Origin of the sequence: Octadecabacter sp. R77987 (assembly GCF_042466115.1) — a bacterium.
Lineage (GTDB): Bacteria > Pseudomonadota > Alphaproteobacteria > Rhodobacterales > Rhodobacteraceae > SW4.
On record NZ_JAXHBQ010000001.1, the window covers coordinates 1 to 57,331 of the forward strand.

The 57,331-nt window shown below is 59.7% G+C and carries 52 protein-coding genes, 1 tRNA gene and 2 pseudogenes (1 of these 55 cut by a window edge); 35 read left to right on the top strand and 20 right to left on the bottom strand.

What is annotated here, in order from left to right; translation table 11 throughout:
- Together SJY21_RS00005 and SJY21_RS00010 are read left to right on the top strand one after the other, a co-directional pair.
- Positions 1-1,445 (top strand): Re/Si-specific NAD(P)(+) transhydrogenase subunit alpha (locus SJY21_RS00005; RefSeq protein WP_377504388.1); only part of this gene is annotated, 1,445 nt, incomplete at its 5' end.
- A 12-nt stretch (positions 1,446-1,457) separates the two neighbouring features.
- Positions 1,458-2,891 (top strand): NAD(P)(+) transhydrogenase (Re/Si-specific) subunit beta, encoded by a 1,434-nt coding sequence (locus SJY21_RS00010; protein WP_377504391.1) that lies wholly within the window; start codon positions 1,458-1,460, stop codon positions 2,889-2,891.
- Between the two features lie 288 nt (positions 2,892-3,179).
- On the opposite strand, the gene SJY21_RS00015 is transcribed toward SJY21_RS00010, so the two are convergent.
- Entirely contained in the window at positions 3,180-3,725 is a 546-nt protein-coding gene (locus SJY21_RS00015) for a pseudouridine synthase (protein WP_377504394.1), read from the bottom strand.
- Between the two features lie 316 nt (positions 3,726-4,041).
- Here SJY21_RS00015 and SJY21_RS00020 point away from each other — a divergent pair, with 316 nt between their 5' ends.
- From SJY21_RS00020 to SJY21_RS00040, 5 genes are all read left to right on the top strand, one after another.
- Positions 4,042-5,208 carry a type III PLP-dependent enzyme gene (locus SJY21_RS00020; protein WP_377504397.1) on the top strand — a complete coding sequence of 389 codons (1,167 nt, stop codon included), beginning with the start codon at positions 4,042-4,044 and terminating at the stop codon, positions 5,206-5,208.
- A gap of 113 nt (positions 5,209-5,321) precedes the next feature.
- Entirely contained in the window at positions 5,322-6,602 is a 1,281-nt protein-coding gene (locus SJY21_RS00025; RefSeq protein ID WP_377513076.1) for a DUF3422 family protein, read from the top strand.
- A 36-nt stretch (positions 6,603-6,638) separates the two neighbouring features.
- A complete protein-coding gene (locus SJY21_RS00030) occupies positions 6,639-7,985 on the top strand; it encodes an NAD(P)/FAD-dependent oxidoreductase (RefSeq protein ID WP_377504400.1) in 1,347 nt (448 codons plus the stop codon).
- 55 nt (positions 7,986-8,040) lie between these two features.
- Entirely contained in the window at positions 8,041-9,201 is a 1,161-nt protein-coding gene (locus SJY21_RS00035) for a M20 aminoacylase family protein (RefSeq protein WP_377504403.1), read from the top strand.
- The gene (locus tag SJY21_RS00040; RefSeq protein WP_377504405.1) at positions 9,201-9,803 is read left to right on the top strand and encodes an SAM-dependent methyltransferase; all 603 of its coding nucleotides are present in this window, start codon (positions 9,201-9,203) and stop codon (positions 9,801-9,803) included. Before SJY21_RS00035 ends, SJY21_RS00040 begins: the two co-directional genes overlap by 1 nt.
- On the opposite strand, the gene moaA is transcribed toward SJY21_RS00040, so the two are convergent.
- Complete coding sequence (gene moaA, locus SJY21_RS00045) at positions 9,800-10,804, bottom strand: GTP 3',8-cyclase MoaA (protein WP_377504408.1); 1,005 nt, start codon at positions 10,802-10,804, stop codon at positions 9,800-9,802. The two genes, SJY21_RS00040 and moaA, sit on opposite strands and share 4 nt — an antisense overlap.
- 85 nt (positions 10,805-10,889) lie before the next feature.
- On the opposite strand from moaA, the gene SJY21_RS00050 reads away from it, so the two are divergent.
- The 6 genes from SJY21_RS00050 (at position 10,890) to SJY21_RS00075 (ending at position 20,731) form a co-directional block, all read left to right on the top strand.
- Positions 10,890-11,408 (top strand): D-galactarate dehydratase, encoded by a 519-nt coding sequence (locus SJY21_RS00050; RefSeq protein ID WP_377504411.1) that lies wholly within the window; start codon positions 10,890-10,892, stop codon positions 11,406-11,408.
- On the top strand, positions 11,398-12,264 hold the full coding sequence (locus tag SJY21_RS00055) for a YihY/virulence factor BrkB family protein (protein ID WP_377504414.1): 867 nt from the start codon (positions 11,398-11,400) through the stop codon (positions 12,262-12,264). The genes SJY21_RS00050 and SJY21_RS00055 overlap by 11 nt, the downstream gene beginning before the upstream one ends.
- 144 nt (positions 12,265-12,408) lie before the next feature.
- Complete coding sequence (locus SJY21_RS00060; protein WP_377504417.1) at positions 12,409-15,897, top strand: RTX toxin; 3,489 nt, start codon at positions 12,409-12,411, stop codon at positions 15,895-15,897.
- A gap of 108 nt (positions 15,898-16,005) precedes the next feature.
- Positions 16,006-17,322 (top strand): TolC family protein, encoded by a 1,317-nt coding sequence (locus SJY21_RS00065; protein WP_377504420.1) that lies wholly within the window; start codon positions 16,006-16,008, stop codon positions 17,320-17,322.
- The gene (locus SJY21_RS00070; protein WP_377504423.1) at positions 17,319-19,562 is read left to right on the top strand and encodes an ATP-binding cassette domain-containing protein; all 2,244 of its coding nucleotides are present in this window, start codon (positions 17,319-17,321) and stop codon (positions 19,560-19,562) included. Before SJY21_RS00065 ends, SJY21_RS00070 begins: the two co-directional genes overlap by 4 nt.
- Entirely contained in the window at positions 19,562-20,731 is a 1,170-nt protein-coding gene (locus SJY21_RS00075; protein WP_377504426.1) for an HlyD family efflux transporter periplasmic adaptor subunit, read from the top strand. The genes SJY21_RS00070 and SJY21_RS00075 overlap by 1 nt, the downstream gene beginning before the upstream one ends.
- A 2-nt stretch (positions 20,732-20,733) precedes the next feature.
- Here SJY21_RS00075 and SJY21_RS00080 read toward each other — a convergent pair whose 3' ends face one another.
- Positions 20,734-21,123, bottom strand: a complete 390-nt coding sequence (locus SJY21_RS00080) for a hypothetical protein (protein WP_377504429.1) — start codon at positions 21,121-21,123, stop codon at positions 20,734-20,736.
- 51 nt (positions 21,124-21,174) lie between these two features.
- Between SJY21_RS00080 and SJY21_RS00085 the strand changes: the two genes are divergently transcribed.
- The 7 genes from SJY21_RS00085 (at position 21,175) to SJY21_RS00115 (ending at position 25,375) form a co-directional block, all read left to right on the top strand.
- Positions 21,175-21,684 carry a winged helix-turn-helix transcriptional regulator gene (locus tag SJY21_RS00085; RefSeq protein WP_377504432.1) on the top strand — a complete coding sequence of 170 codons (510 nt, stop codon included), beginning with the start codon at positions 21,175-21,177 and terminating at the stop codon, positions 21,682-21,684.
- Positions 21,685-21,740: 56 nt separating this feature from the next.
- Complete coding sequence (locus tag SJY21_RS00090; RefSeq protein WP_377504435.1) at positions 21,741-22,370, top strand: ATP-dependent Clp protease proteolytic subunit; 630 nt, start codon at positions 21,741-21,743, stop codon at positions 22,368-22,370.
- Positions 22,371-22,488: 118 nt separating this feature from the next.
- Positions 22,489-23,754 (top strand): ATP-dependent Clp protease ATP-binding subunit ClpX, encoded by a 1,266-nt coding sequence (clpX, locus tag SJY21_RS00095; RefSeq protein ID WP_377504437.1) that lies wholly within the window; start codon positions 22,489-22,491, stop codon positions 23,752-23,754.
- On the top strand, positions 23,754-24,143 hold the full coding sequence (locus SJY21_RS00100; protein WP_377504439.1) for a RidA family protein: 390 nt from the start codon (positions 23,754-23,756) through the stop codon (positions 24,141-24,143). The genes clpX and SJY21_RS00100 overlap by 1 nt, the downstream gene beginning before the upstream one ends.
- Positions 24,144-24,182: 39 nt before the next feature.
- Entirely contained in the window at positions 24,183-24,566 is a 384-nt protein-coding gene (locus SJY21_RS00105) for an NADH:ubiquinone oxidoreductase subunit NDUFA12 (protein WP_377504441.1), read from the top strand.
- A gap of 9 nt (positions 24,567-24,575) precedes the next feature.
- The gene (gene mlaD, locus SJY21_RS00110) at positions 24,576-25,022 is read left to right on the top strand and encodes an outer membrane lipid asymmetry maintenance protein MlaD (RefSeq protein WP_377504443.1); all 447 of its coding nucleotides are present in this window, start codon (positions 24,576-24,578) and stop codon (positions 25,020-25,022) included.
- Positions 25,019-25,375 (top strand): DUF2155 domain-containing protein, encoded by a 357-nt coding sequence (locus tag SJY21_RS00115; protein WP_377504446.1) that lies wholly within the window; start codon positions 25,019-25,021, stop codon positions 25,373-25,375. The genes mlaD and SJY21_RS00115 overlap by 4 nt, the downstream gene beginning before the upstream one ends.
- Here SJY21_RS00115 and aat read toward each other — a convergent pair.
- The 10 genes from aat to SJY21_RS00165 all read right to left on the bottom strand — a co-directional run bounded on the left by aat (position 25,339) and on the right by SJY21_RS00165 (position 35,737).
- Positions 25,339-25,971 carry a leucyl/phenylalanyl-tRNA--protein transferase gene (gene aat, locus SJY21_RS00120; RefSeq protein WP_377504449.1) on the bottom strand — a complete coding sequence of 211 codons (633 nt, stop codon included), beginning with the start codon at positions 25,969-25,971 and terminating at the stop codon, positions 25,339-25,341. The two genes, SJY21_RS00115 and aat, sit on opposite strands and share 37 nt — an antisense overlap.
- Before the next feature lie 18 nt (positions 25,972-25,989).
- Entirely contained in the window at positions 25,990-27,339 is a 1,350-nt protein-coding gene (gene accC / locus SJY21_RS00125) for an acetyl-CoA carboxylase biotin carboxylase subunit (protein WP_377504452.1), read from the bottom strand.
- A 9-nt stretch (positions 27,340-27,348) separates the two neighbouring features.
- Positions 27,349-27,837 carry an acetyl-CoA carboxylase biotin carboxyl carrier protein gene (gene accB / locus SJY21_RS00130; RefSeq protein ID WP_377504454.1) on the bottom strand — a complete coding sequence of 163 codons (489 nt, stop codon included), beginning with the start codon at positions 27,835-27,837 and terminating at the stop codon, positions 27,349-27,351.
- Between the two features lie 130 nt (positions 27,838-27,967).
- Complete coding sequence (locus tag SJY21_RS00135; RefSeq protein WP_377504457.1) at positions 27,968-28,294, bottom strand: hypothetical protein; 327 nt, start codon at positions 28,292-28,294, stop codon at positions 27,968-27,970.
- A gap of 144 nt (positions 28,295-28,438) precedes the next feature.
- Positions 28,439-30,388 (bottom strand): acetate--CoA ligase, encoded by a 1,950-nt coding sequence (gene acs, locus SJY21_RS00140; RefSeq protein WP_377504459.1) that lies wholly within the window; start codon positions 30,386-30,388, stop codon positions 28,439-28,441.
- Between the two features lie 82 nt (positions 30,389-30,470).
- Positions 30,471-31,244 carry an ABC transporter ATP-binding protein gene (locus SJY21_RS00145; RefSeq protein WP_377504462.1) on the bottom strand — a complete coding sequence of 258 codons (774 nt, stop codon included), beginning with the start codon at positions 31,242-31,244 and terminating at the stop codon, positions 30,471-30,473.
- 11 nt (positions 31,245-31,255) lie between these two features.
- The gene (locus tag SJY21_RS00150; protein ID WP_377504465.1) at positions 31,256-32,014 is read right to left on the bottom strand and encodes an ABC transporter ATP-binding protein; all 759 of its coding nucleotides are present in this window, start codon (positions 32,012-32,014) and stop codon (positions 31,256-31,258) included.
- Between the two features lie 15 nt (positions 32,015-32,029).
- On the bottom strand, positions 32,030-33,244 hold the full coding sequence (locus SJY21_RS00155) for a branched-chain amino acid ABC transporter permease (protein WP_377504468.1): 1,215 nt from the start codon (positions 33,242-33,244) through the stop codon (positions 32,030-32,032).
- A 3-nt stretch (positions 33,245-33,247) separates the two neighbouring features.
- Positions 33,248-34,279, bottom strand: coding sequence for a branched-chain amino acid ABC transporter permease (locus tag SJY21_RS00160; RefSeq protein WP_377504471.1), 1,032 nt, complete (start codon positions 34,277-34,279; stop codon positions 33,248-33,250).
- Positions 34,280-34,366: 87 nt separating this feature from the next.
- Positions 34,367-35,737 (bottom strand): substrate-binding protein, encoded by a 1,371-nt coding sequence (locus SJY21_RS00165; RefSeq protein ID WP_377504474.1) that lies wholly within the window; start codon positions 35,735-35,737, stop codon positions 34,367-34,369.
- 219 nt (positions 35,738-35,956) lie between these two features.
- On the opposite strand from SJY21_RS00165, the gene SJY21_RS00170 reads away from it, so the two are divergent.
- From SJY21_RS00170 to SJY21_RS00190, 5 genes are all read left to right on the top strand, one after another.
- Positions 35,957-37,252: a short-chain fatty acyl-CoA regulator family protein gene (locus SJY21_RS00170; protein WP_377504476.1), complete on the top strand. Its 1,296-nt coding sequence runs from the start codon at positions 35,957-35,959 to the stop codon at positions 37,250-37,252.
- A 66-nt stretch (positions 37,253-37,318) separates the two neighbouring features.
- Entirely contained in the window at positions 37,319-37,687 is a 369-nt protein-coding gene (locus SJY21_RS00175) for a response regulator transcription factor (RefSeq protein WP_377504479.1), read from the top strand.
- Positions 37,687-37,965: a hypothetical protein gene (locus SJY21_RS00180; RefSeq protein ID WP_377504482.1), complete on the top strand. Its 279-nt coding sequence runs from the start codon at positions 37,687-37,689 to the stop codon at positions 37,963-37,965. Before SJY21_RS00175 ends, SJY21_RS00180 begins: the two co-directional genes overlap by 1 nt.
- Positions 37,962-40,637: an ATP-binding protein gene (locus SJY21_RS00185; RefSeq protein WP_377504485.1), complete on the top strand. Its 2,676-nt coding sequence runs from the start codon at positions 37,962-37,964 to the stop codon at positions 40,635-40,637. Before SJY21_RS00180 ends, SJY21_RS00185 begins: the two co-directional genes overlap by 4 nt.
- A gap of 67 nt (positions 40,638-40,704) precedes the next feature.
- Positions 40,705-41,700 (top strand): FliM/FliN family flagellar motor switch protein, encoded by a 996-nt coding sequence (locus SJY21_RS00190; protein ID WP_377504488.1) that lies wholly within the window; start codon positions 40,705-40,707, stop codon positions 41,698-41,700.
- On the opposite strand, the gene SJY21_RS00195 is transcribed toward SJY21_RS00190, so the two are convergent.
- Entirely contained in the window at positions 41,673-42,098 is a 426-nt protein-coding gene (locus tag SJY21_RS00195; RefSeq protein ID WP_377513078.1) for a TIGR01244 family sulfur transferase, read from the bottom strand. The two genes, SJY21_RS00190 and SJY21_RS00195, sit on opposite strands and share 28 nt — an antisense overlap.
- 112 nt (positions 42,099-42,210) lie before the next feature.
- Here SJY21_RS00195 and SJY21_RS00200 point away from each other — a divergent pair, with 112 nt between their 5' ends.
- Both SJY21_RS00200 and SJY21_RS00205 read left to right on the top strand, forming a co-directional pair.
- Complete coding sequence (locus SJY21_RS00200; protein WP_377504491.1) at positions 42,211-42,543, top strand: ArsR/SmtB family transcription factor; 333 nt, start codon at positions 42,211-42,213, stop codon at positions 42,541-42,543.
- Between the two features lie 86 nt (positions 42,544-42,629).
- Positions 42,630-43,991: an enoyl-CoA hydratase-related protein gene (locus tag SJY21_RS00205; RefSeq protein ID WP_377504494.1), complete on the top strand. Its 1,362-nt coding sequence runs from the start codon at positions 42,630-42,632 to the stop codon at positions 43,989-43,991.
- Here the strand turns inward: SJY21_RS00205 and SJY21_RS00210 are convergent.
- Positions 43,978-44,193, bottom strand: a complete 216-nt coding sequence (locus tag SJY21_RS00210) for a hypothetical protein (RefSeq protein WP_377504497.1) — start codon at positions 44,191-44,193, stop codon at positions 43,978-43,980. The genes SJY21_RS00205 and SJY21_RS00210 overlap by 14 nt on opposite strands.
- Positions 44,194-44,325: 132 nt before the next feature.
- Here SJY21_RS00210 and SJY21_RS00215 point away from each other — a divergent pair, with 132 nt between their 5' ends.
- Positions 44,326-44,580 (top strand): DUF2312 domain-containing protein, encoded by a 255-nt coding sequence (locus SJY21_RS00215; RefSeq protein WP_377504500.1) that lies wholly within the window; start codon positions 44,326-44,328, stop codon positions 44,578-44,580.
- A gap of 2 nt (positions 44,581-44,582) precedes the next feature.
- Here SJY21_RS00215 and SJY21_RS00220 read toward each other — a convergent pair whose 3' ends face one another.
- Both SJY21_RS00220 and SJY21_RS00225 read right to left on the bottom strand, forming a co-directional pair.
- Positions 44,583-45,419 carry a PhzF family phenazine biosynthesis protein gene (locus SJY21_RS00220; protein WP_377504503.1) on the bottom strand — a complete coding sequence of 279 codons (837 nt, stop codon included), beginning with the start codon at positions 45,417-45,419 and terminating at the stop codon, positions 44,583-44,585.
- On the bottom strand, positions 45,416-46,330 hold the full coding sequence (locus SJY21_RS00225; protein WP_377504506.1) for a hypothetical protein: 915 nt from the start codon (positions 46,328-46,330) through the stop codon (positions 45,416-45,418). The genes SJY21_RS00220 and SJY21_RS00225 overlap by 4 nt, the downstream gene beginning before the upstream one ends.
- Positions 46,331-46,380: 50 nt before the next feature.
- Between SJY21_RS00225 and SJY21_RS00230 the strand changes: the two genes are divergently transcribed.
- The 6 genes and pseudogenes from SJY21_RS00230 to SJY21_RS00255 all read left to right on the top strand — a co-directional run bounded on the left by SJY21_RS00230 (position 46,381) and on the right by SJY21_RS00255 (position 53,384).
- Positions 46,381-48,036: an ABC transporter permease gene (locus tag SJY21_RS00230; RefSeq protein WP_377504509.1), complete on the top strand. Its 1,656-nt coding sequence runs from the start codon at positions 46,381-46,383 to the stop codon at positions 48,034-48,036.
- A gap of 110 nt (positions 48,037-48,146) precedes the next feature.
- Positions 48,147-50,273, top strand: coding sequence for a pre-peptidase C-terminal domain-containing protein (locus SJY21_RS00235; RefSeq protein ID WP_377504512.1), 2,127 nt, complete (start codon positions 48,147-48,149; stop codon positions 50,271-50,273).
- A 77-nt stretch (positions 50,274-50,350) separates the two neighbouring features.
- Positions 50,351-50,426, top strand: a tRNA-Thr gene (locus SJY21_RS00240).
- Positions 50,427-50,948: 522 nt separating this feature from the next.
- A complete protein-coding gene (locus SJY21_RS00245) occupies positions 50,949-51,332 on the top strand; it encodes a hypothetical protein (protein WP_377504515.1) in 384 nt (127 codons plus the stop codon).
- A gap of 123 nt (positions 51,333-51,455) precedes the next feature.
- The gene (locus tag SJY21_RS00250) at positions 51,456-52,223 is read left to right on the top strand and encodes a hypothetical protein (RefSeq protein WP_377504518.1); all 768 of its coding nucleotides are present in this window, start codon (positions 51,456-51,458) and stop codon (positions 52,221-52,223) included.
- Positions 52,201-53,384 (top strand): annotated as a pseudogene (locus tag SJY21_RS00255) (IS3 family transposase). The gene SJY21_RS00250 and the pseudogene SJY21_RS00255 overlap by 23 nt, the downstream one beginning before the upstream one ends.
- Before the next feature lie 5 nt (positions 53,385-53,389).
- Here the strand turns inward: SJY21_RS00255 and SJY21_RS00260 are convergent.
- From SJY21_RS00260 to SJY21_RS00270, 3 genes and pseudogenes are all read right to left on the bottom strand, one after another.
- Positions 53,390-53,784, bottom strand: a pseudogene (locus tag SJY21_RS00260) (transposase); the annotation flags it as partial.
- Positions 53,785-54,354: 570 nt separating this feature from the next.
- Complete coding sequence (locus SJY21_RS00265) at positions 54,355-55,608, bottom strand: calcium-binding protein (RefSeq protein WP_377504521.1); 1,254 nt, start codon at positions 55,606-55,608, stop codon at positions 54,355-54,357.
- A 666-nt stretch (positions 55,609-56,274) separates the two neighbouring features.
- Positions 56,275-57,138, bottom strand: coding sequence for a hypothetical protein (locus SJY21_RS00270; RefSeq protein WP_377504524.1), 864 nt, complete (start codon positions 57,136-57,138; stop codon positions 56,275-56,277).
- Positions 57,139-57,184: 46 nt separating this feature from the next.
- Between SJY21_RS00270 and SJY21_RS00275 the strand changes: the two genes are divergently transcribed.
- A protein-coding gene (locus SJY21_RS00275) for a hypothetical protein (RefSeq protein ID WP_377504527.1) crosses the window boundary here: on the top strand, positions 57,185-57,331 show its start. Its footprint extends 282 nt past the window's final position; only the first 147 of its 429 coding nucleotides appear in the window; its start codon is at positions 57,185-57,187; the stop codon falls past the right edge of the window.

The following is a 57,331-nucleotide window of genomic DNA, read 5'->3' on the forward strand; positions in this document are numbered from 1 at the left end:
CCGGTTTCTCGGACAAGGCCTATAAGGACGCGGGCGTTTCCGTGGTGAAAACCGCCGCCGCCCTGTGGAAAGCCGCCGATATCGTCGCCAAGGTGCGCCAGCCCGATGCGACCGAAATGAAACGGCTGCGCGACGGCCAGACGCTGATTTCCTTCTTCAACCCTGCGGCCAATGATGCAGGCATGAAATCGGCCAAATCCAAGGGCGCCAACGTGATCGCCATGGAAATGGTGCCGCGCATCAGTCGCGCGCAAAAGATGGACGCGCTGTCCTCCATGGCCAATATCGCCGGTTATCGCGCCGTGATCGAGGCGGGCAACAATTTCGGCCGTTTCTTTACCGGCCAGATCACGGCGGCGGGCAAGGTGCCCCCGGCCAAGGTTCTGGTGGTCGGTGCAGGTGTCGCCGGATTGGCCGCGATCGGCACGGCCACTAGCCTCGGCGCGATCACCTATGCCTTCGATGTGCGCCCCGAAGTGGCCGAACAGGTCGAAAGCATGGGCGCCGAGTTCGTGTTCCTTGATTTCGAGGAAGAACAGCAGGATGGCGCGGCCACGGGTGGCTACGCCGCCGTGTCATCCCCCGAATTCCGCGAGGCACAGCTTGCCAAGTTCCGCGAGCTGGCCCCCGAAGTGGACATCGTCATCACCACGGCGCTGATCCCCAACCGCGAAGCGCCCGAACTGTGGACGCCCGATATGGTCGCGGCGATGAAGCCCGGATCGGTGATTGTCGATCTGGCCGCGGAAAAGGGCGGCAACTGCAAGCTGACCGTTGCGGACGAAAAGATCGTCACCGACAACGGCGTGACCATCATTGGTTACACCGATTTCCCGTCGCGCATGGCCGCGCAGGCATCCACGCTTTATGCCACCAACATCCGCCACATGATGACCGACCTGACCCCCGAAAAGGACGGACAGATCAATCACGACATGGAAGATGATGTGATCCGCGGCGCAACGGTGGCGTTCAAACACGAGATCACATTCCCGCCACCCCCGCCCAAGGTGCAGGCCATCGCGGCCAAGCCCAAGGCGGCCGTTGTCGAACTGACAGCCGAAGAAAAGCGCGCAAACGAAATCGCCGCCTTCAAGGCACAGACCCGCAATCAGGTCACTTTGCTGGCCGTGGGTGCGGCGCTGTTGCTGGGGGTCGGCCTTGTGGCCCCTGCCAGCTTCATGCAGCATTTTATCGTCTTCGTTCTGGCGGTGTTCGTCGGCTTTCAGGTCATCTGGGGCGTGGCACACAGCCTGCACACCCCGCTGATGGCCGTGACCAACGCGATCTCGTCAATCATCATCCTCGGCGCGCTGATGCAGATCGGATCGGGGTCATTTCTGGTGATCCTGCTGGCCGCACTGGCAGTGTTCATGACGGGCATCAACATTTTCGGCGGTTTCCTGGTCACACGGCGGATGCTCGCCATGTTCCAGAAATCCTAAGGGGGCGGATCAATGGAATTCGGTTTCACAACAGCGGCTTATGTGGTCGCAGCGGTTCTTTTCATCCTCTCGCTGGGCGGTCTTTCGGGACAGGAAAGCGCGAAACGCGCGGTCTGGTATGGTATTGTCGGTATGGCTTTGGCCGTGGCGGCCACGCTGGTCGGGCCGGGGGCGGGCTATTGGCTGCTGTCGATCCTGCTGATCGCGGGTGGCGGGGCCATCGGCTATCAGCTGGCCACACGGGTGCAGATGACGCAGATGCCCGAACTGGTCGCGGCGATGCACAGCCTTGTGGGCCTTGCGGCGGTGTTTGTCGGCTTGATCGCCCATATCGAACTGACCCGTGTGCTGGGCATGACAGGCGACGAACGTGTAGCCCTTGACGGCTTCGCGGCCCTGCTGGCCCACAAGGACGGCGTGGAAATCAGCATCCTGCGGGTTGAACTGTTCCTTGGTATCTTCATTGGTGCAATCACCTTTACCGGGTCCGTCATTGCCTATGGCAAACTGGCGGGGCGCGTTGATTCAGCTGCGAAAAAACTGCCCGGCGGGCATGTGCTGAACGCGGCCGCGGCGGCGATTTCGCTGCTTTGCCTGATCTGGTATTTCAACAGTGGCGCTTTTTTCCCGCTGTTCCTGATGACGCTGGCGGCTTTGTTCATCGGCTACCACCTGATCATGGGCATCGGCGGCGCGGACATGCCCGTCGTGGTGTCGATGCTGAACAGCTACTCCGGCTGGGCGGCAGCTGCCATCGGCTTTAGCCTTGGCAACGATCTGCTGATAGTGGTCGGCGCGTTGGTGGGCTCCTCCGGTGCGATCCTGTCCTACATCATGTGCAAGGCGATGAACCGCAGTTTCGTTTCGGTGATTTTGGGCGGCTTTGGCGGCGCGGCTGGCCCGCAGATGGAAGTCGAGGGCGAACAGGTCGCGATTGAGGCTGATGGCGTGGCCGCGGCCTTGAACGAGGCCGACAGCGTCATCATCATCCCCGGCTACGGAATGGCCGTCGCGCAAGCGCAGCAGGGCGTGGCTGAACTGGTCCGCAAACTGCGTGCCAAGGGCAAGAACGTGCGCTTCGCGATCCACCCCGTCGCGGGGCGCTTGCCCGGCCATATGAACGTGCTGCTGGCCGAGGCCAAGGTGCCCTATGACATCGTCATGGAGATGGACGAAATCAACGAAGATTTCCCCAATACCGACGTGGCCATCGTGATCGGGTCCAACGACATCGTGAACCCCGCCGCACAGGACGATCCCAACAGCCCCATCGCCGGCATGCCGGTGCTGGAATGCTGGAAGGCCAAGCAGGTGTTTGTGTCCAAACGCGGGCAAGGCACTGGCTATTCCGGCATCGAAAACCCGCTGTTTTTCAAGGAGAACACACGGATGTTCTATGGTGACGCCAAGGCAAGCTTGGATAAGCTATTGCCGATGATTGATTGAGTAACGAAAAGCCTCGCCAAAACTGGCGGGGCCTTTTCTTGCAGGAAGTCCGCTTTGAGCCCGAAGCGGACCAAGCGGCACGGCACGGAATCAAGGGCGCAGTCCGCCGTGCCATCGCCTGTCCGCCCCACCGGGCAGGCGATTAGGCTGGTCTTGGCGCTATGTAGTGAGGTCTTTCCAAGGCGTAGAAATAAAGTGCCTGAAAACTTAAGCTGCGTCGCCTCCCCGCGGACAGGCGATGACACGGCTCAACACCAACGCCCACTTCGTCCGCAAAGCCGACGTGGCCTAGTGATCCAAACGAACCCAGGTTCCGCTCTCAATGCCCTCAACCGTCCAATCCCCCACACGCCAGCGCACGAGCCGCAGGCAGGGAAAGCCGATGGCGGCGCACATGCGCCGCACCTGCCGGTTGCGCCCTTCGCGGATGGTGATTTCCAGCCATGTATCGGGCACGGATTTGCGAAACCGCACGGGTGGGTCGCGCTGCCATAGCGTGGGCGGGGCGATCAGGCGGGCCTGCGCGGGGCGGGTTGGCCCGTCCTTGAGGGTCATACCGCTGCGCAGCGGGGTCAGCGCGTCCTCATCGGGAGCACCTTCGACCTGCACCAGATAGGTTTTCGCCATCTTGTGTTTCGGGTCGGCAATCCGCGCCTGTTCGCGCCCGTCGTCCGTGAGGATCAGCAGCCCTTCGCTGTCGCGATCCAGCCGCCCCGCCGGATAGACGCCCGCGGGCAGCCCGAAGCCTGACAGTGTGGGGCGTTCGGTGGGGCTGCGCGTGTCGGTGAATTGGCACAGCACGCCGTAGGGTTTGTTGAACAGGATCGTCGTCATGGGGTGCAAATAGCGGGCCAAGTGCGCGATTAGCAAGCCTTGCGCCTGCGGCGGGCGGGCCGGGGGCCTTGCCCCCTCTTGGCGTGCCGCCAATTCACCCCCGCGGATATTTGTGGCAAGATGAGAGGGCTGCGGAATTATTTTTCACTGTGCGAATTATTTACTTGCGCGACTCAAAGTTTGGCCCGATATGCGCGCTTACAGACGCCAACGCACGCGCCTCTGGCCTCGGTCGAAGATGTGTTTATGCAGCGACGGTAACGTCTCCTTTTGGAAGTGAGCGGTCATAGATGGCCGGGTCTTATTGGAGATGACCATGACACTGCATTTCGCTGACGCTGCGGCGTCCGTTCCTGTTCCCTCGCGCCTTGAAGCCTTTGCCGCGACCGTCGTGGTGGATCGCCCGACGCTGTTGATTGATCCGGCCCGTGTGGCGCTGCAATATCGCGCGCTCAAGGCCGGTCTGGGCCACGCCGACATTCACTATGCCGTCAAGGCAAACCCCACCCGCGAGATCATTTCGACACTTGTGGGGTTGGGCAGCCACTTTGATGCAGCCTCGCGCGGCGAGATTGAATTGTGCCTGTCGTTGGGTGCACATCCTGAACACATCAGCTTTGGCAACACTGTGAAGCGCTCCAGCGACATTGCATTCGCCCATGCGGCTGGCATTGATCTGTTCGCCGCCGACGCCGAAGCCGAGCTGGACAAGATCGCCGCCCATGCGCCGGGCGCGCAGGTTTACATCCGTTTGATCGTTGAAACATCCGAGGCCGACTGGCCCCTGTCGCGCAAGTTTGGTTGTGATCGTGACATGGCGCTTGCCTTGCTGGACCACGCGGCGATGATCGGGCTGCGCCCTGTCGGGTTCTCGTTCCACGTCGGCTCGCAAACCCGCAAATCGTCCATGTGGGGCGTGACGCTGGATGTGATGGCGGGCATCTGGCATGCGGCGATTGCTGCGGGTCACGACCTAAGCGTGCTGAACATCGGCGGCGGTTTCCCCGCGTTCTACGGCGAAGCAATCGAGGCCCCCACCACCTATGCCGCTGGTGTCATGGCGCAGGTCGATGCGCGTTTTGGCAAGGTGGCCCGCGTGATGGCCGAACCCGGTCGCGGGCTGGTCGCCGAGGCCGGGTTGATCGTTGCGGAATGCCTGCTGGTCAGCCGCAAATCGGCCCGCGACATGCACCGCTGGGTTTACCTGGATATCGGCCGCTTTTCCGGTCTGGCCGAAACCGAGGGCGAGGCGATCCGCTATGAATTTGTCACGCCCCGCGATGGCGATGTAACCGGCCCCTGCATCATGGCAGGTCCGTCCTGTGACAGCGCTGATGTGCTTTACGAAAAGCGCCCCGTCATGCTGCCGATGTCGCTGCAAGCCGGTGATCGGGTGCTGATCCGCAATACCGGCGCCTATACCAGCGCCTATTCTTCGGTTGGATTCAACGGCTTCCCGCCGCTTGACGTGATGGTCATCTGACAAAGGGCGGTGCACGGTATACAATCGTGTGCCGCTAACCCTTTGGGGTGGAACGATTATTCAGGTTTACAGGGGGCGGTTTTTGGCTAGGGTGGCGTGAAATGACAGGACGCCTGATGCCGATCACAGATCACCCCTTGCGCTACCAGCTGGCCAACGAATTGCACGCCCGCCCGTTTCCGACGGTCGGCGCACCCAGCCGTGCGGCCTATTTGGCGATCAAGCCTGCGCAGAACGGCGCGGGGCGCGACCGCGCCCTTGATCGTGCGCATCTTCTGGACCTGCTGGATCGCTATGGCGCCGCGCACCCGCAGCCCGATGCCACGCATTATTCCGGTCAGCTGGGCAAGCATTTCCTGAAATGGGAAAGCCACACAGAATTCGTCACCTATACCCTGTTTGGTGAAGGCATTGCCGACCGCCCGTTCGATGCCGCAACCTTTGGCGTCTTTCCGCAGGACTGGCTGGAAACAGCGCCCGGGGTGCGCATCACATCCGCGTTGATCCGCATTGAGCGTGAAAACGACGACACCGCGATCACCGACAAGGCGCGCGACTGGTTCGTGCCCGAAAGCCTTGCCATATCGCGGGTGCTTGAGGATCAACTGGTGATCGCCGGTGATTTTCGCATTGATCCGGCAGGCCACATGCGATTTGCGATCTTTGCCCGTGACGGGGCAGGCGACCGCCGTGTCGGCCGTGTCGTACAGCGCATCTGCGAGATCGAGACCTATAAGGCCATGTCTATGCTGGGCTTGGCGCGCGCGCGCGACCTGGGGCCGCGGCTGGGCGAATTGGATGACCGGCTGACCGCCCTTGTCGGGGATATGTCCGGTGCCCTGTCGCGCCCCGAGGACACCCTTGGCGCGCTTTTGCACATCGCCGCCGAACTGGAAAGCATCGTTCATACGACCAGCTTTCGGTTCACGGCCACCGCGGCCTATGAAACCATCGTCAACCAGCGTATCGCCGTGCTGCGCGAAGATCGCTTTCGGGGTCGCCAGACATTTGCCGAATTCATGATGCGCCGGTTTGATCCGGCCATGCGCACAGTCACGTCAACGCAGGCGCGCCTGCAAGCCATGTCGGATCGTGCCCTGCGCGCGGGCGATTTGTTGCGCACGCGGGTCGATGTGGAACGCTCGGCGCAAAGTCAGACCCTGCTTGCGTCAATGGACAGACGCGCCGATATGCAACTGCGTTTGCAAACCACTGTCGAGGGGCTGAGCGTGGTTGCGATCAGCTATTACGGCGTGAACCTTGTGGCCTATATGGCCTATCCGCTGGCCAGCGCGCTGGACCTGTCCAAGGGGATGCTGACGGCGCTGGTGACGCCGCTGGTGATTGGCGCTGTGTGGTGGGGTGTGCGCCGTATCCGAAAGGCGATGCATTAGGCTTGCCTGCCCCGCGCGCCTTGCTAACATGGTGCAATGACCCCTTTCCCGATCTCTGAAAACAACCCCGTGGAACACGCAGGACCGCTGCCTCCAACTGCGGATCTTGTGGTGATTGGTGGCGGGGTGATCGGTGTGATGACCGCGTGGTTTGCTGCGAAAAAGGGGCTGCGCGCGGTCGTGCTGGAAAAGGGCCGTGTGGCGGGCGAACAGTCCAGCCGCAACTGGGGCTGGATCCGCCAGCAGGGCCGCGATCCGGCAGAATTGCCGGTGATGATCGAGGCGAACCGGCACTGGCGCGATCTGGACCCGCAGGTGCAGGCCGAGATTGGCTTGCGCCAGACCGGCACGTTGTATCTGGCGAAAGACGCCGCCGAAATGGCGCGGTTTGCGGCTTGGATGCCCTATGCCCGCGAACACGGTCTGGATACCGAGCTACTCAGCTCGGCACAGGTTGCCGCGAAGATCCCCGATGCGCGCCACACGTGGGCCGGCGCGATGTGGACGGCAAGCGATTTGCGCGCCGAACCTTGGGTGGCCGTGCCGGCACTGGCCCGCGCGGCCGTGCGTGACGGTGTGCAGATCGTTGAAAACTGCGCGGCGCGGGGGTTGGATCGCGCGGCGGGCAGGGTTAGCGGCGTTGTCACCGAACGCGGCACGATTGCCTGCGAAAAGGTGGTGCTGGCGGGCGGGGCGTGGTCCTCGCTGTTCTTGCGCCGCCATGGCATTTCCATCCCGCAACTGTCCGTGCGCGCAACTGTGACGGCGACCGATCCCTTGCCCGATGTGTATGACGGCGGCGCAGTCGATCACCGCTTTGCGTTTCGCCGCCGCGAAGATGGCGGGTTTTCACTTGCCCCCGAAGGCTTTCACGAGATGTTCGTGGGGCCGGACGCCTTTCGCGCCCTGCGCCGCTACCTGCCGCAAATCTGGGCCGATCCGATGGGCACGGCCTATCGCCCCGCAGCACCCCGCGGATACCCCGATGCCTGGGGCACGGCGCGTAAATGGGCCGACACGGATGTGACCCCCTTTGAAAACATGCGCGTGCTAAACCCCGCGCCGAACGCGCGCAAGGTGGCCGAACTGACGCGCCTTTTCGCGCAGACCTTTCCAGACGCGGGCGATGTCAGCGTAAATACCGCGTGGGCGGGGATGATCGATTCCCTGCCCGATATGGTGCCGGTTGTGGATCATGCCGCCGCCATTCCCGGGTTGATCATCGCCACGGGAATGTGCGGTCATGGCTTTGGCATTGGCCCCGGATTTGGTCGCGTGTTGGCCGATATGGTCGCGGGCGATGATCTGGGCGATGACATGTCACGCTTTCGCCTGTCGCGGTTCTCGGATGGGTCAAAACTGCAAACCGGCCCCAACCTCTGACCTTGTGGCGGCGGCGGGGATGGGACAGGATCACGCCAACCAACCGGAGGCCAAAATGCCCGTCAAGAACCGCTTTGCCGACCTGCTGCCTGAAATCACCGCTTGGCGGCGCGACCTGCACGAACACCCTGAAATCCTGTTTGACACCCACCGCACCAGCGCGGTTGTCGAACAGAAACTGCGCGCTTTTGGCTGCGACGAGGTCGTCACCGGTATGGGGCGCACGGGTGTTTGCGGCGTGATCAAGGGAAAGATCAATAAATCGAACAAAGTCATAGGCTTGCGCGCCGATATGGATGCACTTCCCATCCACGAAGCCACGGGGCTGGATTATGCCAGCAAAACCAATGGTGCGATGCATGCATGTGGCCATGACGGGCACACATCCATGCTGCTGGGCGCTGCGAAATATCTGTGTGAAACCAGACAGTTCGACGGCACAGTTATCGTGATTTTCCAGCCCGCCGAAGAAGGCGGCGGGGGCGGCAAGGAAATGTGCGATGACGGCCTGATGGACCGTTTCGCCATTCAGGAGGTTTACGGCATGCACAACTGGCCCGGCGTGCCCACCGGCAAATTTGCGATCCGGCCGGGGCCGTTCTTTGCCGCCGCCGATCAGTTCGACATCATCGTCGAGGGCAAGGGCGGCCATGCGGCCAAACCCCATGATGCGATTGATACGACCGTGGTCGCCGCGCAAATCGTGATTGCGCTGCAAACCATCGCCAGCCGCAACGCCGATCCAGTCAAACAACTGGTGGTGTCGGTCACGTCCTTTGAAACCGACACCAAGGCCCATAACGTGATCCCCCAGCGCGTGCACCTGCGCGGCACCGTGCGCACGTTGGATCATGATATGCAGGACATGGCCGAACGCCGTGTGCAGGACATCGCGGACCTGACGGCGCAGGTCTTTGGTGCCACGGCAACGGTCGATTACCGGCGCGGCTATCCGGTGATGGTCAACGCCGACGCGCAGACGGGTTTTGCCGCTGACGTGGCGCGCTCGGTGTCCGGCCAATGCGATGATGCGCCCCTGATCATGGGCGGCGAGGATTTCGCCTTTATGGCGCAGGAACGCCCGGGCGCTTATATTCTGGTTGGCAATGGCGACACTGCGCCGGTGCATCACCCTGCCTATGATTTCAACGACGATGCGATCCCCGCCGGATGCAGCTGGTGGGTCGGGATCGCTGAACAGCGGATGCCTTTGTGATGTGGGAAGACCGCTATTCACAGGAAAACGGCTATTTGTTCGGCACGGCTCCGGCTGGATTTCTGACGGAAAATCAGTGGGTTGTGGGGGAATGTGAAACTGCGCTCTGTGTTGCTGACGGCGAGGGGCGCAATGCCGTTCACCTTGCGCGCAACGGGCTGCGCGTCACGGCATTTGATGGCTCACCCACGGCCGTGGCGCGCGCCAATGATCTGGCCGCGCAGCATGGCGTGGCGCTGGATGCGCGTGTTTCGGACTGGGCCGCATTCGATTGGCGCGGCCAATACGATCTGGTCGTCGGTATCTTCATCCAGTTTGCCAACCCTGAATTTCGCGCACAGCAATTCGCCGACATGCAGGCGGCCATACGGTCAGGCGGGCGCATCGCCCTGCACGGCTATCGCCCCGAACAAGTCGCGCTTGGCACCGGTGGCCCACCGGATGCGGCCAATATGTATACCGAAACCCTGCTGCGCGATGCCTTTGCCGGTTGGCAGATTGAACGGCTCGCCAGTTATGAACGTGACGTGCAAGAGGGGCGCGGTCACAGCGGCAAATCCGCCTTGATTGATCTGGTGGCGACGAAACCGGGCGCGCGTTAACCGCCTGTATGGCTCATGTGGCGGGCAACCTTGCCGTCGACGCTTTGGCGTGAATAGTCGAAATCGTGGCCCTTGGGTTTCAGGGCAATCGCGGCGCGGATCGCGTTTTCCAGCACAGTGTTGTCATCCGAGGCGCGCAGCGGGGCGCGCAGGTCGCTGTGCCCGTCCTGCCCAAGGCAGGTGTAGATTTCACCGGTGCAGGTGATGCGCACGCGGTTGCAGCTTTCGCAGAAATTATGGGTCATGGGCGTGATCAGCCCGACCTTCTGGCCGGTTTCAGCCACTTCGACATAGCGGGCAGGCCCGCCGGTATTCAGCGGCAGATCGGTCAGGGTAAACCGCTGCGCCATGGTCGCGCGCAGGTCATCAAGCGACCAGTATTGCGTGATGCGATCCTCGTTGCCGATATCGCCCATGGGCATCACCTCGATAAAGGTCAGGTCCATGTCGCGGGTCGCGCACCAGTCCAGCAAGGTGAACAACTCGTCCTCGTTAAAGCCCTTTAACGCAACAGTGTTGATCTTGACCCGCAGGCCGGCTTTTTGGGCCGCATCAATGCCGTTCAGCACCTGGGGCAGGCGGCCCCAGCGGGTGATTTCGGCAAATTTACCCTCGTCCAGCGTATCAAGCGACACATTCACGCGGCGCACGCCGGCGGCATAAAGATCGTCGGCAAACTTCGCCAACTGGCTGCCATTGGTTGTGAGCGTCAATTCACGCAGGGCACCGCTGTCCAGATGGCGCGACATGGCATCGAAAAAGGTCATGATCCCGCGCCGCACAAGGGGTTCGCCGCCCGTGATGCGCAGCTTTTCCACGCCAAGGCCGATAAAGGTGCTGCATAGCCGGTCAAGCTCTTCCAGCGTCAGCAAGTCCTTCTTGGGCAGGAACGTCATATTCTCGGACATGCAATAGACGCAGCGAAAATCGCAGCGGTCCGTCACCGAAACCCGAAGGTAGCGGATTGCGCGGGCGAATGGGTCGATCAGGGGCGTTTCCATGGGCAGAACCTAAGTCTGGGCAAGGGCGTGCGCAAGGGCACAACAGGCCATTGTCAGCACGATTGCGACACCTTAACTTGAGGGCATGAAAAAACTTGTGCCTGTTCTTGCGCTGTTTCTTGGCGCCTGTTCGTCGCCTTCGTTGCAGGGGATATTTGCGCCACCCGGCGACGGGGCGGTTGATGCTGCTGCTGCAGATGCGGCGGCCGCGATCACTGATCCCGAACCTGTGACGCTTGATCCGACACCGCCACCCCCGCCGCCACCAACGGCGCGCACGGTCGATCAGTTTGATACCACAACCGCCGAGAACCGCGCCGAGGCATTGGCCGCACCGGTTGAACCTGCGGGCGAACGCGCGCTGGGCAGCACGATTGCATCGCTGGGATCACCCACCGATCCGGGGATCTGGTTGAAAACGCCGCTGGTCAGTGAAGTCACGGCAGGGCGGGTCGCATATCCGGTGAACGGAAAATCCGTGAATGTGGAATTGCGCCCTTCGGGTGGAGCTGTCGGGTCGGGTAGCCAGATCAGCCTTGCGGCCATGCGCCTGCTTGAAGCGCCCCTGACCGGCCTGCCGGAACTGTTGGTCTTTGCAAACTAGTTTCCTCCCCCGCGTCTGGCGGTTTGGCCGCGCGCTCATTGATACAGCGGGCGAACAGAACGTCGGGCTGATTTCCGCAGGGATCGCGTTTTACGGGTTGTTTGCGGTGTTTCCGGCGATGGCTGCGCTGATCGCCATATTCGGGCTGATGGCTGATCCGACCGTGGTTTATTCCCAGCTTGAACTGCTGTCGGAATTCATGCCCACGGGGGCATATGCGCTGTTCGAGGCGCAGTTGAACAGCCTCTTGAACACCCAAAGCGGCACGCTGGGGTGGGCCACCTTGCTGTCGCTCGGGATCGCGCTTTGGTCGGCGCGGGCAGGGGTCGCCGCGCTGATCCTGGGGTTGAACGCGATTTTTGGCACGCCCAATCGTGGCGGGGTGCGTCACGCCCTTGTGGCCCTGTTGCTGACGCTGACACTGATCGGCATGGCCATTGTCGCCCTGTTCATGGTTGTGATCGCACCTATTGCGATTGCATTGCTGCCTTTGCAGGCCGAAACCGAACAATTGCTGGAAGTGATCCGCTGGATTGTTGCGCTGCTGTCACTTTTGGCGGCGCTGGGATTGCTTTACCGTTACGGGCCAAACCGGCGCGGCGCGCGTCCGTCATGGCTTACACCGGGGGCATTGCTGGTGGTTGTCGCATGGCTTGCGGCCTCGGCTGGGTTTTCGCTCTATGTGACGAATTTCGGTAGTTACAACGAGGTTTACGGCTCAATCGGTGCGGTCATTGCGCTGTTGATGTGGCTTTATATCAGCGCCTATTTGATCTTGTTGGGGGCGGTCATGAACGTGGCGCTTGAACGGGTCCGCGGCAAAAACACGCCGTCCGATGGCCCGTCAATCGGCTAAAATACCGCCAAAATGTGCCCCTTGCGCATAATTGTTGTGTTTCACCGCAATTTTCCCCCTAGAAAAAGCGAATCACCTAAGTTAACGTCTTCGTAATGAAAAACGCGTGGCGAAAAGTCGCGCACATGAGGCGGAGCGAGTAATATGTCAGCGATTGATTTCGTTGTCCGTGATTCAGCGGGCAATATCCAGCGCGGTTCTGTTGGCGAGGGCGGTGCGTCTTCTTCAGTGATTGTGGGGGCGGGGCAGGATGTCTCGCTTAACCTTCATCAGGGCCAAATCCTAACTTACAGCCGCGAAGGGCAGGCATTGAATGTCGTCCTGATCGACGGGTCGGTCATCACCATCGAGGGGTTCTTTTCCCCCGAAGGTGTGGTCGAGAACCAGCTGTTCATTTCGGCAAACGGCCAGATGGCCGAAGTGGATCTGGCAGCGGACGGCACAGGGATTTATCACGCGCAGTATGTTGCCGCAGATGATTTCGGCAAATGGAGCCCTGACGACGATTTGTATTTTGTCCGCGGTGCGGATGTTCAGCTGGCGGACGCCTATGATGCAAGCGCCTATCCGGCCAGCGACGACGAAGTCGGGATGCTGGCAGCACCGCTTTTGGGCGGGATCGGTGGTATCGGGTCCGCACTTGGGATTGGTGGCGCGGTCGTCGGTGGCGGCGTCATTCTGGGTGGCGGCGGTGGCGGCGGGTCGAACCCTGCGCCCACGGTTACCCTGACCGGCGGCACCGAGGGCGCGGGCGATTTCGTCAACGAAGCCGACCATGCAGATGGTGTTGAAATCGGCGGCGAGGGCGATCCGGGTGCGACCGTCGAGGTGACGATTGCAGGCGTGACCCAGGTCACGACAGTTGCCGATGACGGCACATGGGAAGTTATCTTCTCGCCCCAAGAAATCCTCCCAGGTGAATATGAAACCGAAGTGTCCGTCACGATCACCAACGAGAACGGCAGCGGCACCGCCACCGACGTCTTGATCGTTGATACGGTTGCAGGGCTTGGCTTTGAGACATCCACCGTCGAAGGGGACGGCATCATCAACGCCGCCGAGGCCGCAGACGGATTCACTCTGACCGGCACGACCGAAGAAGGATCAAGCGTTGTCGTGACAATCGACGGTGTTGACTATGATGCGGTTGTCACGGGCACTGCGTGGACACTGGTTGTTGGCGCGGGCGTCGTTGCGGGTGGTGAATATGATCTGGGGGTCACGGCGACCTCGACCGATCCATATGGAAACTCGACCAGCATCACGCAAACCATTGAAATTGATACCGAAACGAGCGTTGCCTTTTCGGGTAACGCGGTTGAAGGCGACAATACCGTCAACGCATCCGAGGCCAGCAATGGCGTCACCCTGAACGGCACGGCGCAGGCCGGATCGACCGTGATGGTGACACTGGGCGCGGTCACGCTTCCGGCGGTTGTCGATGCGGCGGGCAACTGGAGCGTGGACATGCCAGCGGGCGCTTTGGATGGTGGCGAATACACCGCCACCGCCACGGCCGTTGCCACGGATGCCAACGGCAACTCGGCGACGACGACCATGTCGTTCGAAGTTGATACCGAAACAAGCGTTACCTTTGGTGGTGCGGATGCGGGCGCGGACGGCGTGATCAACGCGGTTGAGCATGCCGATGGCGTGACATTGAACGGCACCGCTGAACCGGGCGCGACTGTTACGATAAACTTTGGCACCGGCACACAAACGGTTGTCGCAGGCGCAGGCGGGGCATGGTCGGCTGACTTTGCTGCCAGCTATGTGCCAACGGGCGAAATCGATGTGGCTGTGTCCGTCAGCGCGACCGATCTGGCGGGCAACACCGCCACCACGACCGGCAGCGTCACGATGGACACGCTCGTGAACCAGCTTGATATCACAAGTGATCAGGTTGGTGGCGCCGACGGTGTTGTCAACTTTAACGAAGTGGGTCAGGCGATCACCGTCACAGGTGCCGTTGAACCCGGATCGACAGTGGTGGTCAAGCTGGGCACCGTGAACATGAACGCCAATGTCGACGCGGCAGGCAACTGGACGGTCACTTACCCCGCAGGCACCCTGCCGGCGGGCGACTACACCACATCCATGATTGTCTCGGCCACGGACGCGGCGGGCAATACATCGAGCCTCACCGAAAGCGTGCATGTGGATACAGTCGCCGGTGATCTGACCCTGAGCGCGACACCCATCGAAGGCGATGACGTCATCAACTTTGTCGAAGAAAGCGATGGCGTGGTCATTTCCGGCACCGCAACGGCGGGCCTGATGGTAACGGTGACGCTGGACGGGGTGGAGCACTTTGCCCTTGCTGGCCCGAACGGCCAGTGGTCCACGACCTATTACAGTGACGAGATCACCAACGGCACATATGACGCTGATATCACCGCACAAATCACGGATGCGGCTGGCAACACCAAGCTGGTCACAGATGTGGTGCATGTGGATACGCAGGTCGACAATCTGGCCTTTAGCGGCGGCGATATTTCCGCAGACGGGATCATCAGTGCGGCCGATGCGGCTGGCAATGTTGTCCTTACCGGCACGGTTGAACCCGGATCGTCCGTGGTGGTCACGCTGGGTGGTGCGATGCGCACCGTCACTGCTGGCGCGAATGGCCAGTGGAGCGCGACCTTTACCGACGCGATGATCGCCAACGGTGAATACAGCGATGTGGCCGTCACGGCCACGGCGACCGATCCCGCGGGCAACGTCGATACCATCAGCACAACCGTCGAAATTGACACGATCGTCAATCAACTGACGGCGGATGGCCCCGTGGAAGGCAACGATGTTGTCAGCGCCGCAGAAGCCAGCGACGGCATCACCCTGAACGGGATGGTCGAGGCCGGTTCCACGGTCATGGTCACATTCGAAGGCACGACGCGCGCCGCGACAGTGGCCGCCAACGGCAGCTGGAGCGTGAACTTTGCCGCCGGTGAAATCCCGGCAGGTGAATATGAAACCACCGTGTCGATCCTTGCGACCGATCACGTGGGCAACACCAGCACCATCACCGACACCTTTGCGGTCGACACAGCCGCCCCCGAAGCACCGGTGATCGACAAGCTGACGATCACACCGGACGGGGTGGAAAACGTCTTTGTCACCGATAGCGAAAACGCGATTTCGGTTGCGACGATTGATGACAACGGCAACGCCACGCAGACCCACGCTGCGGGCGAAGGGTTTGATCTGGGCAGCGAACTGCTGTTCGGCTTTGACACCGCCCTGTCGGATGGCACCAACATGATCGTCACCGAAACCGATGCCAACGGCAACGAAGGGTCCACACTGGTCGTGACCGAGGTGGACAATCAGGGCGGCGGCAACGCTGTCGTGAACCTTGGCGGCGATCTGGGTGACTTTGACATCAGCATGATCGACCTGTCCTTTGACGAGGCAGCGGTTCTCAATATCACCGCCGCCCAGCTTGAAGGGCTGTCCGATAACACCAACGAACTTTATGTGCGTGGTGGAACTGATGATCAGGTCAATGCCACGGGTGCGGTCGATACCAACACTTCGACCACCGTCGAAGGCACCACCTATGACATCTACACCATGGGTGATGATGACGGCACACTTTACATCGAGCAGGGCATCAACGTCTCGACAATCTAAGGACCAAGAACATTGGGGGCGGCGTGCTGAACCGCCCCCGACAGACGACCCAAGAACAAGAATATTAGAGTATCGGGGTAAAGCGTGGGACAGGTGCAAAAAGGCGGGATGACAACGGTGGCTTTGCTGGCCCTGCTGACCCTGCCAGCCTGTCTTGACGGCGGCGCAGGTGTCACGCGCGGGGCTTTCGGGTTCCTTGGCGGCGCCGACGATGTCGCCGCTGATCCCGGTCAACCCACCGCCGCGCTGGATGCAGAAATGCAGGACGGCAGCCAATCGCAAATCATCGAAAGCCTGCTGAACCGCCGCAGCGTCTTGCAAGACGGGGCGTTCCAATCCGTTGCCAGCGCTGTGCTGGCCGCCAATTCCCGCGCCGCCGAGGCTGAATTGCGCGCCGCGACCCTGCGCGCCGAAGCCCGTTCGCGCAACTGGCTGCCCACCTTGGGGCCGCAGGTATCTCTGACCTCGCTAGGGGCCGTTGTTACATCGCTGGTCGTGGATCAGGTGCTATTTGATAATGGCGGCAAACGGGCAGAACGCGATTTCGCGGCCGCTGACGTCGAAGTGGCCGCCGTGGCACTGGCCGAAGACACCAATGATCGGGTGCTGGCCGCGCTTGATCTTTACCTCACGGCCGAAGCGGCCCGCGCCCGCGCGGATGTGAACGCGGCCGCCATGGCCCGCATGGAACGCTTTGAATATGTGATGTCCGAACGTGTGCGCGGCGGCATCAACGACCGCGCCGATTTGCAGATCGTGCAGCAGAAACTGAACCAGATGCGCGCCGATCTGGCATCTGATCAAGAGGCTGCGCAATCGGCTATGTCCGAACTTTCCGCGATGTCGGCCCGTCCTTTGGCGGGCATTTCGGGGTTGTCGGGCATCGCCGCCCCGCAACCTGCCGCTGACCCGCTGTCGGTCATGAAGGCCGAGGCCGAAAGCACCCGCGCCCTGGCAGGCGCGCGCGCTGCCCGCGCGGGTTTCCTGCCCGGTGTAACGCTGTCAGGCACGGTCGGGTCCGAAGGCAGCAGCGGCGGCCTGAACGTGGGCGCACCCAACGGCATCGGCTTTGGCATGGGCGCTGATCTGCGCGCGATCGAGGCCGAAGAACAAGCATCAGCCGCCCGCGTTGGCCAGGCCCGCGAGGACAGCAACCGTGCGCTACGCGCCCTTGAGGGCCAGCTTGCATCGCTGCAACGCCAGCAGGCGCAGGCGCAGACATTGGCGGATCAGGCCGCCGCGAATTTCGATCTGTTTGAACAGCAATTACGCGCAGGTCGCCGCCCCGTCACCGATGTGGTCGGCGTCTTTGAAACCAAGATCAGAACCGAACGCGAAGCCGTGGTCGTGCAATACGACATCGCCCGCATTCAACTCAAAATCGCAGCCCTGCGCGGCGCACTTGTCGATGGGGAACAGATATGAGCGGACCAGTCCTTGCCTTTGACATCAACGCCACCAAAGGCGGGCGCATCAAGCGTGTCACCAATGACACCCCCAAGGATGTGGCCAACGATGTGACGCCTGCGCCCATTGCCCCCCCCAATGCCGACGACCGTTTCAGCGACAAATCCAAGGCCCGCGCCGATCTGGCCGCGACCTATGCCGGGTTGCTGGGCACCGATGTGATCCGCGCGGACCTGCTCGAAGACATGACAGCCGATGCCGGTGACACGATCACCCCGCAAGCCATCGCCAAGGCGTTGAACGGGGCGGGGCTGGTGACAAATGTCGCAACGATCAGCCATCCCACACCCGATCAATGGCCCGCGCTGGCGGAAATGACATCAGGGCAGGTGCTGCTGGTTCTGTCGCAGTCTGACGATGGCCTTGTGATCTTTGACACCACCTGCAAGGACAATCGCGCCGAAGTGCCGATGTCCGATTTCCAGCCGTTCTTTAGCGGGATCGTCATTCGCGCCGATGTGGCCGTGGCCGATCTGGCCAAACGCCACGCCAAAAAGGGTAAACAGGCCCATTGGTTTTGGGGCGAGATCACCCAGTTCCGCCGCCATATCGCCGAAGTCGCACTTGGGTCTTTCGTGGCCAACCTGCTGGCCGTGGCCGTGGCGCTGTTTTCGCTGCAAGTCTATGATCGCGTGATCCCGCACCAGTCCACGGCGACCCTGTGGGTGCTGGCAATCGGTGCGGGCCTCGCGATGTTGCTGGAGGCGTTCTTGCGCATTGCCCGCGCCCGTCTGATGGACGGGGCAGGGCGGCGCATTGAATTGCAGGTGCAGAACCTGTTGATGGATCGCCTGTTGGGGATGCAGCGTGGCCAACCGGGGCAAACGCCCTCGGGGCTGTTTTCGGCGGTGCGCGAATTTGGCTCGGTGCGCGAATTTTTCACCGCCTCCACCATCGGCACCCTGACCGATCTGCCCTTTATCGTGCTGTTTTTGGCGCTGGTCGCCAGCATCGGCGGCAATGTGGTCTGGGTCCTGTTTATCGGCGGAATCTTGATGGTTCTGCCCAGCTTTTTCCTGCAAAAGAAGATGATCAAGCTGACCCAGCAAACCCAAGGGGCCAGTGCGAAATCCAACAAGCTGCTGCACGAGGTCATCTACGAGGCCGACACCATCAAGGCGCAGCGCGGCGAGGACCGTTTCAAGCGCATCTGGGGCGAGGTGACGGCGCTGTCGTCGCTGGCCACATCGGAGCAGCGCAAGCTGGCCAGCACCCTCACGTTCTGGTCGCAAGGCGTGCAGCAGGCAACCTATGTGGCCGCCGTGGTGACGGGGACATTTATGGTGTTCACCGGCGAATTTACCGTTGGCACGATCATCGCCGTGGGTATTCTGACCAGCCGCACGCTGGGGCCGCTGACGCAACTTGCCGCCACACTGGCGCGCTGGTCCAACGTGCAAGCCGCCCTCGAAGCCCTTGATACCATCGCCGAGGCGCCGCAGGATCAGGCCGAGGACCGCACTTATCTGCGCCGCGAAAAGCTGCGCGGCGAATTCGAGCTGCGCGAGATCGGTTTCAGCTATGGCGAAGACAACGGCCAGACCCTTGATATCCCCGGCGTGGCGATCAAACCGGGCCAGCATGTGGCGATCCTTGGCAGCAACGGGTCAGGTAAATCAACCCTGCTGAAAATCCTGTCGGGCATCTATCAACCCACCAAGGGGCGCGTGTTGATTGACGGTGTGGACATGGGCCAAGTGATGCCACGCGACCTGCGCCGTGGTATCGGATACCTGAGTCAAGAGGTCCGCCTGTTCAGCGGCACCCTGCGCGAAAACCTGAACCTGACCCTGCTGGAACGCGACGATGAACGCATGTTCGCAGCCCTTGATTTTTCCGGCCTTGGCCAGTTCGTGCGCAACCACCCCAAGGGGCTGGACCTTGAAATTGCTGATGGCGGCGAAGGTCTGTCGATCGGCCAGCGCCAATCCATCGGCTGGGCGCGCCTGTGGCTGCAGGACCCGGCCGTCTGCCTGTTGGATGAACCAACCGCCGCGCTTGACCAGACGCTGGAAAAAACGCTGGTGAGCCGCCTTGAAACTTGGCTGTTGGGGCGCACGGCGATCATCGCCACCCACCGCGTGCCGATCCTGCAACTGACCGACCGCACGCTGATCCTGCAAAACGGTCGCCTGACGGTTGATGGCCCGCGTGAACAGGTACTTGCCCATCTTCAGAACAAGAAAAAGGCGGGCTGATGGCCACAGTTGACGCGGAATTTGCCGGCAAGATGCGCGGCCCCAGCCTGATTATCTGGCTGGTCGGGGCCACGGTGTTGCTGTTCCTGCTGTGGGCGAAATTCGCGTGGATCGACGAAATCGTGCGCGCGCCCGGATCGGTCGTGTCCTCGTCACGCCCGCAGATCATCCAGAATCTTGAAGGCGGGATTCTGGCGGAAATGATGGTCAGCGAAGGCGATATCGTTGACACCGGCGATGTGCTGGCGCGTCTGCATGCCACCCGTTTCGTCACCGCCGTGGACGATCTGCAAGACCAGATTGATGCACGCGAAATCCGCCGGTTGCGGCTTGAGGCGGAAATGGCGGGCATGTTCGATTTCGTCGTCTCGGACGAACTTGCGGCCCGCAGTCCCAGCATTCTTGCCAGCGAACGCGCGCTCCTGAATGCGCGCCAGTCCGATTACGTCAGCCGCACCGAAGGAGCACAGGCCGTGATGCGTGAAACGCGCCGCGAGTTGGATGTCCTCGAAGACCTGCTGGCCCGTGAAATTGTCGCCGTGATCGAAGTGACCGGTGCGCGCAAGGCCCATTCGGACGCCCAGAACCGCTATAACGAAATGGTCACGACCGCTGAACTGGAACGCGCCAGCGCCTTTTCGGAAACCTTGCAGGAATTGGCGAAACTACGTCAGGACTTGCGCATCGCCCAGGACCAGCTGGCCCGCACCGTCATTACCGCGCCCATGCGCGGGGTCGTGAACAGCCTTGGCGTGACGACAATCGGTGGCGTGATCCGGCCCGGACAGGAAATATTCCAGATCATTCCGCTGGACGAGGAATTGTTCATCGAGGCGCGGGTCAAACCTTCTGATATCGCCAATGTGATCCCCGGCCAGGAGGCGACGATCAAGCTCAGCGCGTATGACTATACGATTTACGGCAGCCTTCCCGGCGAAGTGCAGGTCATTTCCGCCGATACCTTCGAGGATGAAAACAACCCCAACCTGCCGCCCCATTACCGCGTGACCCTGCGGGTGGACCTGTCACACCTGACCGCGCGCCAGCAACGCATCGAAATCCGGCCCGGCATGCAGGCAGATGTGGAATTGCACACCGGCGAAAAGACGGTTCTGCAATATCTGACCAAGCCGCTTTATCGCTCGCGCGACGCCCTGCGCGAACCATAGGGTTACGAAAGCCACGCGGCGAGTGCGGCGTTGGGCAACAGCGCGCATGCTGCAAATGCAAGCGAAATGACCGCAAACACCGGCACAGCCACGCGTTTCACGGGGCGGCTTGCGCAAACCGCCAGAACCACCGTCGCGCCACCATTGGACAGGATGCCAACCAGCACGATTCCCCATGGGAAAACACCCTGCGCCGCTTGCCAGACCCCGCTGGCATAGGCGACTGCAAGTGCAAGCATGGCCACCCCGTAAAGCCGCAAGATCAGTGCCGTATTGCCGCTTAGCCCCAGCCGCGCGGCAAGCCGCGCCTGCGGCAACAGCAAGAACGGCCCCGCAAGGAACACAACAGTGATGAAAATCTTGATGAGAAGAACCGCGCTGATTGTATTCATATGCTGAAACCTTATATTGAACCCAGCACGTGATAAGGAGGCTGAAACCGAATGTCAAACCCAGATGGAGCGGACTCCATTCGTCGCACGGCACCTGTCCCGCTTGACCAATGCGGTGCGGCACTTGCCAGTGAAATCCTGTCGGACCGCTGGACGCTGCTGATCCTGCGCGAGGCGCTTTACGGCGTGAAACGCTATGACGACATACGCGCGGATACGGGCATCCCGCGGTCGGTTCTGACGGATCGGTTGAAACGGTTGGTGGGGGCAGGGATATTGCTTCGCGAACCCTACCGCGAGGCGGGCGCGCGCACCCGCTATGCCTATGGCTTGACGCCCAAGGGCGCCGAACTGGGGCTGACCATACTGGCGCTGATGCAATGGGGCGACAGGCATATCAAAGGGGGCAAGTCCGCCTTGCGCGTGCAGCATCGCACCACGGGCCGACCGTTGAAGGTGGCATTGGTTGAGGCAAACACCGACAGCTTGGGAATTGACGCCGTCACCTTGGTGCCCACCGATGCACCGCGTGCCCTTGAAGCCCCCCACAGGGACCACTAAGACTCTCGTAACCATTCTGGCGTAACGACAAGACACCCCTAATCGAGGCAGCCCCTATGCAAGATCCCGTCGAAACCTACATGAACCTTGTTCCCATGGTCGTCGAACAGACCAGCCGTGGCGAACGCGCCTATGATATTTTCTCGCGTTTGCTGAAGGAACGGATCGTTTTCGTGAATGGCCCGATCCATGACGGCATGTCACAGCTTGTGGTCGCGCAGCTGCTGCACCTTGAAGCGGAAAACCCGAAAAAAGAAATCAGCATGTATATCAACAGCCCCGGTGGCGCGGTCCATTCGGGGATGAGCATTTACGACACCATGCAATACATCCGCCCCAAGGTCAGCACGCTGATTTGCGGCATGGCCGCTTCGATGGGGTCGGTGATTGCTGTTGGCGGCGAAAAGGGCATGCGGTTTTCCCTGCCCAACTCGGAAATCATGGTGCACCAGCCGTCGGGCGGCGCGCAGGGCATGGCCTCGGATATCCTGATCCGCGCCAACCACATCGAGCGCACCCGCGAGCAGATGTATAAGCTCTATATCAAGCACACGGGCCAAACCATGAAGGCGGTGCAAAAAGCACTTGATCGCGACAGCTGGATGACCCCGCAAGAAGCCAAAGACTGGGGCCATATCGACGAAATCGTCGAAAACCGCACCAAAGCTGACGATAGCGAGAGCTAGGCATTCGCGCCGCTTTTGGCGTTGTGGACCACGGCGGGCTGTTTTACTGTCACAGGTAAGCGGCCCGTTTTTACAGATTGCGGCACATTCTAAAGGCCAAGCGCCAAGGGGTTTAACAATGGCGAATACGTCAGGCACGGACAGCAAAAACACGCTTTACTGCAGCTTTTGCGGCAAAAGCCAGCACGAGGTTCGCAAACTGATCGCGGGGCCGACCGTTTTCATTTGTGATGAATGTGTCGAACTGTGCATGGATATCATCCGTGAAGAAACAAAATCTTCCAGCCTCAAGGCGACGGATGGCGTGCCGACCCCGCTTGAAATTTGCAATGTGCTGGACGACTACGTGATCGGGCAGGCGCATGCGAAACGTGTTCTCGCCGTGGCGGTGCACAACCACTACAAACGCCTGAACCACGCCGGAAAATCCGACATCGAACTGGCGAAATCCAACATCATGCTGATTGGCCCCACGGGCTGCGGCAAGACCTTGCTGGCGCAAACTCTGGCGCGGATTCTGGATGTGCCGTTCACAATGGCTGACGCAACCACCCTGACCGAAGCCGGATATGTGGGTGAAGACGTTGAAAACATCATTCTGAAACTGTTGCAGGCGTCCGAATACAACGTCGAACGTGCGCAGCGCGGCATCGTCTATATCGACGAGGTCGACAAGATCACCCGCAAGTCCGACAATCCTTCGATCACCCGCGATGTAAGCGGCGAAGGCGTGCAGCAGGCCTTGCTGAAGATCATGGAAGGCACGGTTGCCTCCGTGCCGCCCCAGGGCGGGCGCAAGCACCCACAGCAGGAATTCCTGCAGGTGGATACGACCAATATCCTGTTCGTCTGTGGCGGCGCCTTTGCGGGCCTCGACAAGATCATTTCCGCACGCGGCAAAGGCTCGGCGATGGGCTTTGGCGCGGATGTGCGCGATGTGGATGATCGCGGCGTGGGCGAGGTGTTCACCGATCTGGAGCCCGAAGATCTGTTGAAATTCGGGTTAATCCCGGAATTTGTCGGCCGCTTGCCCGTGATCGCGACCCTGACCGATCTGGACGAAGACGCGCTTGTCACCATCCTGACCCAGCCGAAAAACGCGCTAGTGAAGCAATATCAGCGCCTTTTCGAACTGGAAGACACCAAGCTGACCTTCACCGATGACGCGCTGATTGCCATCGCCAAACGGGCGATTGAACGCAAGACCGGCGCGCGGGGCCTGCGCTCGATCATGGAAGATATCCTGCTCGATACCATGTTCGACCTGCCCGGCATGGACAGCGTCACCGAAGTGGTTGTCAACGAAGAGGCCGTCGGCCCTGACGCATCGCCGCTGATGATCCACGACGAAGGCAAGACCAAGGAAGCGGCAACCGCTGGCTGATGACGATCCGGCGCATCCCATCGGGCGGCGAATACGAAGGCCGGATCGGCTATTGCCGCGCCGTTGTGGCTGGCGACTGGGTGCATGTGGCCGGCACCTGCGGCAGGGGTGACACTGTGGTGGATCAATGCCGCGATGCCCTGCGGATCATCGAAACGGCGCTGACGGATGCAGGCGCCAGTTTTGCGGATGTGGTCCGCGTGACCTACATGCTGCCCGATCGCGATACCTTTGAACCTTGCTGGCCGCTATTGCGCGCCGCGTTCGGTGACAACCCGCCAGCGGCGACCATGATCGAATGCAATCTGATCACACCCCGGGATCTGATCGAAATCGAAGTGACAGCCTACCGGCCACGGCCCCGCGACACGGCTGGACCTTCCGCGTAGAATCCGGCATTACATGGCCAACCTTATCGGAGCATGACCATGGGCGTTCTTAACTTTATCAAGCGCATCTTTACGTGGTGGGACGGGCAGACGCTTGGCACCCAGCTGTGGACATGGCGCAAGGGCGTCAAGGTTGGTCAGGATGACGCGGGTAATATCTATTACAAGACCCGCGATGGCAGCCGCCGCTGGGTGATTTTCAACGGCGAGGTCGAAGGCAGCCGCATCAGCCCCGAATGGCATGGTTGGCTGCACAAGACATGGGATGAACCGCCCTCGGACAAACCCCTGCCGCACAAGGCATGGGAAAAGCCCCATATCGCCAATATGACAGGCACCGATGCCGCCTATGCGCCCGCAGGTTCCCTGCGCCGCGCCGCGCCCAAGGACCGGGCCGATTACGAAGCGTGGCAGCCCGAATAGGGGAACGACATGCGCGAAAACACAACAGAAGTAGTCGTTGGCGGCGTCGTTCTGGCGCTGGCGCTGGGGTTCCTGACCTATGCTGCGCAGGCCACCGGCTTTTCGCGCAGCGGTGATGGGTATGATCTGCGCGCCAACTTCCGCTCGGCCGAAGGCGTATCCGTGGGCACCGATGTGCGCCTTGCAGGCGTGAAAATCGGAACCGTCACGGCCATGACCCTCAACACCGACACCTACCGCGCCGAAACCGTGTTTACCTTGCAAGACGGCATTCTGGTGCCTGACGACTCGGCCGCTGTTGTGGCGTCCGAAGGGTTGTTGGGCGGCACTTTCGTTGAAATCGCCCCCGGCGGATCGTTTGATTTCTTTGCCGAGGGCGCGCTGATCGAAGACACGCAAGGGGCTGTCAGCCTGATCTCGCTGTTGATGAAATTCGTATCCGGGAGCGAGGAATGATCCGCCCCCTTGCGCTGGTCATGGCGCTGTTTGCGATGCCTGTCGCAGCCCAGCAGGCCACCAACGCCGATGGTGGCGAAATCCGCATTCTGGACAAGACCACGGGTGTTGTCAGTGACTTGGCCTTGCTTGCGGGCGAAACCAAACGCCTTGGCCTGCTGGAAATCACGATGGAAGAATGCCGCTTTCCGTCTGGCAACCCGTCAGGTGATGCCTATGTCTTGCTGACCATTTTCTATCGTGGCCTGCCTGATCCGGCGTTTCGTGGCTGGATGATTGCCTCGGCTCCGGCAATCAACGCGATGGACCATCCGCGCTATGATGTCTGGGCGTTGCGCTGCAATACGTCCTGAGGTGGCGGCACCGCTGGCCCCAAGAAATCCGCTTGCAAGTCAATCGCTTGGGCCAATTGGGCGTGATACTGCGCGCGCGGAATTTCCACCGCGCCAAGGCTGGTCAGATGCGGTGTGGTGAACTGTGTGTCAAACAGCGTGAACCCAGCCCGCAGCAGCCGATCCACCAGATAGGCCAGTGCGATTTTTGAGCCGTTAACGCGGCGCGAAAACATGCTTTCGCCAAAGAACCCCGCGCCGATCACCAGACCAAAGACCCCGCCGATCAACGCGCCGTCCATGTCGCGCACCTCTAGCGAATGGGCATGTCCCATGGCGTGCAACTGGTCATAAAGGCCCAGCAATTCGCGGTTGATCCATGTGGTGGGGCGGTCGGCGCAGGCGGCAACCACACCGGAAAAATCGGCGTCCACGCTGACCGTATAATCCGCGCGCCGGATCGCACGCGCAAGCGAGCGTGAAATATGGAAGCCGTCCAGCGGAAACACCCCGCGCTGGCGTGGATCGACCCAGAACACTTCGGTGTCGTCCTGGTGTTCTGCCATGGGAAAAATCCCATTTGCATAGGCGTTGAGCAGCAGCGCAGGGGTCATCATATGCGCGCTGCCACGGCGTCAGGCTTGTAGGTTTTCGTCAAGCCAGTGTTCAAGCCAGTGAATGTTGTAATCGCCCGACAGAACCGCAGGTTCCTGCAAAAGCGCGTGAAACAACGGCACCGTGGTATCCACACCATCAACGATCAATTCGCCCAATGCGCGCGCCAGTCGGGCCAAAGCTTCGGGGCGGTCGCGGCCATGGACTATCAGCTTGCCGATCAGGCTGTCGTAATAGGGCGGGATCGAATAGCCGTCATAAAGCGCGCTGTCCATCCGCACGCCAAGGCCACCGGGGGCGTGAAACTGCGTGATCTTGCCCGGACAGGGCGAAAAATTCGGCAGTTTTTCGGCGTTGATCCGCACCTCGATGGCATGTCCGTCAATCACCAGATCATCCTGCCCGAATGACATGGGCAGACCAGCAGCCACACGGATTTGTTCGCGCACAAGGTCCTGGCGGAAAATGGCCTCGGTGACGGGGTGTTCAACCTGCAAGCGGGTGTTCATCTCGATGAAATAGAACTCGCCGTTTTCATACAGGAATTCGATCGTGCCGGCGCCGATATAGTTGATCTTGGCGACAGCGTCGGCGCAAACCTTGCCGATCCGTGCGCGTTCCTCGGCGGTGATCGACGGGCCGGGGGCTTCCTCGAATACCTTTTGGTGGCGGCGTTGCAGCGAACAATCGCGTTCACCCAGGTGCACAGCCTTGCCTTTGCCATCGCCGAACACCTGAATTTCGATGTGGCGCGGCGTGGTCAGATATTTCTCGATATAGACTTCGTCGTTGCCGAAATTCGATTTGCCCTCGGCGCGGGCCGTCTGAAAGGCCGATTTCATGTCCTTGGCGGTCTGGGCCACTTTCATGCCCTTGCCACCTCCACCTGCCGTCGCCTTGATGATGACAGGGTAACCGATGTCCTTGCCGATCTTTTCGGCCTCTTCCAGCGATGCAACACCGCCGTCCGAGCCGGGAACACACGGCACACCCAGTGCCTTCATCGTGTCCTTGGCGGTGATCTTGTCGCCCATGGTGCGGATGTGATCGGCGGTGGGGCCGATGAATGTCAGGTCATGATCCTGCACGATCTGCACGAAATTGGCGTTTTCCGACAAAAAGCCATAGCCGGGATGGATCGCCTGCGCGCCGGTGATTTCACAGGCGGAAATGATGGCCGGTATCGACAGGTATGACTGCGTGGACGTGGGCGGGCCGATGCAGACCGATTCATCGGCCATGCGCACATGCATCGCATCGCTGTCAGCGGTGGAGTGCACCGCGACCGATTGGATGCCCATTTCGCGGCAGGCACGAATGACACGCAGCGCGATTTCGCCACGGTTTGCGATCAGGATTTTGTCGAACATCACGCCGGCCTATTCGATGATCATCAAAGGCGCGCCAAATTCGACGGGGGCGCCGTCTTCGACCATGATACGCTTGACCGTGCCGGATTTGGGCGCGGGGATGTGGTTCATGGTTTTCATCGCTTCGATGATCATCAGCGTGTCGCCTTCGCTGACGGACTGTCCAACCGTGACAAAGGGCGCAGCGCCCGGTTCGCCTGCCATGTAGCAGGTGCCGACCATGGGCGATGTGACGGCACCGGGGTGGCTGGCGGGGTCTTCGGCGGGGGCGGCGGTGGCGGGCGACGGGGCAGCGGCGGTCGCGGCCGGCGCAGGGGCGGAAGCGGCGACCTGTGTAACAACCTGCTGCGGTTGCTGGCGGCTGACCCGCACATTCAGACTGTCGTTTTCACCATAGTTGCGTTTGACCTGCAATTCGGTCAAATCATTGGCGCGCAGCAGTTCTGCAAGCGCTTCGATAAAGCTGACATCTGCGTCATGCGTCGTCTTTTTGGTCATGAAATTCCCCGGCCTGTTGCCCGATTGATCCTTTGGCGCAGGCCGGATGGCCAGCGCGTGTGGACGGGTTATACGCCAAGCGCGTGCATGTGGAAAGCACCCGCGACGGGGAAAATGACCCAAAGGCAGGTCAGGCGCGGTCGTCTGACCTGTCAGCCGCTGCATCAGCGGTCGTTTGTGTAATCGCCTCGTCGGTTCTTGACTGCGGCAGGATTGTTACGCCGTAGGGTTTCAGCACCCGTTCGACCGGCTGGACCGAAACGGCCCGCGCACCGGTTTCAGGTGCCATCATGGATTGGCTGACGGCAGCGCGTTGCCCGTTGTCCGGCGGGATCGGCAGGGCGATTTCAGGGCGCGGGTCGCTGCGTGTGGCAGCGGCATCAGCCACGGCGCGCTGGTCCGGCACATGGCGCGGCGCGGCTGGCGCCGCCGGCTGGGTTACAGATTGAAGTTCCATTTCGGGCCTCGTTATGAAGCCCCCACCAAATCCTAGTCTTGCCCTGAAATCCTTGCCAATGGGTTAATATCCGCAGGTTTCGCAGGTCATGGTTAACGGCGAAAGGCCCGCGCGGCGGGCCTTTCTGTCGTCAGGGCGCTATGATCAGCGCTTGTTCATGCGGTTTTCGATCAGGTCATCCACCACGGACGGATCAGCCAAAGTCGATGTATCGCCCAGTGTCGCGAAGTCATCCTCGGCGATCTTGCGCAGGATCCGGCGCATGATCTTGCCCGACCGGGTTTTTGGCAGGCCGGGGGCCCATTGGATCAGGTCGGGTTTGGCAATCGGGCCAATTTCCGTGCGCACCCAGACTTCAAGTTCCTTGCGCAATTCGTCGCTGGGTTCCTGATCGTTCATCAGGGTCACATAGGCATAGATGCCTTGGCCCTTGATGTCGTGCGGATAGCCGACAACGGCCGCTTCGGCGACCTTGGCGTGGGCGACCAGCGCGCTTTCGACTTCGGCGGTGCCCATGCGGTGGCCGGACACGTTGATCACATCGTCAACGCGGCCAGTAATCCAGTAATCGCCATCTTCGTCGCGCCGACACCCGTCACCGGAAAAGTAGTAGCCTTTGTAATCCCCGAAATAGGTTTTCTGGAAGCGTTCGTGATCGCCCCAGATGGTGCGCATCTGGCCAGGCCAGCTGTCTTTGATGCACAGCACACCTTCGACGCCATTGCCGGTGATTTCCTCGCCGGTTTGCGGATCAAGCACCACAGGCTGCACGCCAAAGAACGGCTGCTGCGCGGCCCCCGGTTTCAGATCGGTCGCACCGGGCAGGGGGGTCAGCATGTGACCACCCGTTTCGGTCTGCCAGAAGGTATCGACGATCGGGCAATTTCCCTTGCCCACGACCTCGTTATACCAGTTCCAGGCTTCGGGGTTGATTGGTTCGCCGACCGACCCAAGCAAGCGCAGTGATGACAGGTCATGCTTTTCGACCCAGTCCTTGCCAGCGCCCATCAGGGCGCGAATGGCGGTGGGGGCGGTGTAGAACTGGTTGACGCGGTGCTTGGCGCAGACCTCCCAGAAGCGGCCCGCATCGGGGTAGGTCGGCACGCCTTCGAACATGATCGTGGTGGCACCATTGGCCAGCGGTCCATAGATGATATAGCTGTGGCCCGTGACCCAGCCCACATCGGCGGTGCACCAGAAGATGTCACCCTCGTGGTAATCGAATGTGTATTGATGGGTCATCGCCGCATAGGTCAGATAACCGCCCGATGTGTGCACGACACCCTTGGGCTGGCCGGTCGACCCGGACGTATAAAGGATGAACAGCGGGTCTTCGGCGTTCATTTCGGCGGGTTTGCAATAGTCATCCGCTTCAAGCAGCATCTCGTTATAGTCGTAATCGCGGTCCTGCACCCACGTGGTCTGCCCACCTGTGCGTTTCACGACCAGACATTTCACGCTGTCCTTGCAGTGCAGCAAGGCGGCATCGGTGTTGGATTTCAGAGGGGTTGAGCGGCCACCGCGCGGCGCATGGTCAGCGGTGATCACGACCTTGGCGTCGCAGCCGTTGATGCGGGCACCAAGCGCGTCGGGGCTAAAGCCAGCAAAGACGATGGAATGCACCGCACCGATCCGCGCGCAGGCCAGCATCGCATAGGCCGCTTCGGGGATCATCGGCAGATACAGAACCACACGGTCGCCTTTGCGCACGCCCATGGTTTCCAGAATGTTGGCCATGCGGCACACGCGGTTTTGCAACTGGCGATAGGTGATATGCATCGCCTCGTCAGCGGGATCGTCGGGTTCCCAGATGATCGCAACCTGATCGGCGCGCGTTTCCAGATGCCGGTCCACGCAGTTTGCGGATACGTTCAGGGTGCCATCAGCGAACCAGTTGATATCGACCTTGCCAAATTCAAACGTGGTGTCCTTGACCTTGGTGTAGGGCTTGATCCAGTCGATCCGCTTGCCGTGTTCGCCCCAGAATGCATCAGGGTCCGCGATCGAGGCGGCATACATCGTTTGGTAGGTCTCTGCGTTGATATGGGCGCGGGCGACGGTTTTGGCGGACGGTGGATAGGTCTTGCTGGTCATGACTGTCCCTTACGTTCTGGTCAGTGTCATTTCGGGTTTGGTGTGGCCCGCGCAGCTGTCGCGCGCGGGCAGGGCGCATCGCTTAGATGGCCAGATACTGCGCGCGCAGCTTGTCGTCTTCAAGAACCTCTTTCGCGGACCCGTCATAGACGACCGACCCGATATCGAGGATCACCGCACGGTCGGCCAGTTTCAGGGCCGCCACGGCGTTTTGTTCGACGATCACCGTGGTGATGCCCTGATCGCGGATGATGCCCAGTGTCTTGGCAATTTCCTGCACGATCACCGGCGCAAGGCCTTCGTAGGGTTCGTCCAAAAGCAGCACCTTGATGTCGCGACACAGGGCGCGGGCGATCGCCAGCATCTGCTGTTCGCCACCCGACAGGGTCACGCCTTCCTGCTTGCGGCGTTCCTTGAGGCGCGGAAACAGGTCATAGACCCGTTCCAGCGACCAGCCCTTTGGCGGTGCGATCTGCGCAAGTTGCAGGTTTTCCTCGACGGTGAGGCCGGCAATGATCCGGCGGTCTTCTGGCACCAGCGCGATCCCGGCCGCAGAGGCCTGATGGGACTTCATTTCGTGCAAAGGCTGGTGATCGAGCCAGATTTCGCCATGGGTAAGCGCCGGATCGTCAAGGCGGGCAATGGTGCGCAGGGTCGATGTCTTGCCCGCGCCATTGCGGCCCAGAAGTGCCAGGATTTCGCCCTCGTGAATGTTGAAGCTCACGCCCTGAACGATATAGCTTTCACCATAATAGGCCTTGATATCCCAAACCGACAGAAAGGCTGGGTGGGTGGCTGCATTGTTGGCGTGAATGTTGAATTCCGTTTTTTCGGTGCTGCGCGTTTCGGTTGTCATGGCTGTGCTCCTTAAACCTGCGCTTCACCAAGATACGCTTCGCGCACCTTTGGATGGCCTTTGATGTTTTCAGGTGTTTCTTCGACCAGCGGCGTGCCTTGGGCCAGCACCGTGATCCGTTCGGCCAGTGAAAACACAACATGCATGTCGTGTTCGATGATGGCCATGGTGATGTCGCGGGTGTCCTGAATCTCCTTCAGAAGGTCGATGGTATTGTTTGTATCGGCCCGCGCCATACCGGCTGTGGGTTCGTCCAGAAGCAGCAGCCGCGGTTCCTGCACAAGGCACATCGCCATTTCAAGGCGGCGCTTGTCACCGCGCGACATGGAACCGGCGTGCATCTGGCGCTTGTCCAGCAGCTTGACTTCTTCAAGCATCGTTTCCGCCCGTTCGATCACTTCCTTGTCGCCAAGTGCGGCGCCAAAGGCGTGCAGGGCAAATGATCCGTCACGTTTGGCAAAACAGGGGATCATCATGTTTTCAAGCACCGACAGATCGGTGAAAATCTCGGGTGTCTGGAACACCCGCGAAATGCCCATCTGGCAAATCTCGTGCGGTTTGCGCCCCAGCACCGATTGCCCGTCAAACATCACCGACCCGCTATCGGGGATCAGTTTGCCAACCAGAACGTTCAGCAGGGTGGATTTACCGGCCCCGTTCGGGCCGATAATCGCGTGCACGGTGTTTTCCTGAATGCTCAGGTTCACGTCACCCAAGGCCTGCAGACCACCGAAGCGCTTGTTGACGCCTTTGACTTCAAGAATACCCATTGGTTTCTTTCCTTTCTATTCGGCGGGCGTGGTGTCGGCTTCTGCCTTGACCCCGTCCTTGGATTTGCGGCGGAAGATTTTGGCGATCTTCTGACCACCTTCGACCAGACCACCAGGCAGGAAGATCACGACCAGCATGAACAACATGCCAAGCGTCAGGTGCCAGCCTTTGCCGATGAACGGATAGACAAGCGTCACCATCAAATCCTCAAGCCCGTCGGGCAGGAAGGCAAACCATTCGTGCAGGATGTCCTTGTTGATCTTCGAGACGATGTTTTCCATGTATTTGATAAGACCCGCACCCAGCACCGGCCCCATCAGGGTGCCCGCGCCGCCAAGGATCGACATGATCACGACTTCGCCGGACGCGGTCCAGAACATGCGTTCGGGGCCAACTTGTGTATCCATTGCAACCATCAGACCACCGGCAAGTCCGGCATACATGCCTGAAATCACAAAGGCCGTCAGCGTATAGCGCTTTGGCATCAGGCCGGTGTAGTTCATCCGTTGCTGGTTGGATTTCACCGCCCGCAGCATGATGCCAAACGGGCTGCGGAAAATGCGGATCGCAAGATAGAAGGCGATCAACAGGAAGAACGCGGCGATATAGTAGCCAAGGTTGAACGTGAACAACCAGCTGCCGATGGAAAGCTCGTATGAACTGCCCATTTCGGCACCAAACAGGTTTGCACGCCCGATACTTCCGTCCGTCGTCGCACCAAACAGGGGGGTGTCGGTGTTTTTGATCTGCAGGCCGGTTTCACCACCTGTCAGGTTGATCCCCAGCATCCGGCCAAACAGGTCGGAATAGGCGACGGCAAACATCATCTGCGCAATCGCAAGCGTCAGGATCGAAAAGTAGATCCCCGAACGCCGCAGTGCCACATAGCCGATCAAGAGCGAGAAAAGCCCGGCGATAATAATAGCGAACACGATGCCGGGAAGCACATTGAAAGTCAGCAGCTTCATCGACCAGATCGCCGCGTATGACCCGACACCCAGAAAGGCCGCGTGTCCAAAGCTCAGGTAGCCGGTCAGGCCGAACAGGATGTTGAACCCGATCGCGAATATCCCGAAGATCACGAAACGCTGCATCAGGTCGGGATAGCCCGCGTTGAACTGCGCCAGTGCCGACCCTTCGGGGAAGGGGTTGAGGATGAAGGGCGCCAACATGACCAGCGCGAAGACGATCAGCATCAAGGTGCCGTCTTTTTTGGTAAGTCCGAGCATGGTTTAGTCCTCCATCACGCCCTTGCGGCCCATAAGGCCCCGAGGACGGGTCAACAGAATAATGATTGCGACAAGGTAGATGATGATCTGGTTGATGCCGGGCAACAGGTCCACCACAGCGGTCATCGAGGCAAAGCTTTCCAGAATGCCAAGCAGGAAGCCCGCAGCGACAGCGCCGGGCAGCGAGCCCATGCCGCCAACAACCACCACCACAAAGCTCAGGACCAGAAAGTCCATGCCCATGTGATAGTTCGGGGCGACGATCGGGGCATACATCACCCCGGCAACACCGGCCACAGCCGCCGCAAGGCCGAACATGAAGGTAAAGCGCTTGTCGATGTCGATACCCAGTAGGCCAACCGTCTCGCGGTCGGCCATGCCCGCGCGCACGACCATCCCGAATGTGGTATAGCGCAGGAAGGCAAACACACCGGCAATGATCAGTGCCGAAAAGAAGAAATAGACCAGCCGCCAGTAGGGATACATGATCGTCAGCGGATCAAACCCAAGCATGACGCCAAAATCCAATGAACCCGTAAAGGCAGCAGGGGCAGGGGTCTGGATCGGGTTGGCACCAAAGAAATACTTGATCACCTCCTGCAACACGATGGCCAGACCAAAGGTCACAAGGATCTGATCGGCGTGCGGGCGGTGGTAGAAGTGCTTGATCAACCCGCGTTCCATGATGAAGCCGACGGCGATCATCACCGGAATGGCGAACACGATGGCCAGGGGCACGGCCCAGTCCATGATTGCCGCCCCCGTTTCCATGCCGAACCAGTCCTGCACGTAGAAGACATCCACTTGCAGCGGGTTGCCAAGGAAGTCGGTGCGCGTTTCGTCAATGACCTTGTGCGAGGCCGACAGAATACGCGACAGGATAACAGCACAGAACGAGCCAAGCATGAACAACGCCCCGTGGGCAAAGTTCACAACACCAAGGGTGCCGAAAATAAGGGTCAGGCCGAGGGCGATCAGCGCATAGGCCGACCCCTTGTCGAGACCATTAAGAATTTGAACGATAAACTGGTCCATAGAACTGTGCCTCTGGTCAGGGAAATTCAGGATGATAGGGGCGAACAGGATGACGGGCGCACCGGTGGCGCGCCCGTCAACGGCTGATTAGGCGCCGTCGTTACATTCGCCAAGCGTGGCTTCTGCGCCACCCATCTGTGGGTGGTCAGGTGCGTAAGTGACCTGATCAACCGGCGTAACTTCGACGATTTCCACGAGATCGAATTCGTTCTCGGGGTTTTCCTTGCCACGCACAACCAGAACGTCTTTGAAGCACTGGTGATCGTCGCCACGGTAAAGTGTCGGGCCGTTGCCCAGACCGTCGAATTCGAAGTCCTTGAGCGCTTCGCCGACCGCACATGGTGCGAACGAACCGGCACGAGTGACCGCATCCGCATAAAGCAGCGTCTGCACGTAGCATGTGTGCGCGGCCTGGCTTGGCGGGAAGCCATATTTTTCGCCGAACGAGCGCACGAATGCGTTCGTGCCGCTGTATTTGTCGCCAAGCTGGTCTTCGAGTTTCCAATCCCAGTTCTGCGAACCAAGAATGCCCTTGATGTTGGGGCCCGCACCGCGTGCCATCAGCTCGGAGTAGAGCGGCACGACGATTTCAAAGTTCTTGCCGTTGGCCATCGCGTCACGCAGACCGAACTGCACTGCGTTGGTCAGCGAGTTGACCATGTTCCCGCCGTAGTGGTTCAGAACCAGAACGTCGGCACCGGAGTTCAGAACAGGTGCGATATAGGACGAGAAGTCGGTTTGTGTCAGCGGCGTCTTGACCGAGTTCACAGTTTCCCAACCCATGGCTTCGGTCGAGGCGCGGATCGCTTCCTCGGTGGTGTAGCCCCAGTTGTAGTCGGCGGTCAGGTGGTATGCCTTGCGGTCGGCGCCATACTGGTTTGCAAGAACGGGCGCGAGCGCGGCACCGGTCATGTAAGAGTTGAAGAAGTGACGGAAACCGTTGGCCTTGCGGTCCTTGCCGGTCGTGTCATTCGAGTGCGTGAGGCCAGCCATGAAGATGATGCCGGCTTCCTGGCACAGGGCCTGAACGGCAACAGCCACACCGGATGACGAGCCGCCGGTGATCATCACCGCGCCGTCTTTTTCGATCATGGAGCGTGCCGATGCACGTGCCGCATCGGATTTGGTCTGGGTGTCACCGGTGACGAATTTGACTTCTTTGCCAAGGATACCCGTGCCGTCCAGCGCCTTGGACGAGAACGTGTTCAGCATACCACCGTCGCCGCCACCGTTCAGGTGTTCGACAGCAAGCTCGTAGGCGCGCAGTTCGTCGGCGCCCTCATCGGCATATGGGCCGGACTGCGGCACGTTGAAGCCAAGCGTGACATCGCTGCCCGTCGGTTCATTTGTATGTGCAGACACGGACGAAGCCGTAAAGATCGTCGGCACGGCAAGGCCGGCACCGGCTACGGCGCTGGTTTTCAGCAGGCCGCGACGTGTGAAGTTACTCTTGGACATTTAATCCTCCCAATTTCTTGAAACGCGACGGGCCTCCTCGCCCAGTGTCGCACGCACTTTACAATGCACGTCCATTATCGGGTAAGGACCGTAAATTTCGCAACAAGTGCTTTTGGGATAACAATATTTTTGTAAAGACTTACACATAAAACTATTCTAGATTGTAAATCAGTTTTCTTGCAGATGCAGAAACCAACTGGAATCGTTAGCGGAATCTTGATGCCCCAGGGTCAACTCACCGGAACGCGGATCAGGGACAGGCGCATGGATCAGGGGATCCGGCAGGCCGATCTGGCGCGTGCGGCGGGCATATCGCCATCCTACCTGAACCTGATCGAACATAACCGCCGCAGAATCGGCGGCAAACTGGTCAATGATATCAGCCGCGTCCTGGGGATTGATCCGGCCTTGCTGACCGAAGGGGTCGAAAGCGGCGTGCTGGACGGGTTGCGCGGGGCGGCCGCCGATCAGCCCGCAAGCGGTGCTGAACTGGCCCGCGCCGAGGAATTTGCCGGCCGCTTTCCCGGGTGGGCGTCCCTGCTGGCCGCGCAGCACGGCCAGCTTGGCGCGCTGAAATCCCGCATCGAGACTCTGACCGACCGGCTGACCCACGACCCCCAGCTTGCCACTTCGTTGCATGACGTGATCACCGCCGTTACCGCGATCCGCGCGACATCCTCCATTCTGGCGGACACCGATGACATTGACCCCGACTGGCAGCGCCGCTTTCACCGCAACTTGTTCGAGGACAGCCAGCGTCTGACCGAAAGCAGCCGCGATCTTGTGGCCTATCTGGACCTGTCGGGCGCGGACGCGGATGCGGTGCGTTCGCCGCAGGAACAGCTTGAACTCTGGCTTGAAGGGCAGGGCCATCACATCGTCGCCCTTGAAGGCGGCGATGACACGGCGATTGATGCGCTGGTGCAGGGGCGCGATCCGGCCACGGCGTTCCTGATGCGCGACCACCTGACGCGCTACGCCGCTGATGCGCGCGCAATGCCGCTTGACGGGTTCGTGCAATCCGCGCGCGCCTGCGCCTATGACCCGGCGCAGATCGTGCAGCAAACCGGCGCGTCATTGCCGCAAGTCCTGCGCCGCTTGGCGACACTGCCCCCGGACAGCGATCATCCGCCAATGGGCCTGGTGATCCTTGATGGCGCAGGGGTTGTGCGCCTGATCAAACCCGTGACGGGCTTTGCCTTTGCACGCGCGGCGGCCTGTCCGATGTGGCCTGTGTTTCAATCCCTTGCGCAGATCGGCCAGCCGATCCGCCAGACCGTTGATCTGCCCCGCCCCGAAGGTCTGCGGTTTCAATGCTACGCCATCGCGCACCACATCCGCCCGCCCGATTTTGACAGTCCGCCCGTGACCGAGGCGGTGATGCTGGTTTGCCCGCCGCCCGAACACCGCACAGCGGGAACGCCCGCAGGCACCAGTTGCCGGATCTGCCCGCGCGAAAACTGCGCGGCGCGGCGGGCGCCCTCGATTCTATCCGAGGTTGGCGCGCCCCTTTGACTATCGCCGCCAATCGGGCAATAGTTTGCCTGTGCGCGGGGTGGGCGCTGATCTTGGGAGGGATCAATGGCTGGCAAGCAGGTTCTGCTGATCGAGGACGAGCCCAATATCATCGAGGCGATCCGGTTCATCCTGTCGCGCGATGGCTGGGATGTGGCAACCCATTCCGATGGCACGACCGCGCTGGACAAGGTTCACAGCGTTGCGCCCGATCTGATCATTCTTGACGTGATGTTACCGGGGCGCAGCGGCTATGACATCCTGCGCGACCTGCGCGATGGTGAAGGCACACGTGCGCTGCCGGTCATGATGCTGACCGCGCGCGGCCAGAACAAAGACCGTGAGCTGGCCGAACGTCTGGGTGTAACGCACTTCATGACCAAACCCTTTTCTAACGCCGAGGTGCTGGAGAACGTCCGCGCCCTTGCCGGCTGATGGCGCGCGTCACCAAACCGCCCGTTTTTCTGGCCCGCGCCAGTTATCGCCAGCGCCGCCTGCGCGACGCCGCGCGCCTGTTGCCCGTTGTGGCCGGCGTGCTGATGATGCTGCCGTTGTTGTGGCCCCGCGCTGACGGAAGCGGGCAGCCCACATCTGTCGTGTTGATCTATCTTTTTGTCCTTTGGGTCGTTGTCATCGGTTTGGCGCTGTTGCTGTCGCGCCTGATCGACCCGGATCATGAACCCGGTGCCACGAATGTCGAGGATCTCAGGTGATTTCCTTTAACCTGCTGATTTTCGTCGCACTTTGTTATGTGGCGATGCTGTTTACAGTTGCCTTTGTCGCGGAACGTCACGCGGCGCGCGGGCGCGACAACTGGTTGCGCTCGCCTCTGATATATACGCTTTCGCTGTCGATCTATTGCACGGGGTGGACGTTTTACGGCGCGGTCGGTTATGCGGCGCGGTCCGGCCTTGAGTATCTGACGATCTATCTGGGGCCGACATTGGTGATGATCGGCTGGTGGTGGATCGTGCGCAAACTTGTGCGTATCGGGCGGGCGCAGCGGATTACCTCGATCGCCGATCTGATCTCGTCCCGCTTTGGCAAATCCACCTCGTTGGGCGTGATCGTGACCGTGATCGCCGTGGTCGGCACCACGCCCTATATCGCCCTGCAACTGCAATCGGTGACCCAATCGTTCGCCGTATTCGCGCAAGGAAGCGGGCAGGCCTGGGTGCCCGAGGATCTGAACGCGGCCGCGATCTGGGTTGCCGCAGGGCTGGTCATCTTTACGATCCTGTTCGGCACCCGCAACCTTGATGTCAACGAACGCCACCACGGTGTCGTCATGGCCATCGCCGTGGAGGCGGTGGTCAAGCTGTGCGCTTTGATGGCCGTGGGCATTTTCGTGGTCTGGGGGGTTGCGGGCGGCCCAAGCGCGACCCTTGATCTGATTGATCAATCCGCGATTTCCGAATGGCAGCCCGTGGGCGGGCGCTGGTTCGGGCTGACGTTCCTGTCTGCCGCCGCCTTTTTGTGCCTGCCGCGCATGTTTCAGGTGCTTGTGGTTGAAAACGCTGACGAAAAGCACCTTGCGACCGCCAGTTGGGCCTTTCCCGGCTACCTGATGCTGATGAGCCTGTTTGTCGTTCCGATCGCCGTTGTCGGGCTGAACCTGATGCCGGCGGGGTCAAACCCCGACCTGTTCGTGCTGACATTGCCGCTGTCGCAGGGGCAAAACGGTCTGGCGGTGCTGTCCTTCCTTGGTGGCTTTTCCTCGGCGACCTCGATGGTGATCGTGGCGACGATTGCGCTGGCGACGATGGTGTCCAACCATATCGTTGTGCCGCTTTGGCTGTCCTCGACGGCGCGCGGCGCGACCGTGTCGGGCGATGTGCGCTATGTGGTCTTGCTGGCGCGGCGCATGTCTATCGCGGGCGTGCTGGCCTTGGGATATGGGTATTTTCGCCTGTCGGGTGGGGGCACGGCGCTGGCAGCGATCGGATTGATTTCATTCGCGGGCGTGGCACAGGTCTTGCCTGTTCTGCTGGGCGGGATTTTCTGGCGCGGGGCTACCCGTGCAGGGGCTGTTGCGGGGCTGACTACCGGTTTCGCGGTCTGGGGCTGGACGCTGTTCTTGCCCAGCTTTGGCGATGGCGGGATCATGACTCAATCCATCATGGCGCAGGGCCCGCTCGGGATCGGCTGGCTGCGCCCGCAGGCCCTGTTTGGCGTGGACGGGATCGACCCGCTGCTGCATGCGCTGGTCTGGTCGATGCTGCTGAATGTGGTCGTGTTTTTCACGGTGTCCATTTTCACCTTTCCAACGCCGATCGAACGGCTGCAAGGGGCGCAGTTTGTCAATGTCTTTGCCCATTCCACATCGCGGCGTGGCTTTACCCAAAGCGCGGCCGGCGCCGAGGACCTGTTGATCATGGCGCAGCGCATCATCGGGTCGGGGCAGGCGCAGGCCTTGTTTGCAACAGCGGCGCAAGGTCAGGGCAAGGACGGCTATCTGCCTGATGTCACACCCGAATTTCTTGAGAACCTTGAAAGGGAATTGGCCGGATCGGTGGGGGCAGCCACGGCCCATGCGATGGTCGGGCAACTGACCCAGGGCGCAAACGTTTCGGTGCAGGACCTGATCGCCGTGGCCGATGAGGCGGCGCAGATCCTTGAATACTCCAACCAGCTCGAGGCGAAATCCGCCGAACAGGACCGCACCGCACGCGCCCTGCGCGATGCCAATGAAAAGCTGACCGCCCTGTCGATTCAAAAAGATGCCTTTCTGTCCCAGATCAGCCATGAATTGCGCACGCCCATGACCTCGATCCGGTCGTTCTCCGAAATCTTGCGGGATGGCGAAATGGGCGCGGATGATCAGGCCCGCTATGCCGGTATTATCCATGACGAGGCCCTGCGCCTGACCCGACTTCTGGATGACCTGCTTGACCTGAGCGTGCTGGAAAACGGGCAGGTTCAACTGAATACAAGCACCGGAAACCTTCATGTGCTGCTGAACCGTGCCATTTCCGCCGCAGGCGGAGACGCGAGTGATCTGCGGATTCATCGCCGCGTCGCCAATGAACACCTGACCCTTAGCACCGACCTTGATCGCCTCACGCAGGTGTTTATCAACCTGATCGCCAATGCGCAGAAATACTGTGATGCGGATGTGCCGGAACTCCGTATCAGGGTGCGGCAGGTAGACGGTGCGCATGTCGTTGATTTCACAGACAATGGCAGCGGTATTGCCCTGGAAAACCAGGCGCTGATCTTCGAGAAATTCTCGCGTCTCACGGATGCGGGCAAGGCGGGCGGCGCTGGTCTGGGGCTGGCCATTTGCCGCGAGGTGATGGAACGTCTGGGCGGGGCGATTTCCTATCTGCCGGGGCAGGGCGGCGCGGCGTTTCGTGTGACCTTGCCCGTGACTGTCAGCCGTTAGGGTCTTGGTAAGCCCTTTGGGGCTAAAGTGATCTTGTAAATCAAACGGGTGCAGGATCAGGCCGGAAATGCCCGAAACCGATGAACATTCAGTGTTGCGGCGCAAACTGCGTCAAGGTGAACCGGTGGCGGCCCCCGCGGCTGACATGTCGCCGGGGCGCGCACTGCGTCTGGCAATTTCGCGCGCCGCAGATCGCACGGTTGGCCTGCGCCTGACGGTGCTTGGCCAGTCGGACGAGGTGATGACACTGGACGGTGTCATTGACGAAATGAACGCCGATCACATGCTGATATCCGTCATGTCGGGCGATGATTTGCTGGGGCTGCTGGCAATTGATCCCGAATTGCGCGCCTGCCTGATCGAAATGCAAACCATGGGCAACCTGTCACCCGTGGCCGCCGAACCGCGCAAGGTCACATCGGCCGATGCCGCTTTGGCGGCACCCGTTGCCGATGCTTTTCTGGCGATGCTGAACGAAACGGCGGTGGGGACGCAGCTGGCAGGTTGGGCGGCTGCAACGCAGGTTGGTCCGCCGCTGGAATGCCCGCGCGCGGCGGGGCTTGTGCTGCCCGATGGTGCCTATCGGCTTGTGCGGCTTTCGCTGGATTTTGGCATTGGCGAACGACAGGGCGAACTGTGTCTGGCCCTGCCCGAACACCGCAACCCCCGTGCTGCGCCAAAGGATGAACAGGCCAGCGCCGGTTGGCGCAACAGCTTTCATGAGCAGGTGTTGGGGGCGCAGGCCAATGTGAACGCGGTGTTGCACAAGATGCGGATGCCCATGGCGCAGGTCGAAAACCTGACGCTGGGGCAGGTTATTCCGCTATCGGGCACGCGGGTCACATCGGTGAAACTTGTCGGGCCGGACGGGCAGGTCATCACCACGGCGCGGCTTGGGAAAATGGCGGGTCAACGGGCGGTGCGGGTGGAAACAGGCAACGCGGATGCGCTTGATGCGGTTGATCAGCCGGATACTCGGCTGGCCGTGACTGACACGCCGGAAGTTTCAACGCCTTCAGACCTGCCGGACTCGGTTCAGGACTTGGAAAGCGCCGCGAGTTGAGGGCGCATGCCACCCAGATCATAGCCTGCGTTGGCGGTGGCGCTCAGGATGTCATCGGCTGTCATGTGGCCGGCCTGACCCAGCGACCAGACGATCGAACAGCGTGTGCCTGACGCGCAATAGGCCAGCACCGGCCCCTTTGCGACATCCATCGCCGCGCGCTGTGCTGCGACGATGTCGCCGTTCAGCGTTTGGTGCGTGACCGGGATCACCACGAATTCAAGGCCTGCCGCCTGCGCCGCCGCCCCCACGGCATCGGCCTGCAGGGCGGGGGGCACTTCGCTGTCGGGGCGATTGCAGATGATGGTGGTGAATCCCGCCGCCGCAATCGCCGCCACATCTTCGGGGGCAATCTGGGGGGACACGGCATAGGTCGGGCTGAGGGGGCGAATATCCATGGCGCTGTCATAATCCAGCCGCGCGGACAGGTCCAGAACCCTTGACAGCCGCACAGCAAAGGGCAAACATGGCAAGATTGAAATATGATGCCGGACCGCATAGATGGTTGGAATGACTGCGATGACCACACCCCAAGTCGATATGGCCGCGTTGGACGCCGCCGCCGGTGAAGCCGCTGATGTGCTCAAGGCCTTGTCCAACCCGCAACGGCTGCGCCTGCTGTGCGCGCTGTTGCCGGGTGAACGCTGCGTGGGCGATCTTGAAGACGCGCTGGGCGCAAGCCAGTCCTATGTCTCGGGCCAACTTGCCCGCCTGCGCGCCGAAGGGTTTGTAGCCTGCGACCGCGACGGGCGCACGATCCGCTACCGCCTTGCCGACCCGCGCATCGGCCCGATCCTTGAACGCCTTTACGAGGTGTTTTGCCCGGATGTCGCGCCGGTTTAACCTCCAAACTGGCGCGCAACTCCCCTGCACCCTTGCGTTATTCTGCTGGTATGCGAATGCTATGCGGGTGAATAGTGTGGGGCGATATGGCAAGACCGGTTAAATTCCGCGTGCGTGACGGCATCGCAATCGTCACCCTTGATCGCCCGCCCGTAAACGCGCTTGACGCGGCAACGCGCGCCGGATTGGGCGCGGTTTTTTCCCGCATTCCCGAACGTGCAGATGTGTCAGCGGTGCTGCTGGTCGCCACGGGGGATTTGTTTTCGGCAGGGGCCGATATCTCCGAATTTGGCCGCCCCGCGACAAATGCGCCGACGCTGGCGCAGATTTGCACACAGATCGAAGACAGCGCCGTGCCTGTCGTGGTGGGCATACAAGGGCGTGCGCTAGGGGGTGGCGCCGAACTGGCACTGGCCGCGCACTACCGTGTGGGCGACGCGACAGCAATGATCGGCCTGCCCGAAGTGACGCTGGGCCTGATCCCGGGCGCGGGCGGCACACAGCGCCTACCGCGCCTGATCGGGGCCGAAGCTGCGTTAAACATGATGATCACCGCACAATCGGCCGATGCGGGTCTGGCGCAACGGTTCGGGCTTCTGGATGCGATTGTCGATGCCCCTGTCATCGATGGCGCCTATGCCTTTGCCAAGGCGCTGGTGGCTGCCGGAAAGGGGCCGCGCCCCACGTCAGACCGCCGCCAGCATATGGCCGACGGTCGCGCCTATATGGCTATCGTTGCCAAGGCGCGCGCCGCGTTGGCGGATAACCCCCAATACGCGCCGCACCGGATTATCGACTGCGTCGAAGGCGCGGCGCTGCTGCCGTTTGCGGCCGGACTGGCACAAGAGGCAGACGCCTTTGAAAGCTGCCTGCGCCATCCGCAATCGGTGGCCTTTCGCCATATTTTCATTGCCGAGCGTCGCGCCACGCCGCTGTTCCTGACCCGCGAAGGGGCCAGCTTCAAACCGGTTGATCCTGCGGGCATGGCGATCCTCAATCGTTTGCGCCCCGTCTGGCACGGTGCCGCCGAGGCGTTGGTCAATGATGATCTCAGCCAGGATGACATCGGTCGCATCATGGTCGATTACGGTTTTCGCAAAGGCCCGTTCGGGGTGCGCGACGGCGGCGGGCCAGTGGACAAGGCGGGCTATGTGCAACAGGCCATGATCGGTGCATTGATGGCCGAAGGGGCGCGCATTGTCGAAAGCGGTCTGGCCCGCACTGCCGCCGATGTGGATGCGATCGCCGTGCATGCCATGGGCTTTCCGCGCCGTCACGGGGGGCCGATGCGCGCCGCCCAAAGCATAGGATTGCTGCATCTATGCCGCGTGCTCGCCCCCTTGGCCGAAAGCAACGCGATGTGGCAGATACCGGCGCTGCTGGATGAAGCGATCAAATATGCGGATGGTTTTGATGCCTTGCCCGCGCGCGAATTTACCCCAGCATAATCCCGACGATCACGCACATCAGCCCGATCACCGACAGGAACAATGCGCCCAGGTTCAGCGGCAAGACCGCCTGCACCCGCGCGCGCAGCTCGGCGTCATCCAGCCCGGCGCGTTTGGCTTTTGACACTTTGACAACCGACGCAAGGATGCCAACCAAACCCAGCACCGAAATGCCCGCACCGCCCCAGATCAGCCAGTCCATGTGTCGCTCCGTTTGTAAACTGGCGCTGCCCTAGCGGCTGGCGTGCGCATTTGCAAGCGCGCGACCCTTGCGGCGCGTCAGGCGCGCGGGTAGGGAAGGGGCCACAATCCCGTTTGCACAAAGGCCGCCCTTATGTCCGATTCCACCGATACCAGCTACCGCGTCACCGCCGATGAACTGCGCCAGTTTGTCGAACGCATGGAGCGTCTGGACGCCGAGAAAAAGGACATCGCCGAGCAGCAAAAAGAGGTCATGGCCGAGGCCAAGGGCCGTGGCTACGACACCAAGGTGCTGCGCAAGGTGATCGCGCTTCGCAAGCGTGACCAGAACGATATCGCCGAAGAAGAAGCGGTATTGGACATGTATAAAGAAGCGTTGGGTATGTAGCCCTACAAGGTCACATCGCCCCTGATCAGGATGCTGGTGTGGCCGCCGATCCGCATGTTTTTGTCGGCGTCCTGCGCCACATGCACACGCCCTTTTCGCCCGATGCAGGTGCCTTGTGCGACCACATAAGGCGTGTCTGCGCGCCCCTGGTCCTGCATCCAATGGGCCAGCGCGGCGTTCAGTGATCCGGTGATCGGGTCTTCTTTCAGTTCCGCGAACATCGAAAACATCCGCACCTCGTAATCCGTGTCCGCGCCCGCGTCCTGCGCACCGATCAGACCAACCGAAAGGGGCGGCACCGGTGTGATTGCGCTTGCGTCAAGACCGGTCAGATCGCTGGCGCTTTCCATTTCGATGACGTGCCAGACCGGTCCGTTATCCAGAACCGCGTGGCGCAGAATGCGCGCGGGATCAAGGTTCAGGCCGCCTGCGATGTCGCTTAGAATGTTCGCTGGCATCGGCGCGATTGCCGTAGGTGGGGCAATAAACGCGGGCGTATCCCCCGTCAGGTCAATCGTCACCAGCCCGACACCGCATTGCTGCGTGATCTTGCCGGCCGCACGTGGCGTGTGCCCCGCCGCCAACCAGCAGGCCGCTGATCCAAGGGTGGGATGGCCGGCAAAGGGCAGTTCGCGCGCGGTTGTGAAAATGCGCAACAGATAATCGGCATGTGCATCCGTTGCGGGGCAGACAAACGTGGTTTCCGCCAGATTGGTCCAGCGCGCGAATGCCTGCATCTGATCATCGGACAGCCCCGTGCCATCCAGCACGACAGCCAACCCGTTTCCGCCCGTGGGATGGGTGCTGAACACATCGCATTGCATGAAAGGACGGATCATGGCGCGATGAAATTCACACCCGACATGCGGGCGATTTCAAACACATCGTCCTCGTAGATCTGGGTCAATTCATCCATCAGTTCGGCGGTCCAGCCGGGCAGGTCGATCTCTTCCTCGATCTCGTCATCAAGGGCGTATTTGTCCAGAAACGCCGCAATGATCCGGCGTTTTTGCACTTCGGTCTGGGGCGGGTGCGATTTGAGGTAGCTGACAAAGCGCTTCATGCCTTCCGCACTCATGATCGCATTCAGCAGGTCAAACCCGCCGGTGATCTTGGTCAGCGGGTCAACGCCGGATATTTCACGGATCAGCTGCGCCCAGATCAGCGGCGTATCTTCGTTGCACCAGACGGTCAGCGGCATTTCCGGCGCGATGGCCTGAATGCGGTGCACCACATTGGACCAAAGAATGTCGCGCGGGTCCATCCCGTTCAGAAATTCGGCCAGGGTCGCGCCTTTGACCTTTTGAAAGACCGCCGGCACGAACGTTGCCGGATCGCGCAGGGCCAGATGCAATTCGATTTCGTCACCGGGAAACAGTTTGCGCAGGCGGGTGATCTTCATTTCGATCAGTTCAAAGAAATTGCCGTTGTCGAAAATCCGGCGCGGCACGCAGATGAAATCCGCGTGGCTCATCACAAGGCGGCTGGCGCTGTCCTCGTCCAGGATTGCATCAAGCAGGATGTCGCGGGTATCGGGGGCCGGATCACTGTCGCCAAGGTTCTGGATGGTTTCACGCAACAGGCGGCGGTATTTGCCGGGGCCGGGCACCTTGATCCCCTGCTGGGAAAAGGCGTCGGCGTTCTTGAGCAGAGATTTCAAAAGCCGCTCGCCGTCCGTGCAACTGGCTCCGATGTGATAGGCAATCTGCAAGGTTGGCCCGCCATTGTGCGTGAGTGTGGTCGGGCGCATTATAGGGGCTTTTCTGGACAGCGAAACCGCAATCGGGTAACGCCCGTCATATGTCCGAGTCTTCTGGTCAGATAAGCGCCGTCAAATGGCCCCGCCTGCGGTTCAGTCCGTGGTCGCTCGGGGCGTTGGTGATCGCTGTGCTGGTGGTCCTGCCGATCATCGCGGTGATCTGGTTCGCCCTGACACCGGACGACAATATCTGGCCGCATCTGATGTCCACGACCCTGCCGCGCTACCTGCGCAATTCGCTGATCCTGATGGCGGGGACGGGGGTCTTGACGGCCGCCGTGGGCACGGGGGCTGCATGGCTGGTGGTGATGTATCGCTTTCCGGGGCGGCAGTGGTTGCAGTGGGCATTGTTGATGCCGCTGGCTGTGCCCGCCTATGTCGGTGCTTATGCGCTAGTGGATTTTCTGGAATTTGCAGGGCCGGTGCAAACCATGCTGCGTGACGTTACGGGCTGGCAATCGGCTCAGGACTACTGGTTTCCGGCGATCCGCACGCGCACGGCCGCGGTGCTGGTGCTAAGCGCCTCGCTTTACCCTTATGTTTACATCCTTGCCCGCGCGGCGTTTCGCGAACAATCGGGTGCGGGTTATGACGTGGCGCGCGCGCTGGGTGTGGGTGCATGGGGGCGGTTTTGGCGGGTTGGCTTGCCGCTGGCCCGCCCCGCGATTGCCGCAGGCGTGGCCGTGGTGATGATGGAAACGGTCAATGATTTCGGCACTGTGGATTATTTTGCGGTGCAGACGCTGACGACGGGGATCTTTTCGGTCTGGCTGCAAAGCGGCAATCTGGGCGGCGCTGCGCAGATCGCCACCTGTGTGCTGGCGCTTGTGGTTCTGCTGGTCACGCTCGAGAAATTCAGCCGCCGCAAAAGCCGCTTTTTCGGCACCGCGCGCGGGCCGCGCCCGATTGAAGGGCAACAGTTGCGCGGCGGCGTGGCCTGGGCGGCAACGCTGGCTTGTGTCCTGCCATTTGCGATAGGGTTCCTGCTGCCGGTCGGGGTGCTGTTGGAACATGCCACAGACGCGCGCGAATGGGCCGCGCCGGGGCTGTTGCGCGCGCTGGCCCATACCTTGGGTGTGGGCGGCATTGCGGCGGTGCTGACGGTCGCTGGCGGCGTGTTCATGGTTTACGGTGTGCGCCTGTCGGGGCGGCGCTTGCCCGCTTTGCTGATGCCGGTCACGGCGATCGGATATGCGGCCCCCGGCGCGGTGCTGGCGCTGGGCATCCTGATCCCGCTGGCGGCATTTGACAACGCGCTGGCCGACACGATCCTGAACATCACCGGCTACGATCCGGGGTTGATCTTTACCGGCACGGCGGCGGCCTTGTGTCTGGCCTATGTGGTGCGGTTCTTTGCGATTGCCCAAGGCACGGCGGATGCCGCCCTTGGCCGCGTATCGCCCAGCTTGCCGATGGCCGCGCGCTCATTGGGGCGCACGGCGGGGGGGACGCTGCGGGCGGTGCATATCCCGCTGGTGCGTGCTTCGGTCGGGTCGGCCCTGTTGCTGGTGTTCGTCGATTGCGTCAAGGAACTGCCCGCAACCCTGCTGCTGCGCCCGTTCAATTACAACACGCTGGCGACGCGCGTGCACGAAAAGGCCAGCCTTGAAAACATCGCCGAGGCCGCCCCCGCAGCCCTGATGATCACGCTTGTGGGGCTGGCGGCTGTGGCATTGCTGGCACGGGCTAACCGTTAAAAAGGGAAAAGTCGGGTATTTCCGACTTTGGTCCGGATTTTCAATGTGCTAATCCACGCATAATTAACGATTAGCCCGCGCTGACAGCGCCTGTTTCAGATGAGGTCCAAATGCCTGACATTCCCGGAGATGCAACGACAACCGCAACAATTACAGTTGGCGGTTCCGTCAGTGATACCCTTGAAACCGCGGGCGATTGGGACTGGTTTGCGATCACGCTGTCTGCGGGCGAAACCATCCAGATCAACCTGGATGCGTCGGGCGCAAATCCGCTCGATGACCCCTATGTGCGGATCTATGACGGGTTGGGGTCGCAGCTTGATGTGGACAACGACAGCGGGCCGGGCGTGAATTCCGAACTGGTCTTTACCGCCACGGTCGCAGGCACCTACTACATCGAAGCGGGCTCGTATTTTGACAGCTACGATGGCGACTATACCCTTTCGGTGATTGCCGCCGTGCCGCCGCCGCCCGCGTCAATCCTGCCGGGTCTGGAATGGGGCAGTTTTGTCGATGACGGTGCGGGCAACCCCGTCTCCTCGATCAGCTATTATTTTGCCCCCACGGGCGTGGCCTTTGACGGGATCACGTCGCAGGGGTTCAACGCCTATGAAATAACCCAGTTCGAAGCGGCATTCGACATGATCGCCGCCGTCACCGGTCTGACGTTCTCGGAATCGGGCACAGCCGCAGGCACCGACTTCCAGCTTGTCGCGTCCAACAACGCCGACATCGGCGGGTTCCTGGGGTACTTCAATCCGCCCGGTGAAGTGAACGAAGGCGTGGGGGTCTTCAACATTGATGCATGGGACCGCACAAGTGGCGGTTCGACCGATCCGGGTGGTTTCGACTTTGTCACCATCGTGCACGAAGTGCTGCACGGGCTTGGCATGGCGCACCCCCATGATGGCGGCGGAACCTCTGACATCTTCAACGGTGTAAGCGGACCATTCGGCGATTATGGCGACTTTGACCTGAACCAGGGCATCTTCACGACGATGTCCTACAACACCGGCTTTTTTACCGGCACGGCGGGCAGCAGCGGCGACACCGGCAACGACTGGGGCTACGAAGCGGGGCCGATGGCGCTTGATATCGCCGTGCTTCAGGCGCTTTACGGGGCTAATACCACAACAGCGGCCGGCAACGACACCTATGTTCTGCCCGATGCGAATGTGGCTGGCACCTTCTGGACGTCGATCTGGGATACCGGCGGCATCGACGAAATCACATATAGCGGCACCAAGGACATCGAGATCATTCTTCTGGAAGCGACCCTGCTTTATGAAATGGGCGGCGGTGGCTATGTCTCGGCGGCAGACGGGGTCGCAGGTGGCTATACAATCGCCAACGGCGCGGTGATCGAGAACGCAACCGGCAGTTCAGGTGAAGACCTGCTTGTGGGCAATGACGTCAAGAACTTCCTGACGGGCAATGGCGGCGCCGATGAATTCTGGGGCCTTGGCGGCAATGACAACATCCAGGGCGGCGCGGGGGCTGACTCCATTCAGGCCGGCACGGGCGACGATATCGTTGATGGCGGAAGCGACGACGATTCCATCTTTGGCGAAGAAGGCGATGACGTGATCCGTGGACAGGGCGGAACCGACTGGATCGTTGGCGGCGCAGGCGAAGATGATATTTCCGGCGGGATCGGCAATGACAACATCTTTGGCGCGGACGATGACGATGTGATCCGCGGGCAGGGCAACAACGACACCATCTATGGTGAACAGGGCGACGACACGATCTATGGCGGGTCGGGCAATGACACAATCGAGGGCGGGATCGAAAACGACCGCCTGTTCGGTCAAGGCAACAACGACACGCTGTTTGGTGGTGACGGCGACGACTTCCTGTCAGGCGCGGCGGGAAGCGACAACCTTTCCGGCGGCGCAGACGACGACACCATAAACGGCGGTGCGGGGGCCGATATCCTGAACGGCGGCGCGGGCTTTGATCTGCTCAATGGCGGAACCCAAGGCGACACGTTTGTCTTTGTGGCTGGCAACGATATCGACCAGGTTGGCGGCTATGAACAGGGTCTGGACACGATCGAGATCAGCACCTCCCTGTTCACCGCGGGCCTGAGCGCGCAGCAAGTCGTGGACACCTACGGGTCGATCAACGCAACCGGCACGATCATCACGCTGGACTTTGGCGCGGATGAACTTGTGCTGGTGAACGGTGGCGGGCTGAACATCGCGACCCTTGGCGCGGATATCCAGTTTATCTAGACCGGCAAAAAATGACGCACGCGCAGGCGCAAAAGGGCTTGCGCGCGCCGCGCCGCTTGGGTAGCAACGCGCGCAGTGCCCCTATAGCTCAGCTGGTAGAGCAACTGATTTGTAATCAGTAGGTCCGCGGTTCGAGTCCGTGTGGGGGCACCATAAAATCAATGACTTAGCGGAAATAGGCTTCATCTACCGTTGCTAGTGTACGGCGTGTGTAGGGTGTTGGATAGAGATTTTGAGGATATGAGTACCTGAGAAAACCAACGAAGTTTTTCGAACCTAGATGATGATCTCGCGTGATTATTTCACCTAAAACTATTGAACTAAAACACACGCCGGGTCGCTTAGGAGTCGTTAGGGGACCGCTTTGCCGTACTCGGCGGCAGCGGAGTCTCGCTGCATCATATACAAATGGCCGCGATGCGTGATGAAGTCGACCTTCGCTGCTCTAGCGATATCGAACTCAAAGCCTTGCGAAAGCTGACGTTGAAAAATAGGGGCGAGGAATTTTCACGAATGAATTTATGTTGTTGAATGCCGTTCTCAATATATAGTGCCTAGGCAACAGCAACCTCCAGCATGTAGAAAATTCAATATGCAACTTGATCCCTTCGTCCCAGTAGAGCCGGAGACCAATTTCACTACCTCTGGGCCACCAGACGCAGTCTGCGCCTTCTGATGCCTGCATCGGATTTGGTTGCTATCTCGATCGAAGGCGTTTCAGAGTCTGAAACCAGTGAATCAAGTGGTGAGAGCGGCGAGGAAGTAATAGACGTCGCTGAGTATTTTGGAAGCGAAGAGCTCTCCAAGCACAACAAAGTGACGTATCTCCAGCTCAAGCACTCGACCTTGAAAACAGGGAAATCTTGGGTACTAGGCGACCTAAACAAAACATTGGTGGGCTTCTACAAGAGGTACTATGCGTTCCTGTCAGGCATTGCGGATCCGGAAAAGCAGTCAGTAGAGTTTGTGTTTCTGACCAACCGGCCTGTTGCGGACTGGGTTCACAGTTTGCTGGACAGGACCAAATCAAGAAAACTTTTGCCGACCGACACCGAGTAGTGGCAGCAAATTAAACGGTACCTTTCGGCGGATGATGAAGCCGCATACGATTTCCTTCGGCATTTCAATATTTTCGATACGACCGATGGGTACTGGGAACAGCGGAACATCTTGCACCAGGAATTGACAGGCTATCTTCCTGGTCCAGACCAAAACGCAGCGGACCAACTGCTGCTTTTGGTAACCAAAAAGGCACTTCCCGAAAGCTCAAGAAATCCGTCCATTAGAAAGCAAGATGTCCTTCGTGCTCTGAAGGCCGACGAAGAGCAACTCTTCCCTGCGCCATGTCTTATCGAACAGGCAGCTGAACTACTTGCTCGAGAGCAAGAAGATGAATTCGTCGATGCTATCTTGAGTAAGCGCCATGATCCAATCATAATTCACGCTGGTGGCGGCGTCGGAAAAACTGCGATGGCCCATAGGGTGTCGAACCGGCTGCAAGACGAATGTGAAGTCGTGCTGAACGATAGTTTTGGAAACGGCGGATACCGAAGCACAATCAGCCCCAGACACCGACACGAAGTTGCATGCTGTCAGATAGCCAACGAATTGGCCACAAAAGGTTTGTGTCACCCACTTATCCCATCAAACCTCGCAAATGCGGCGGATTACTTGAGAGCCTTCAATCGCTGCCTGACCCAGGCAATGGAAGTACTGGTCGTCGAAAATGCACACGCCAAAATCGTCATTATAATCGACGCTGCCGACAATGCGCAGATGGCAGCACAAGAGTGTGATGAACGAACGAGTTTTCCTCGTGATCTATTGAGGCAGAGCCTGCCCAAGGGCGTTGTTTTGGTATGCTTGGACCTGTCGCGGTTTGATGCCGCTCCTTTGATAGCATTTACTGCACCAAAGGAGACTGACTATGGGACTGAAACGGACGGATGAATTTCGCCACGATGGAGTGCGGATCGCGTTGACCAGTGGGCTAACGCGCAAGCAGGTGGCTGATGATTTAGGTGTCGGGATGTCGACACTGAACAAATGGATCACTGCGCATCGAGGGACGAACGTGGTTTCGAAAGAGGATTTGAGCTTCGCTCAAGAGAATGACCGACTTCGACGAGAGAACCGTCTTCTCAAGGAGGAGAGGGAAATTCTAAAAAAGGCCACCCGGTTCTTTGCGGGCCTAAAGCAATGAGATTTAGGTTTGTTGAAGAACACAGAGCCAGCTTCCCGACCAACCGGTTGTGTAATGTCGTTGGCGTTAGCACGCGCGGTTTGAGGACATTTCGAAATCGGCCAGCCAGCCGACGGTAGCGGTCTGATCTGGTCACGCTCGCGCACAACAAAGAACAGTCACGTCTCAGTTTGGGCAGTTACGGTCGGCCACGTATGACGGAAGAGCTGAAAGAGATTGGCCTGAATGTTGGTCACCGTCGCGTGGGCCGACTGATGCGCCAGAACGGCATATCCGCTGTCAGAACACGGAAACATAAGGTCACGACGAATAGCGACCAAAAGTTCAACATCGCGCCTAATCTGTTAGATCGGAACTTCACATCATGCCAGCCATACCAGAAATGGGCTGGAGACATCAGCTATGTGTGGACAACTGAAGGATGGATGTATCTGGCCGTGATCCTCGATCTGCATTCACGGCGTGTCATCGGCTGGGCGGTCGCGAACCGGATGAAACGGGGCCTGGCGATCCGGGCGTTGAACATGGCGATTGCGTTCCGAACACCGCCCAAGAGATGCATTCATCATACGGATCGCGAGTTGCAATACTGCTCTCACGACTATCAAAAGATCCTGCGCCAGCATGGGTTCAAAGCAACCATGAGCGGCAAAGGTAATTGCTATGACAATGCGGCGGTCGAGACGTTCTTCAAAACCATCAAGGCTGAACTGATCTGGCGCAGATCATGGGAAACACGGCGGCAGGCTGAGATGGCCATCGTCGAATACATCAATGGGTTCTACAATCCGCGTCGCCGCCACTCAGCACTGGGCTGGAAAAGCCCCGTCGCCTTCGAACGAAAGGTGGCTAAACGAGCACCTGGGGCGGCACTAAAGCGCGACAGGTCCACCTCGCGCGCACGGTGACTTTACGAGTTCTTAACCCACGCGTAGAAGCCGCTGAGATGAATACTGAGGCGACGGCACATCCAACGGGCTGCGAATAGCGGACGGTGCATAGCAATGCAGGCGTATTTCTTCTTGCATCCTTTGCGAAACACGCGGCCGTTTTCTAGGATATCGCGTTCCTCCGTCATCCGCGCTAGCTCACGCTTAAGCCTGTGGTTCTCGGCCTCGTAGTCCACAGATGAAGCCCGTGACGGAACCTTCGAATTGAGCTTCATACATTTGTATAGCGAGTGTGTATGACGCCCAACCGCTCTGACACCTCACGAACCGGATACCCGCGCAACGTAATTTGATGCACAGCATCCCGTTTGAATCTTAACTGAAAATTTGCTTCCCCATAATGGCCTCCTAGCCTCAAAATTAGGGCGCAAAGCGTCTACAAATCTAGGGGCACCTCACAGATATCTCGCACAACCGTTTCGACTTCTACATCAACTGATATCTCAAAAAAGAGCGGGGTTAGCAAAATCCCAATAAGCAAGAACCATCCCATATTATATCTCCGTACAATCTAGAGAAGCGTGACGAAAAGTCAGACCCATTTTTGCTACGAATGAAGTTCGTCGCAAGAGGTAGCAGCGAAGCATCAGTCGCAACCAAATTAGGCCAATACTTTGAAGCGGCGGCTCAACGACATGTTGGCCGATGCGTCCTTAGTAGGCAAGTAAAACGCATCGACGCAAGTTGAAGTGAGAGAGCTTCATTCCAAGGCTGATTGGCGACTGTCTGTTTCATCTTCCACTTTGTGTGGTGACCATGAGTCCGACAAACTCTCTTAGCAATCAACGCTATTTGGACTCACAGGCGCAGACGTTAGACAGCGTACGCTAGCGATGCAGCACACTTAGCCAACCAAGCTCGTAAAGTGGAAAATGGGCTAATCAACCATTTACTATATGCGCTCGCTCCAGCTATGAGAGCAGCTCATTCAATTGATAACAAAGGCTTCCGATTGAGGAATAACCTCTATCAAAACGGGATCAAAACTAGCCGAAGTTACACCATGCAGCAAAACTGACTGCGCTCCAACCAATCCGATTCCTGCACCCATCGGCTGAAACTGAATATTCAGCCCTGCGGGCATATCCGTTAACACAACGTCAAAGAGATTGATCCCGTTCGTTGTGATTGCCAACAACTCGGTCTCTGAATAGCCGCTTTCGCTGTTCAAGACTAAGACGAGATTGTCCTCATCTGGATCGAAGTCGGTAACAGTTGGGCTCAATTCAGTTTCAGCACCGCCTACGTCATCCGACATGAACAACTCAATAGTGTCAGCCCCCTCACCCAGAGTGATTGTTGCACTTCCAGTTGTCCGGACGAGATCGTCACCTGCGCCACCAAAAATGCTGTCGTGATCGCGATCAGCCGTGTCCGTTATTATGTCAGTGCCAACTCCGCCGTAGAGAATATCCTCGCCGCCCCCCCCATCTAGGACGTCAGCGCCTTGCCCCCCCAGCAACAAGTCATCTCCTTGCCCGCCGAACAAAAAGTCTTCGCCATTGCCACCATCAATCGAATCCGAACCCGCACCGCCATACACGTCATCAGAACCATAGCCACCCAGGATGGTGTCATTGCCCTCACCGCCAAAAACCTCGTCGGCACCATAATCCCCCTGAAGATAGTCATTGCCAGAATCTCCCAATAATGTGTCGTTGTCATGGCCGCCGCTCAGGTAATCGCTTCCGAAGCCACCTCCCAGTACGTCGTTGCCTGGTCCGCCATTCATGGTGTCGTCACCTTCTCCGCCTCGCAACTCATCGTCTCCTGATCCGCTTTCCAGCGTGTCGTCACCGGCACCTCCAAACAACGTGTCGTTCCCGGCACCGCCAACTTCAGAGTCCTCTCCCGGCCCTCCCCACAATTGATCATCGCCTGAGCCACCGTCGATCTTGTCCTCTCCCGAAAGGCCAAACAACTCGTCGTCGTCAGGTCCACCTCTAACGCTGTCGTTACCCGAGCCGCCAAATAAGCGATCATCACCGCGGCCACCGTCTAGGCCGTCACTTCCATCACCACCATATAGCCTGTCGTCGCCGTCATTGCCCCACAAGTTATCGTCACCGGAACCTCCGAATGCAGTATCGTCTCCCGCAAGTAGCCTAAAGTCGTCATCCCCTTCTTCACCTACCAAAGTGTCAGAGAAAAATGTCCCAAGCAGAGTGTTGTCTCCAGACAAGTCCTCTGTCGGTTCTGGCGTGGGGTCTACCTCAGATTCTCGCCTGTCACCTGTGTCGCCCCATGTTGAAAACACCAACCCTAGCAAAGCTAGTGACAACATAATTTCCCCAAAATACGGCATCAATTCTCACCAATTCGACTACAGTTACGACGCACAACCTAGGGAAGCTCTTGTTGAAAAGCAAAGGCAACTAAAGACTTAATAGTTCGTTGGGCGCTGAAACGGCTTCGAAGCCAAGCTTGGCGCGAAAACAAAGCAACAGTGCTCTCACGCTTCGCCAACTACATTCGCTCGGTGTCTCAACTGTAGCGTTAGTTTTTCATTAACTATGTCGTACCACCTTAGCCAGCGGGAACAGGGACGAATTGAATCAACGGGAAAGGCATAGAATTTGGCACGAGATCACATAAACGAGCACCCAATGCTTTGCATCAGCAGAGACATGGTTAGGGTGGCACACGACAACAAATGTCCACAGTTTGCAAAATTGCTGGAGCAAGCTTTGGAAACCCTGGAGCGCGAGATTTGGGCAAAACCGCCAACGTTTGTTTACCGAAATTGAACACTTCAATTGCCAAATATTTGTCCGTACTTCTTGCTTAACTGCAGGCATGTACAGACACGACAATTGTGCCTGAGCTCAGTGTTGCGCAGAAACTAGCACTAGTTCCAAATTCGCACGCGTTCTAGTCCTCTGAGCTTTTCCAAGTCGCTTTGGTAGCTCAAATCAAACAATTCTCTTGTTTGAGAGTCGAGACCGAGAGCGTTGGCTTCAGCGCTGCTATGGTGTGGACTGAAATGCTGCGTAACCACTCGAAGTTCAGCGTCAGGTAGGTGTTTACCGCGATAGTCTGCTCTATGGAGGAGCCCTTTCAACAGCTTGCGGCCGATTGGATCTGCCATATGAAATGCCAAATGATACTCATTGTTTAGTCGATCGGGGAAACTGAGTCCTGAAACCAGTTCGAGAATTGGGGCCAAGCGGTATGGCACGACTGTACGCGGAATGATTTCAATCGATATTGACGGCATCCGCTGACTAATATTTTTTACAAGTTCGCTCCACGAAAACTCATAGAGATCGGCCCAATCCGTCGCCTTTATTGCTTTGTTGAGTTGTTCGTTTTCAAAGCTGAGAAGTAGTTCGTGGATTGGCATGATTTCAATCATCAATACAACATGCCAAGTCGGGAACGCGGTGGCCAATGCAGTACATTTTTTTGTGGCTTGGGGGTAAACATCCCCTTTATCTAGGACATTGGGCGGACTAGCCCAAGCGTGTTGGTTTGAGATAAATACTCTACTTGAGCCATGCGAGACACCAAGAGCCTCAAGCACCTTAGTTTCGCCTGCAAAGTGCTTACCAGACATCAGTTCACGAAGGACAGGCTTGTGGACTTTTTCAACAGGGCAAGTTAGGCCGCTTTTCGAGTTAATCTCGGGGTTTCGACGCAGAACCAGTTCCAACGCAGGGCCAAGGTTCCCACGCGCGCCTAGATGTAAGAAAATTCGCTTGTCGTTGCTCATGATCAGAATTTCCGACCTCTGTTTCTCGTGCATTAACAGAGGCGGTATGCAAGATGCAATGATAGACAACAGCGGCCCGTTGGTTGAATATCTTAAAAAACTGCGTGACCGGAGGCAGCAAATGCAAACACGACTTATACTAGAAGTAGATGGTGAAGAACTAATGCGCCACACGCGAGACCTACCAATTGAT

Excerpts from the sequence above, each read along its gene's own strand:
- SJY21_RS00225 (WP_377504506.1), bottom strand. The coding sequence starts at position 46,330 with ATGCGCCCGACCACACTCACGCACAATGGCGGGCCAACCTTGCAGATT.
- SJY21_RS00190 (WP_377504488.1), top strand. The coding sequence starts at position 40,705 with ATGCCCGAAACCGATGAACATTCAGTGTTGCGGCGCAAACTGCGTCAA.
- SJY21_RS00210 (WP_377504497.1), bottom strand. The coding sequence starts at position 44,193 with ATGGACTGGCTGATCTGGGGCGGTGCGGGCATTTCGGTGCTGGGTTTG.
- SJY21_RS00115 (WP_377504446.1), top strand. The coding sequence starts at position 25,019 with ATGATCCGCCCCCTTGCGCTGGTCATGGCGCTGTTTGCGATGCCTGTC.
- SJY21_RS00085 (WP_377504432.1), top strand. The coding sequence starts at position 21,175 with ATGTCAAACCCAGATGGAGCGGACTCCATTCGTCGCACGGCACCTGTC.
- SJY21_RS00235 (WP_377504512.1), top strand. The coding sequence starts at position 48,147 with ATGCCTGACATTCCCGGAGATGCAACGACAACCGCAACAATTACAGTT.
- SJY21_RS00090 (WP_377504435.1), top strand. The coding sequence starts at position 21,741 with ATGCAAGATCCCGTCGAAACCTACATGAACCTTGTTCCCATGGTCGTC.
- SJY21_RS00180 (WP_377504482.1), top strand. The coding sequence starts at position 37,687 with ATGGCGCGCGTCACCAAACCGCCCGTTTTTCTGGCCCGCGCCAGTTAT.
- SJY21_RS00075 (WP_377504426.1), top strand. The coding sequence starts at position 19,562 with ATGGCCACAGTTGACGCGGAATTTGCCGGCAAGATGCGCGGCCCCAGC.
- SJY21_RS00020 (WP_377504397.1), top strand. The coding sequence starts at position 4,042 with ATGACACTGCATTTCGCTGACGCTGCGGCGTCCGTTCCTGTTCCCTCG.
- SJY21_RS00050 (WP_377504411.1), top strand. The coding sequence starts at position 10,890 with ATGAAAAAACTTGTGCCTGTTCTTGCGCTGTTTCTTGGCGCCTGTTCG.
- SJY21_RS00150 (WP_377504465.1), bottom strand. The coding sequence starts at position 32,014 with ATGGGTATTCTTGAAGTCAAAGGCGTCAACAAGCGCTTCGGTGGTCTG.
- accC (WP_377504452.1), bottom strand. The coding sequence starts at position 27,339 with ATGTTCGACAAAATCCTGATCGCAAACCGTGGCGAAATCGCGCTGCGT.
- SJY21_RS00195 (WP_377513078.1), bottom strand. The coding sequence starts at position 42,098 with ATGGATATTCGCCCCCTCAGCCCGACCTATGCCGTGTCCCCCCAGATT.
- SJY21_RS00230 (WP_377504509.1), top strand. The coding sequence starts at position 46,381 with ATGTCCGAGTCTTCTGGTCAGATAAGCGCCGTCAAATGGCCCCGCCTG.
- SJY21_RS00040 (WP_377504405.1), top strand. The coding sequence starts at position 9,201 with ATGTGGGAAGACCGCTATTCACAGGAAAACGGCTATTTGTTCGGCACG.
- SJY21_RS00215 (WP_377504500.1), top strand. The coding sequence starts at position 44,326 with ATGTCCGATTCCACCGATACCAGCTACCGCGTCACCGCCGATGAACTG.
- SJY21_RS00165 (WP_377504474.1), bottom strand. The coding sequence starts at position 35,737 with ATGTCCAAGAGTAACTTCACACGTCGCGGCCTGCTGAAAACCAGCGCC.
- SJY21_RS00070 (WP_377504423.1), top strand. The coding sequence starts at position 17,319 with ATGAGCGGACCAGTCCTTGCCTTTGACATCAACGCCACCAAAGGCGGG.
- SJY21_RS00160 (WP_377504471.1), bottom strand. The coding sequence starts at position 34,279 with ATGGACCAGTTTATCGTTCAAATTCTTAATGGTCTCGACAAGGGGTCG.
- SJY21_RS00145 (WP_377504462.1), bottom strand. The coding sequence starts at position 31,244 with ATGACAACCGAAACGCGCAGCACCGAAAAAACGGAATTCAACATTCAC.
- SJY21_RS00080 (WP_377504429.1), bottom strand. The coding sequence starts at position 21,123 with ATGAATACAATCAGCGCGGTTCTTCTCATCAAGATTTTCATCACTGTT.
- SJY21_RS00105 (WP_377504441.1), top strand. The coding sequence starts at position 24,183 with ATGGGCGTTCTTAACTTTATCAAGCGCATCTTTACGTGGTGGGACGGG.
- SJY21_RS00060 (WP_377504417.1), top strand. The coding sequence starts at position 12,409 with ATGTCAGCGATTGATTTCGTTGTCCGTGATTCAGCGGGCAATATCCAG.
- moaA (WP_377504408.1), bottom strand. The coding sequence starts at position 10,804 with ATGGAAACGCCCCTGATCGACCCATTCGCCCGCGCAATCCGCTACCTT.
- SJY21_RS00245 (WP_377504515.1), top strand. The coding sequence starts at position 50,949 with ATGCCTGCATCGGATTTGGTTGCTATCTCGATCGAAGGCGTTTCAGAG.
- SJY21_RS00155 (WP_377504468.1), bottom strand. The coding sequence starts at position 33,244 with ATGCTCGGACTTACCAAAAAAGACGGCACCTTGATGCTGATCGTCTTC.
- SJY21_RS00100 (WP_377504439.1), top strand. The coding sequence starts at position 23,754 with ATGACGATCCGGCGCATCCCATCGGGCGGCGAATACGAAGGCCGGATC.
- clpX (WP_377504437.1), top strand. The coding sequence starts at position 22,489 with ATGGCGAATACGTCAGGCACGGACAGCAAAAACACGCTTTACTGCAGC.
- accB (WP_377504454.1), bottom strand. The coding sequence starts at position 27,837 with ATGACCAAAAAGACGACGCATGACGCAGATGTCAGCTTTATCGAAGCG.
- SJY21_RS00175 (WP_377504479.1), top strand. The coding sequence starts at position 37,319 with ATGGCTGGCAAGCAGGTTCTGCTGATCGAGGACGAGCCCAATATCATC.
- SJY21_RS00135 (WP_377504457.1), bottom strand. The coding sequence starts at position 28,294 with ATGGAACTTCAATCTGTAACCCAGCCGGCGGCGCCAGCCGCGCCGCGC.
- SJY21_RS00015 (WP_377504394.1), bottom strand. The coding sequence starts at position 3,725 with ATGACGACGATCCTGTTCAACAAACCCTACGGCGTGCTGTGCCAATTC.
- SJY21_RS00010 (WP_377504391.1), top strand. The coding sequence starts at position 1,458 with ATGGAATTCGGTTTCACAACAGCGGCTTATGTGGTCGCAGCGGTTCTT.
- SJY21_RS00065 (WP_377504420.1), top strand. The coding sequence starts at position 16,006 with ATGACAACGGTGGCTTTGCTGGCCCTGCTGACCCTGCCAGCCTGTCTT.
- SJY21_RS00205 (WP_377504494.1), top strand. The coding sequence starts at position 42,630 with ATGGCAAGACCGGTTAAATTCCGCGTGCGTGACGGCATCGCAATCGTC.
- mlaD (WP_377504443.1), top strand. The coding sequence starts at position 24,576 with ATGCGCGAAAACACAACAGAAGTAGTCGTTGGCGGCGTCGTTCTGGCG.
- acs (WP_377504459.1), bottom strand. The coding sequence starts at position 30,388 with ATGACCAGCAAGACCTATCCACCGTCCGCCAAAACCGTCGCCCGCGCC.
- SJY21_RS00270 (WP_377504524.1), bottom strand. The coding sequence starts at position 57,138 with ATGAGCAACGACAAGCGAATTTTCTTACATCTAGGCGCGCGTGGGAAC.
- SJY21_RS00200 (WP_377504491.1), top strand. The coding sequence starts at position 42,211 with ATGACTGCGATGACCACACCCCAAGTCGATATGGCCGCGTTGGACGCC.
- SJY21_RS00035 (WP_377504403.1), top strand. The coding sequence starts at position 8,041 with ATGCCCGTCAAGAACCGCTTTGCCGACCTGCTGCCTGAAATCACCGCT.
- SJY21_RS00170 (WP_377504476.1), top strand. The coding sequence starts at position 35,957 with ATGCCCCAGGGTCAACTCACCGGAACGCGGATCAGGGACAGGCGCATG.
- SJY21_RS00220 (WP_377504503.1), bottom strand. The coding sequence starts at position 45,419 with ATGATCCGTCCTTTCATGCAATGCGATGTGTTCAGCACCCATCCCACG.
- aat (WP_377504449.1), bottom strand. The coding sequence starts at position 25,971 with ATGATGACCCCTGCGCTGCTGCTCAACGCCTATGCAAATGGGATTTTT.
- SJY21_RS00030 (WP_377504400.1), top strand. The coding sequence starts at position 6,639 with ATGACCCCTTTCCCGATCTCTGAAAACAACCCCGTGGAACACGCAGGA.